General features: G+C 67.8%; 48 protein-coding genes and 2 tRNA genes. 25 read left to right on the top strand and 25 right to left on the bottom strand.

Annotated elements, in window-relative coordinates:
* Positions 1-332: 332 nt before the first annotated feature.
* Entirely contained in the window at positions 333-2,771 is a 2,439-nt protein-coding gene (locus QM682_RS14830; protein WP_415131079.1) for a heavy metal translocating P-type ATPase, read from the top strand.
* A gap of 20 nt (positions 2,772-2,791) precedes the next feature.
* The gene (locus QM682_RS14825; RefSeq protein ID WP_415131077.1) at positions 2,792-3,430 is read left to right on the top strand and encodes an arylesterase; all 639 of its coding nucleotides are present in this window, start codon (positions 2,792-2,794) and stop codon (positions 3,428-3,430) included.
* A 132-nt stretch (positions 3,431-3,562) separates the two neighbouring features.
* On the opposite strand, the gene rpmB is transcribed toward QM682_RS14825, so the two are convergent.
* Entirely contained in the window at positions 3,563-3,838 is a 276-nt protein-coding gene (rpmB, locus tag QM682_RS14820; RefSeq protein WP_415131075.1) for a 50S ribosomal protein L28, read from the bottom strand.
* Positions 3,839-4,044: 206 nt separating this feature from the next.
* Positions 4,045-5,025 (bottom strand): methylmalonyl Co-A mutase-associated GTPase MeaB, encoded by a 981-nt coding sequence (gene meaB / locus QM682_RS14815; protein ID WP_415131073.1) that lies wholly within the window; start codon positions 5,023-5,025, stop codon positions 4,045-4,047.
* Between the two features lie 121 nt (positions 5,026-5,146).
* On the opposite strand from meaB, the gene QM682_RS14810 reads away from it, so the two are divergent.
* The 3 genes from QM682_RS14810 (at position 5,147) to QM682_RS14800 (ending at position 7,270) form a co-directional block, all read left to right on the top strand.
* Positions 5,147-5,518 carry a SoxS protein gene (locus QM682_RS14810; protein WP_415131071.1) on the top strand — a complete coding sequence of 124 codons (372 nt, stop codon included), beginning with the start codon at positions 5,147-5,149 and terminating at the stop codon, positions 5,516-5,518.
* Positions 5,519-5,583: 65 nt separating this feature from the next.
* Positions 5,584-6,873, top strand: coding sequence for a serine--tRNA ligase (gene serS, locus QM682_RS14805; RefSeq protein ID WP_415131069.1), 1,290 nt, complete (start codon positions 5,584-5,586; stop codon positions 6,871-6,873).
* A gap of 49 nt (positions 6,874-6,922) precedes the next feature.
* Positions 6,923-7,270, top strand: a complete 348-nt coding sequence (locus QM682_RS14800) for a hypothetical protein (protein ID WP_415131067.1) — start codon at positions 6,923-6,925, stop codon at positions 7,268-7,270.
* Between the two features lie 35 nt (positions 7,271-7,305).
* Here the strand turns inward: QM682_RS14800 and der are convergent, their stop codons facing one another.
* From der to QM682_RS14745, 11 genes are all read right to left on the bottom strand, one after another.
* Positions 7,306-8,769 (bottom strand): ribosome biogenesis GTPase Der, encoded by a 1,464-nt coding sequence (der, locus tag QM682_RS14795; protein WP_415131065.1) that lies wholly within the window; start codon positions 8,767-8,769, stop codon positions 7,306-7,308.
* On the bottom strand, positions 8,766-10,088 hold the full coding sequence (locus tag QM682_RS14790) for a PQQ-binding-like beta-propeller repeat protein (protein WP_415131063.1): 1,323 nt from the start codon (positions 10,086-10,088) through the stop codon (positions 8,766-8,768). The genes der and QM682_RS14790 overlap by 4 nt, the downstream gene beginning before the upstream one ends.
* Before the next feature lie 56 nt (positions 10,089-10,144).
* Positions 10,145-10,840 carry a hypothetical protein gene (locus QM682_RS14785; RefSeq protein WP_415131061.1) on the bottom strand — a complete coding sequence of 232 codons (696 nt, stop codon included), beginning with the start codon at positions 10,838-10,840 and terminating at the stop codon, positions 10,145-10,147.
* Positions 10,841-10,916: 76 nt separating this feature from the next.
* Entirely contained in the window at positions 10,917-11,837 is a 921-nt protein-coding gene (gene rarD, locus QM682_RS14780; RefSeq protein WP_415131059.1) for an EamA family transporter RarD, read from the bottom strand.
* A gap of 160 nt (positions 11,838-11,997) precedes the next feature.
* Entirely contained in the window at positions 11,998-12,597 is a 600-nt protein-coding gene (locus QM682_RS14775; protein ID WP_415131057.1) for a superoxide dismutase, read from the bottom strand.
* 122 nt (positions 12,598-12,719) lie between these two features.
* A complete protein-coding gene (locus QM682_RS14770; protein WP_415131055.1) occupies positions 12,720-13,190 on the bottom strand; it encodes a hypothetical protein in 471 nt (156 codons plus the stop codon).
* A 67-nt stretch (positions 13,191-13,257) separates the two neighbouring features.
* A complete protein-coding gene (locus QM682_RS14765) occupies positions 13,258-13,776 on the bottom strand; it encodes a sarcosine oxidase subunit gamma (protein ID WP_415131053.1) in 519 nt (172 codons plus the stop codon).
* The gene (locus QM682_RS14760) at positions 13,769-16,702 is read right to left on the bottom strand and encodes a sarcosine oxidase subunit alpha family protein (protein WP_415131051.1); all 2,934 of its coding nucleotides are present in this window, start codon (positions 16,700-16,702) and stop codon (positions 13,769-13,771) included. Before QM682_RS14760 ends, QM682_RS14765 begins: the two co-directional genes overlap by 8 nt.
* Entirely contained in the window at positions 16,699-17,058 is a 360-nt protein-coding gene (locus tag QM682_RS14755; protein WP_415131049.1) for a sarcosine oxidase subunit delta, read from the bottom strand. Before QM682_RS14755 ends, QM682_RS14760 begins: the two co-directional genes overlap by 4 nt.
* Positions 17,059-17,498: 440 nt before the next feature.
* Complete coding sequence (locus QM682_RS14750) at positions 17,499-17,720, bottom strand: hypothetical protein (protein WP_415131047.1); 222 nt, start codon at positions 17,718-17,720, stop codon at positions 17,499-17,501.
* 154 nt (positions 17,721-17,874) lie between these two features.
* Positions 17,875-19,146 (bottom strand): sarcosine oxidase subunit beta family protein, encoded by a 1,272-nt coding sequence (locus tag QM682_RS14745; protein WP_415131045.1) that lies wholly within the window; start codon positions 19,144-19,146, stop codon positions 17,875-17,877.
* A gap of 180 nt (positions 19,147-19,326) precedes the next feature.
* Between QM682_RS14745 and ccmI the strand changes: the two genes are divergently transcribed.
* The 3 genes from ccmI to QM682_RS14730 are packed head-to-tail and all read left to right on the top strand — an operon-like array spanning position 19,327 to position 21,177.
* Entirely contained in the window at positions 19,327-20,529 is a 1,203-nt protein-coding gene (gene ccmI / locus QM682_RS14740) for a c-type cytochrome biogenesis protein CcmI (RefSeq protein ID WP_415131043.1), read from the top strand.
* Positions 20,526-21,002: a Holliday junction resolvase RuvX gene (gene ruvX, locus QM682_RS14735; RefSeq protein WP_415131041.1), complete on the top strand. Its 477-nt coding sequence runs from the start codon at positions 20,526-20,528 to the stop codon at positions 21,000-21,002. Before ccmI ends, ruvX begins: the two co-directional genes overlap by 4 nt.
* Positions 20,995-21,177, top strand: a complete 183-nt coding sequence (locus QM682_RS14730; RefSeq protein ID WP_415131039.1) for a DUF1289 domain-containing protein — start codon at positions 20,995-20,997, stop codon at positions 21,175-21,177. The genes ruvX and QM682_RS14730 overlap by 8 nt, the downstream gene beginning before the upstream one ends.
* Positions 21,178-21,180: 3 nt before the next feature.
* Here QM682_RS14730 and QM682_RS14725 read toward each other — a convergent pair whose 3' ends face one another.
* The 3 genes from QM682_RS14725 to mog all read right to left on the bottom strand — a co-directional run bounded on the left by QM682_RS14725 (position 21,181) and on the right by mog (position 23,192).
* Positions 21,181-21,531, bottom strand: a complete 351-nt coding sequence (locus tag QM682_RS14725; protein ID WP_415131037.1) for a hypothetical protein — start codon at positions 21,529-21,531, stop codon at positions 21,181-21,183.
* Positions 21,528-22,451 (bottom strand): DnaJ C-terminal domain-containing protein, encoded by a 924-nt coding sequence (locus QM682_RS14720; protein WP_415131035.1) that lies wholly within the window; start codon positions 22,449-22,451, stop codon positions 21,528-21,530. Before QM682_RS14720 ends, QM682_RS14725 begins: the two co-directional genes overlap by 4 nt.
* Positions 22,452-22,652: 201 nt before the next feature.
* A complete protein-coding gene (gene mog / locus QM682_RS14715; RefSeq protein WP_415131033.1) occupies positions 22,653-23,192 on the bottom strand; it encodes a molybdopterin adenylyltransferase in 540 nt (179 codons plus the stop codon).
* 101 nt (positions 23,193-23,293) lie between these two features.
* Between mog and QM682_RS14710 the strand changes: the two genes are divergently transcribed.
* The gene (locus QM682_RS14710) at positions 23,294-23,725 is read left to right on the top strand and encodes a nuclear transport factor 2 family protein (protein ID WP_415131031.1); all 432 of its coding nucleotides are present in this window, start codon (positions 23,294-23,296) and stop codon (positions 23,723-23,725) included.
* A 34-nt stretch (positions 23,726-23,759) separates the two neighbouring features.
* Here QM682_RS14710 and QM682_RS14705 read toward each other — a convergent pair whose 3' ends face one another.
* The gene (locus QM682_RS14705; RefSeq protein ID WP_415131029.1) at positions 23,760-24,986 is read right to left on the bottom strand and encodes an argininosuccinate synthase; all 1,227 of its coding nucleotides are present in this window, start codon (positions 24,984-24,986) and stop codon (positions 23,760-23,762) included.
* A gap of 116 nt (positions 24,987-25,102) precedes the next feature.
* Between QM682_RS14705 and QM682_RS14700 the strand changes: the two genes are divergently transcribed.
* A complete protein-coding gene (locus QM682_RS14700) occupies positions 25,103-25,432 on the top strand; it encodes a hypothetical protein (RefSeq protein WP_415131027.1) in 330 nt (109 codons plus the stop codon).
* Between the two features lie 249 nt (positions 25,433-25,681).
* Entirely contained in the window at positions 25,682-26,923 is a 1,242-nt protein-coding gene (gene ilvA / locus QM682_RS14695) for a threonine ammonia-lyase IlvA (protein ID WP_415131025.1), read from the top strand.
* Positions 26,924-27,492: 569 nt separating this feature from the next.
* Here ilvA and QM682_RS14690 read toward each other — a convergent pair.
* Complete coding sequence (locus QM682_RS14690) at positions 27,493-28,707, bottom strand: PP2C family protein-serine/threonine phosphatase (RefSeq protein ID WP_415131023.1); 1,215 nt, start codon at positions 28,705-28,707, stop codon at positions 27,493-27,495.
* Positions 28,708-28,883: 176 nt separating this feature from the next.
* Between QM682_RS14690 and QM682_RS14685 the strand changes: the two genes are divergently transcribed.
* The gene (locus QM682_RS14685; protein ID WP_415131021.1) at positions 28,884-29,225 is read left to right on the top strand and encodes an Hpt domain-containing protein; all 342 of its coding nucleotides are present in this window, start codon (positions 28,884-28,886) and stop codon (positions 29,223-29,225) included.
* A gap of 285 nt (positions 29,226-29,510) precedes the next feature.
* Here QM682_RS14685 and QM682_RS14680 read toward each other — a convergent pair whose 3' ends face one another.
* Both QM682_RS14680 and QM682_RS14675 read right to left on the bottom strand, forming a co-directional pair.
* Positions 29,511-29,942 carry an NUDIX domain-containing protein gene (locus QM682_RS14680; protein ID WP_415131019.1) on the bottom strand — a complete coding sequence of 144 codons (432 nt, stop codon included), beginning with the start codon at positions 29,940-29,942 and terminating at the stop codon, positions 29,511-29,513.
* A 150-nt stretch (positions 29,943-30,092) separates the two neighbouring features.
* Positions 30,093-30,177, bottom strand: a tRNA-Leu gene (locus tag QM682_RS14675).
* A 196-nt stretch (positions 30,178-30,373) separates the two neighbouring features.
* Between QM682_RS14675 and QM682_RS14670 the strand changes: the two genes are divergently transcribed.
* The 6 genes from QM682_RS14670 (at position 30,374) to gltB (ending at position 40,811) form a co-directional block, all read left to right on the top strand.
* Positions 30,374-31,969: a GMC oxidoreductase gene (locus QM682_RS14670; RefSeq protein ID WP_415131017.1), complete on the top strand. Its 1,596-nt coding sequence runs from the start codon at positions 30,374-30,376 to the stop codon at positions 31,967-31,969.
* A 62-nt stretch (positions 31,970-32,031) separates the two neighbouring features.
* A complete protein-coding gene (locus QM682_RS14665) occupies positions 32,032-33,024 on the top strand; it encodes a complex I NDUFA9 subunit family protein (RefSeq protein WP_415131015.1) in 993 nt (330 codons plus the stop codon).
* Positions 33,024-33,827, top strand: a complete 804-nt coding sequence (locus tag QM682_RS14660; protein ID WP_415131013.1) for an undecaprenyl-diphosphate phosphatase — start codon at positions 33,024-33,026, stop codon at positions 33,825-33,827. The genes QM682_RS14665 and QM682_RS14660 overlap by 1 nt, the downstream gene beginning before the upstream one ends.
* A gap of 150 nt (positions 33,828-33,977) precedes the next feature.
* Complete coding sequence (locus QM682_RS14655; protein WP_415131011.1) at positions 33,978-35,465, top strand: NAD(P)-dependent oxidoreductase; 1,488 nt, start codon at positions 33,978-33,980, stop codon at positions 35,463-35,465.
* Positions 35,466-35,475: 10 nt separating this feature from the next.
* The gene (locus QM682_RS14650; RefSeq protein ID WP_415131009.1) at positions 35,476-36,264 is read left to right on the top strand and encodes a hypothetical protein; all 789 of its coding nucleotides are present in this window, start codon (positions 35,476-35,478) and stop codon (positions 36,262-36,264) included.
* 14 nt (positions 36,265-36,278) lie between these two features.
* Positions 36,279-40,811 carry a glutamate synthase large subunit gene (gltB, locus tag QM682_RS14645; RefSeq protein ID WP_415131007.1) on the top strand — a complete coding sequence of 1,511 codons (4,533 nt, stop codon included), beginning with the start codon at positions 36,279-36,281 and terminating at the stop codon, positions 40,809-40,811.
* A gap of 670 nt (positions 40,812-41,481) precedes the next feature.
* Here the strand turns inward: gltB and QM682_RS14640 are convergent.
* From QM682_RS14640 to QM682_RS14625, 4 genes are all read right to left on the bottom strand, one after another.
* A tRNA-Thr gene (locus tag QM682_RS14640) sits at positions 41,482-41,557 on the bottom strand.
* Between the two features lie 52 nt (positions 41,558-41,609).
* Positions 41,610-43,376 carry a heme biosynthesis protein HemY gene (locus QM682_RS14635; RefSeq protein WP_415131005.1) on the bottom strand — a complete coding sequence of 589 codons (1,767 nt, stop codon included), beginning with the start codon at positions 43,374-43,376 and terminating at the stop codon, positions 41,610-41,612.
* Positions 43,377-43,386: 10 nt separating this feature from the next.
* A complete protein-coding gene (locus QM682_RS14630) occupies positions 43,387-44,889 on the bottom strand; it encodes a COG4223 family protein (protein WP_415131003.1) in 1,503 nt (500 codons plus the stop codon).
* 138 nt (positions 44,890-45,027) lie between these two features.
* The gene (locus QM682_RS14625; RefSeq protein WP_415131001.1) at positions 45,028-45,705 is read right to left on the bottom strand and encodes a uroporphyrinogen-III synthase; all 678 of its coding nucleotides are present in this window, start codon (positions 45,703-45,705) and stop codon (positions 45,028-45,030) included.
* A gap of 64 nt (positions 45,706-45,769) precedes the next feature.
* On the opposite strand from QM682_RS14625, the gene tsaD reads away from it, so the two are divergent.
* The 5 genes from tsaD to QM682_RS14600 all read left to right on the top strand — a co-directional run bounded on the left by tsaD (position 45,770) and on the right by QM682_RS14600 (position 50,344).
* Complete coding sequence (tsaD, locus tag QM682_RS14620; RefSeq protein WP_415131080.1) at positions 45,770-46,840, top strand: tRNA (adenosine(37)-N6)-threonylcarbamoyltransferase complex transferase subunit TsaD; 1,071 nt, start codon at positions 45,770-45,772, stop codon at positions 46,838-46,840.
* On the top strand, positions 46,837-47,778 hold the full coding sequence (locus tag QM682_RS14615) for an NAD(P)H-dependent glycerol-3-phosphate dehydrogenase (RefSeq protein WP_415130999.1): 942 nt from the start codon (positions 46,837-46,839) through the stop codon (positions 47,776-47,778). The genes tsaD and QM682_RS14615 overlap by 4 nt, the downstream gene beginning before the upstream one ends.
* Before the next feature lie 3 nt (positions 47,779-47,781).
* Complete coding sequence (locus QM682_RS14610; RefSeq protein WP_415130997.1) at positions 47,782-48,054, top strand: YciI family protein; 273 nt, start codon at positions 47,782-47,784, stop codon at positions 48,052-48,054.
* On the top strand, positions 48,054-48,479 hold the full coding sequence (locus QM682_RS14605; protein WP_415130995.1) for an EVE domain-containing protein: 426 nt from the start codon (positions 48,054-48,056) through the stop codon (positions 48,477-48,479). Before QM682_RS14610 ends, QM682_RS14605 begins: the two co-directional genes overlap by 1 nt.
* A gap of 65 nt (positions 48,480-48,544) precedes the next feature.
* A complete protein-coding gene (locus QM682_RS14600) occupies positions 48,545-50,344 on the top strand; it encodes an ABC transporter transmembrane domain-containing protein (RefSeq protein WP_415130993.1) in 1,800 nt (599 codons plus the stop codon).
* A 7-nt stretch (positions 50,345-50,351) separates the two neighbouring features.
* Here the strand turns inward: QM682_RS14600 and QM682_RS14595 are convergent, their stop codons facing one another.
* The gene (locus tag QM682_RS14595) at positions 50,352-50,903 is read right to left on the bottom strand and encodes a CAP domain-containing protein (protein WP_415130991.1); all 552 of its coding nucleotides are present in this window, start codon (positions 50,901-50,903) and stop codon (positions 50,352-50,354) included.
* A gap of 142 nt (positions 50,904-51,045) precedes the next feature.
* On the opposite strand from QM682_RS14595, the gene lysM reads away from it, so the two are divergent.
* A complete protein-coding gene (lysM, locus tag QM682_RS14590; protein ID WP_415130989.1) occupies positions 51,046-51,543 on the top strand; it encodes a peptidoglycan-binding protein LysM in 498 nt (165 codons plus the stop codon).
* A 116-nt stretch (positions 51,544-51,659) separates the two neighbouring features.
* Entirely contained in the window at positions 51,660-53,546 is a 1,887-nt protein-coding gene (locus tag QM682_RS14585) for an acyl-CoA synthetase (RefSeq protein ID WP_415130987.1), read from the top strand.
* Positions 53,547-53,627 lie beyond the last annotated feature (81 nt).

Below are 53,627 nucleotides of genomic sequence, written 5' to 3'. Positions count from 1 at the left end.
GCCCAAGCGTGCCTAGCTTGCATCTGAAAGGATGCGTTGACCATGTGCTGTCCCGCGAAATCCGTGCGCCAAGCTTCCCGCCAAGCTTCCCGCCAAGCCGCGCCCCGCCGGGCCACGGCCCGTCCCGCGCATCTTTGCCGGGGACGCGGCGGGCGCGGTTGCCGCTGCCATGTGCTCGCGCGCCCCGCGCTGGCCCAAAGCGCCCCGTTGCCGCCCCGCATCCTGCATCCGCGCATGCCTTTGGTCAGCGATCATCACCCGCCGCAGCGCCCGCAAGGCCCGCCCTGCCCCGTCTGAACCGCGTTCCCCCGCCTTCAGACAGGAGCTTTCAGATGAACCATTCCGATTCCCAGGCCGATCTGGCCGTCACCGGCATGAGCTGCGCCTCATGCGTGGGCCGGGTCGAGCGTGCCCTCGCCGCCATTCCCGGCATCCGCGACGCCTCGGCGAACCTCGCCATGGGCAGGGTGAGTTTCCGCCATGACGGCGATGCCGCCCTGGCCCAGGCCGTCGCGGCGCTGGACAAGGCGGGCTATCCCGCCGCCCCGCAGGAGACCCGGCTGGATATCCAAGGCATGAGCTGCGCCTCATGCGTGGGCCGGGTCGAGAAGGCGCTGACCGCGCTTCCCGGCGTCAGCGACGCGGCGGTGAACCTGGCCACCGGCACGGCGCTGGTCCACCACTCGCCGGCGACGCAGCCCCAGGCCCTGGCCGACGCCGTGACCGCCAAGGGCTATCCCGCGCGGCTGGAACAGGACCAGGCGCCGCATATGCACGACCATCACGACGATGCCCAGGCGATGCGCCGCCGCTTCCTGATCGCCCTGGCACTGACGCTGCCGATCTTCCTGGTCGAGATGGGCAGACATGCCTTCCCGTCCCTGCACCATTGGCTGCACGGCACGCTGGGCGAGCGCCCGCTTTGGCTGGCCGAGTTCGCCCTGGCCACGGCGGTGCTGCTGGGACCGGGGCGGATCTTCCTGCGCCTGGGCCTGCCGGCGCTGGCGCGCGGCGCGCCCGAGATGAACAGCCTCGTCGCCCTGGGCTCGCTTGCCGCCTGGGCCTATTCGACGGTGGCGACCTTCGCCCCCGGCCTGCTGCCGGCCGATTCGCGCCATGTCTATTTCGAGGCCGCCGCCGTCATCGTCACCCTGATCCTGCTGGGCCGCTGGCTGGAAGCCCGCGCCAAGGGCCAGGCGGGCGAGGCGATCCAGCGCCTGATCGAACTGACCCCCGCCACCGCCCATGTCCAGCGCGGGGACGAATTGATCAGCCTGCCCATCGCCGATCTGCGCAGGGGCGACATCCTGCACCTGGCGCCGGGCGAGCGCGTGGCCCTGGACGGGATCGTGACCGAGGGCCAGGGCAATATCGACGAATCCATGCTGACCGGCGAGCCCCTGCCGGTGAAGAAAGCCCCCGGCGATACGGTCACGGGCGGCACGATCAACGGCAGCGCCGCGCTCAGCTACCGGGTGATGGCGACCGGGGGCGACACCGTCCTGGCCCGCATCACCCGCATGGTGGCCGAGGCGCAATCGGCGAAGCTGCCGGTCCAGGCGCTGGTGGATCGAATCACCTCGGTCTTCGTCCCGATCGTGATCGCGCTGTCGGTCCTGACCTTCGCGGGCTGGATGGTGCTTCAGGGCCAGCTTGGCTCCGCGCTGGTCGCGGCGATCTCGGTCCTGATCATCGCCTGCCCCTGCGCGATGGGGCTGGCGGTGCCGGTCTCGATCATGGTGGGCACCGGGCGCGGGGCGCAGCTGGGCGTGCTCTTCCGCCGGGGCGATGCCTTGCAGCGCCTGGCCGAGGCGCGGCTGGTCGGCTTCGACAAGACCGGCACCCTGACCCAGGGCGCCCCCGCCCTGATCCATATCCATGTCAAGGGCATGACCGAGGACGAGGCCCTGCGCCTGATCGCCGCCGCCGAGGCGCGTTCCGAGCATCCCCTGGCCAGTGCCATCCTTGCCGCCGCCAGGGCGCGCGGCCTGACCCCGCCCACGGCCGAAAAGGTGCAGGCACAGGCCGGGCGCGGCCTGACCGCGCGGGTCGAGGGCCGGGCGCTTCTGGTCGGCAATACCCGCGCCCTGACCGAGGCCGGCATCACCCCCGATCCAGACCTGCTGGCCCTGGCCGAGACCTGGGCCGCCGAGGCCGCCACGCCGGTGCATCTGGCCGTGGACGGCAGCCATGTCGCCGCCCTGGCGCTGGCCGATCCGATCCGCCCCGCCGCCGCCCAGGCCATCGCCGAACTGCACGCGCTGGGGGTGCGGACGGTGATGATCTCGGGCGATGTGCAGGCCACGGCCCAGGCGGTGGGCGCGAAGCTGGGCATCGACCGGGTGATCGCGGGCGTGCTGCCCGAGGGCAAGCTTCAGGCGATCCGCGAAATGGGCGCGGAATTGCAGGCCGGAGGCACGGTCTTCGTCGGAGACGGCATCAACGACGCTCCCGCGCTTGCCGCCGCCGATACCGGCATCGCCATCGGCACCGGCACCGATGTCGCCATCGAATCGGCCGAGGTGGTGCTGATCGGCGGCGATCCGCGCGGCGTCGCGCGCGCGCTGCGCCTGTCGCGGGCGGTGATGCGCAATATCCGGCAGAACCTGTTCTGGGCCTTCGCCTATAATGCCGCCCTGATTCCCGTCGCCATGGGCCTTCTGGCAGGCTTCGGGGGACCAAGCCTTTCGCCCATGCTGGGGGCCGGCGCGATGGCTCTGTCCTCGGTCTTCGTTGTTACCAATGCCCTGAGGTTACGCCGATTCGCCTGACATCGCCGCTGCGCCCCGTCTTGTTCGCTTTGTCCCTGGTGCTGTCCCAGGTGCCGTTCGCCCTGCCCGGCTGGGCCGGACAGATCCGACTTCTGGCCTTTGGCGACAGCCTGACCGAGGGCTATGGCCTGCCCAAGGACCAGGGCCTGGTGCCGCGATTGCAGGACTGGCTGCGCCAGCGCGGCCACGACGTGCTGGTGGTGAATGGCGGCAAGTCGGGCGACACCACCGCCGGGGGCGTGCTGCGGATCGACGCGGCGCTGGCCTCGGCCCAGCCCGATGCGGTGCTGGTCGAACTGGGCGGAAACGACATCCTGGGCAATCTGGGTTGGTCCGGGGCGCAGGGCAATCTGGACCAGATCCTGGCCAAGGCGGGCCAGGCAAACCGCCCGGTGCTGCTGGTGGGCATCGCCGATCCTCGCGCCCATGCCCGCCAACAGCGCGGCTGGGCCGCGATCTGGCCCAGGCTGGCGGAAAAGCACGGCGCCTTGCTGTTTCCCGATCTTTACGCCCCGCTGACGGCGCGGCCGGCCGAGGAATGGGCCGGCTTGCTGCAACAGGACGGCGTGCATGCCTCGGCCAAGGGGATCGGGCTGATCGTGGATGCGCTTGGCCCCTCGGTCGAGACGCTGCTGGCCCGGATCGAGGCCGCGCAATAGCCCCGCTTACAAGGCTCGGCTGAAAAATGCGAAAGCCCCGCCTGAAAGGGCGGGGCTGTGCGGTGTCGTTCCGAACCGCGAATCGATCGGCCCGGTCGTAACGCCGGTCATGTGATCAGGTATTCGGTCGAATCAGGCTTTCGCCAGTTCGCGCTTGATCTTCAGGGCGCGGTCCGAAAGTTCCTCGTCACGGGCCTTGCCCAGGAAGGCGTCGAGGCCACCACGGTGGTCGACCGAGCGCAGAGCCGCCGCCGAGATGCGGAGCTGGTAGCTGCGGCCCAGTTTATCCGAGATCAGCGAAACCTCGTTGAGGTTGGGCAGAAAGCGGCGACGGGTCTTGTTATTGGCGTGGGACACGTTGTTGCCGCTCATCGGGCCCTTGCCGGTCAGTTCGCAAACGCGCGACATGATCTGTTTCCTTCGATTCGATCCTGCACGGGCGGTTGCCCGCAATATGAAAGGGCGCCGCGAGGCAGCGCCCGAAATCTGTCTGCGGGGGAATAAGGGCAGAAGCGGGGCGCGTCAAGCCTTTTCGCCGAGGCGGACACGGCTAGCCCCGGAATTCTTGCGCGCCCGCCGAAGCCTCCGGGGCGCGGGGACCCCGGCCCGGCGAATCAACGCGGCTGCGCCAGCCAGTCCAGCATCGCCGCCGCCGCCTGGTCGGGATCGGCGCGGCCCTGGGCCACGCGGTCGCCCGTCTCGCGCAGGCGGGCGCGAATCTCGGGTGCGTCGAGGCGCGCCAGAAGCCCCGCGCGCAGTTCGGACAGGAACCAGTGCCGTGCCTGCTCGGCCCGGCGGCGGTCGAAATGGTCGTTGGCACGGCGCCAATCGGCAAGCTCGGTCATCTCGGCCCAGGCGCGCTCCAGCCCCTCGCCGGTATAGGCCGAGACCGGCAGCGCCTTGGGAAACCCCTGCGGATCCTGGGGGCGCTTGCGCAAAAGCCGCAGCGCGCCCGCGTAATCGGCGACCGTGCGCAATGCCGTGTCGCGCAGTTCCGCATCGGCCTTGTTGACCAGGATGATGTCGGCGATCTCCATGATGCCGCGCTTGACCCCCTGCAATTCGTCGCCGCCGGCCGGCGCCAGCAGCAGGATGAAAAGGTCCGACATCTCGGCCACCAGGGTTTCGGACTGGCCGACGCCCACCGTCTCGATCAGGACCACATCGAAGCCCGCCGCCTCGCAGAGCCGCACCGTCTCGCGCGAGCGCCGAGCGACGCCGCCCAGTTCCGCGCGCGAGGGCGAGGGGCGGATGAAGGCGTTGGGATCGCGGGCCAGGGTCTCCATCCGGGTCTTGTCGCCCAGGATCGAGCCGCCCGAGCGGGCCGAGCTGGGATCGACGGCCAGGACCGCGACCTTGAGGCCCCGCGCGGTAAGCAGCTTGCCGAACGCCTCGATGAAGGTGGACTTGCCGACGCCGGGCGTGCCGGAAAGGCCGATCCGCAGCGCCTGGCGGGGCGGCAGTTCGGCCAGAAGCGCGACAGCCCGCCGGCGGTGATCGGGCCGCGTGCTTTCGACCAGCGTGATGGCGCGCGACAGGGCCCGGCGGTTGCCCTGGATCAGCGGCTGCGTCAGTTCGTCCGTCAATTCCGGCATCCACCCTTCCTGCCAAGCCTGCGGGGGCCTACCGCCCCCGCGCCCCCCGTGGATATTTGGACAAGGAAGACATGTAAACGCCGCGCTTGCCGACGCCGGGGCGCGGGAATAGGGTCGCGCGATGGATTGGGGACGACGCATCTTCCTGGGCGCCCTGGCCTGGGCGCTGGCCGGGCCGGCCGTCGCGGGTGGCGGCGCCTTGCGGCTGATGATGGTGCGGCGCAAGGGCTGCGTCTATTGCGCCGAATGGGACCGGGAGATCGGGCCGATCTATGCCCGTCAGGCCGAGGGGCGGGCGGCGCCCCTGTTCATGGTCGATGTCGACGGTCCCTATCCCGACGGGCTGGCGCTGGACCGCATGCCCTGGCTGACGCCCAGCTTCATCCTGCTGCGCGACGGGATCGAGATCGCACGTTTCGAGGGCTATCCGGGCGCCGGGAAGTTCTTTCCCCTGCTGCGCGACATGCTGAAACAGGCGGCCGGCCCCGGCTGAAGGCTTTCGCCTTGCGCGGGCTTGGTTTATTCGGGGCCTCGCAACATCCTAGGAATGGGTCCGCCATGCACGACATCCGCGCCATCCGCGAAAACCCCGCCGCCTTCGACGCAGCCCTTGGCCTGCGCAATCTGGCGCCGATTTCGCCCGAGATCCTGTCTCTGGACGCTGATCGCCGTTCCCGCATCGCAAGCGCCGAAGCCGCCCAGGCCGAGCAGAACAAGCTGAGCAGGGAGGCGGGGGCCGCCAAGGGCCGGGGCGACGAGGCCGAGTTCCAGCGGCTGCGCGCCCTGGTCACCGCCAAGAAGGACGAGAGCGCCCGCATGCAGATCGAGGCCCAAGCGCTGGACGAGCGGCTGCGCGAGATGCTGATGGAGATCCCCAACCTGCCGGTGGAGGCCGTCCCCGCCGGCAAGGACGAGGATGACAATATCGAGATCCGCCGCTGGGGCGAGCCGCGCGCGCTGGATTTCCAGCCGCGCGAGCATTTCGAGATCGCGGGCGTCAGACCCGGCATGGATTTCGAGACCGCCGCCAAACTGTCCGGCGCCCGCTTCGTCGTTCTGAAGGGCAGCGTTGCCCGCATCCAGCGCGCCCTGGCGCAGTTCATGCTGGATCTGCACACCGCCGAGCATGGGCTGGAGGAGACCTGGACCCCCGTTCTGGTGCTGTCCGAGATGATGTATGGCACCGGGCAATTGCCCAAATTCGGCGAGGACAGCTATCAGACCCGCGAGGGCTGGTGGCTGATCCCGACCTCGGAGGTGACGCTGACGAATACCGTCAACGGCGAGATCGTCGAGGCGGCAAGCCTGCCCCGGCGCATGGTCGCGCATAGCCAGTGCTTCCGCTCGGAAGCGGGCAGCGCGGGGCGCGACACCGCCGGGATGCTGCGCCAGCACCAGTTCGAGAAGGTCGAGATGGTGTCGATCACCGATGCGGAAAGCGGGCTGGCCGAGCATGCCCGCATGACCCGCTGCGCCGAGGCGGTGCTGGAGCGGCTGGGCCTGCCCTATCGCACCATCGTGCTGTGCGGCGGCGACATGGGCTTTGGCGCGCGCATCACCCATGACCTGGAGGTCTGGCTGCCCGGACAAGGCAAGTATCGCGAGATTTCCAGCGTCAGCTATTGCGGCGACTTCCAGGCCCGGCGGATGAATGCCCGCTATCGCGCGCCGGGCGGCAAGCCGGAATTCGTCCATACGCTGAACGGCTCGGGGCTGGCGGTGGGACGCACCCTGATCGCGGTCCTGGAGAATGGGCAGCAGGCAGACGGCTCGGTCGACCTGCCGCCGGCGCTGCATCCCTATCTGGGCGGCAAGACCAGGCTTCTGGCGGACGGCGCCCTGGGCTGATCCGCGACGGCACGGGGCGAAGCCGGGCAGAGCCGCCACGCTTGGCCAGATGCAGCGTCATGGCGCCATCCCGTCGGGGCGGGCGGGACTGTCGGGGCGGGCCTATCACGCCTTTTGCCGCTTGCTGGATCAGCCGCCGCTCGCGCGCGGTCAAAGGCGTGGTGCGGATCGGGAGCGCCGCTCTGGCCTTCGTCGCGGGCTGGTCACCTTCAACGCCTTCACCGCGCTGGTGCAAATGCGGCTGGACATGCCGCTGTTTCCGGCGGCGGAGTTGATCGTCGTGATGGTCCAATTACGGCTGGACCGGAATATCGGCTTCGGCTTCGCGGCGACCTGGGACCTGATCGGCATCGCAGGCGCCTCATCGCCGCCGATCCGGTCCCTGCCGTCGCGGTGATCGTCTTCGCGTTGGCGCGGGTGACGGTCCTGGCCTTATTCGCCCTTCGGCTTCTGCCGGTGCTTGTGCTTGGACAGCGCACCCGACTGGTTGATCTTGTCGGCCTTGTCCTTGTAGGGGTTTTTCGTTCCCTGATCGCGGAAGGTCAGCCGGATCGGCGTGCCGGGCATGTCGAAATCGGCGCGCAGCCCGTTCACCAGATACCGCTGGTAGCTGTCGGGCAGCTTGTCCACATGCGTCGCCATCACCACGAAGGCCGGAGGCCGGGTCTTGATCTGGGTCATGTAGCGCAGCCGGATGCGGCGGCCGCCGGGGGCGGGCGGCGGATGCGCCTCGGTCATCGCGCCCAGCCACTGGTTCAGCCGCGCGGTCGGCACGCGGCGGTTCCAGATCTCATGCGCCTTCAGGATCGCGTTGTGCAGCCGGTCCAGCCCCTTGCCCGTGCGGGCCGAGACGGTGACCAGCGGCGCACCCTTCAACTGCGGCAGCAGACGCTCGAACGCCTCGCGCAGTTCGTTCAGCTTGTGCGGCTTGTCGTCTTCGAGATCCCATTTGTTCGCGGCGACGACCACGGCGCGGCCCTCGGTCTCGGCGAAATCGGCGATGCGCAGGTCCTGCTGTTCGAACGGGATGCCCACGTCCAGAAGCACGACCACCACCTCGGCGAAACGCACGGCGCGCAGCCCGTCGGCGACGGACAGCTTTTCCACCTTGTCGCTGATCCGGGCCTTTTTCCGCATTCCGGCGGTGTCGAAGATGCGGATCGGCGTGCCCATGAAATCGGTGGCGACGCTGATCGAATCGCGGGTGATGCCGGCCTCGGGGCCGGTCAGCAGGCGGTCCTCGCCCAGGATCTTGTTGATCAGCGTGGACTTGCCCGCGTTCGGTCGGCCGATGACGGCGATTTGCAGGGGCTTGGCCGCGCTGGGACGCCAGCTTTCGTCGTCGTCCCCCTCGACATCGACATCGGTTTCGGGGGCCTGCTGGACGTTCCGGGCCTCGAACGCCTCGGCCAGCGGAACCAGGACGCGGTAAAGATCATCCATCCCCTCGCCATGCTCGGCCGAGACGCGCAAGGGCTCGCCCAGGCCCAGGGCATAGGCTTCCATCGCGCCGGCCTCGCCCGCGCGACCCTCGGCCTTGTTGGCGGCCAGGATGACGTGCTTCGCCCGCCGGCGCAGGATCTCGGCGAAATATTCGTCCGCCGCCGTCACCCCCACGCGGGCGTCGATGACGAACAGGCAGACATCGGCCTCATCCACCGCGCGTTCGGTCAGGCGGCGCATCCGGCCTTGCAGGCTGTCATCGTCGGCCATCTCAAGGCCCGCCGAATCGACCACGATGAAACGCAGGTCGCCCAGCCGCCCCTGCCCTTCGCGCAGGTCGCGGGTGACGCCGGGCTGGTCGTCGACCAGGGCCAGGCGCTTGCCGACCAGGCGGTTGAACAGGGTGGACTTGCCGACATTCGGCCGCCCGACGATGGCGAGGGTAAAGCTCATCTGAATGCGATCAATTGGCCGTCATGGGTGACGACGTAAAGGGTCTGGCCCGCGACGGCCGGGGCCGCGGCGGCGCCGCCCGAGATCTCGGCCGTGCCGATCAGAGCGCCCGACGCGGGGTCGAAGACGCGCAGATAGCCGTCCGACCCGGCAAGGTAAAGCCGATTCCCCGCCAGCACCGGGCCGTAATGGTTCCAGACCTTGTCCTGCTTGCGCACGACCTGCTTGGTGAAATAGGGCAGTTTCTGCGCCCAGACCCGGCCCCCGTTCGCGGCATCCAGCCGCAAAAGCTGGGCCTGGTCGTTCACCAGGAAGATCGAATTGCCGACAGCAAGGACCGGGCTGGAGGCGCCCTCGGGGGCCTCCCAGCGGGTGGCGCCGGTGGTCAGGTCATAGGCGCCGGCGCGGCCCGAATTGGTTCCGGCATAGACCGTATTCCCGCTGATCACGGGATCGCCCGTCATGTCGCGAAACAGCCCGATCGAGCGGCCCAGCCGCGAGCCCGCCACGTTCGCGACCCATTTCTGGTCCCCGTTGCGGCTGTCCACGGCCAGAATCTCGCCGGTGGTGAAGGCGAAGACCGCCGTATCCCCCGCGACGGCAGGGGCCGCGACGCCCATCACGCCCGCCAGCCCGTCATTGCCGAAAGCCTGCCACAGCACCTTGCCGTCGCTGGCGCGCACGGCCCAGCCGGCGGCGTTGCGGCCCAACGCATAGACGATGCCGTTCTGCACGGTCGGCGCGCCGCTGATCGGCGCCTCGACCTTCTGCCGCCAGGCCACGCCGCCCGAGCGCGCGTCCAGCGCGACCAGTTCGCCATATCCGGTGGTGGCGAAGACGCGCCCGCCCTCGAAGGCAAGCCCCCCGCCCGAGACGCTGCGGCCGGTTTCGCCGGCCGGGCGCAGGTCCACGCTCCAGGCGCGGCCGCCGCCGGTCGTGGTCGCCGTGACGGTGGACTGACTGTCCAGCGTAAAGATCAGCCCACCCGCCACGATCGGATCGGCGGTGATGCGATGGCCCCGGTCCGATGCCTGGCCGATCGACGCCGACCAGATCCGGCTCGTGCCCGCGCCCAATGCCATATTGCCCGAGGCGTGGCTGGCGCTGCCCGCGCGCTGCGGCCAGTCGGCATTGCCGCGGACGGGCGGCAAGGACAGGGCGCCGGTGGTCGGGCCGGTCGCACCCTGGGCGGGTATGCCATCGGCCGATATCACGGCGCGCGGGTCCAGCCTTTCGCCCGGCAGCGGGGTGTCGCCCTGCTGACAGGCCGCCAATGCGGTCAGTCCAGCCAGGGCGGCGATCAGGGGCAACCGATTCATCGCTGTCTCCTTTTCACGGGCGTTCCTGCCCATGGCATCTGCCTTGAGGCCCGGCCCTATTCGGCCGGCACCACCGTCATGCTTTGCGGGCCGGGGCCCGGCGGTTGGTCCGGGGCGGCGCCCAGGGTGATCATCATCTCGCCCAAGCGGCGGCGCAAGGGCTCGGACAGCCCGTCCTTCTGCTGGATCTGGCGGATCAGCATCACCGCATCCTCGGTCCGGCCCGCGCCGATCAGGGCCACGGCCTTCTGCTCCAGCGCCAGCAATTCGAAGGGCGCGCCGGGCTTCGAGAGGTCCGAAAGAATGGTGTCGCGCCGGGCCGCGTCCATCATCGGCCCAGCCACCATCACCGCCTTGAGCATGGCGAGGTCATGCAGCACCGGGTCCGAAGCCACGCCCTGGGCCGCCGCGACCAGCCGGTCGGCGGCCTGCTGCTTTTGGCCGGCATCGGCCTGAAGGCCCGCCGCCAGCATCTCGGACAGAAGCTTACGCCCGGCCGAGCCCTGCGCGTCCAGCGCCGTCAGCGCCGCCAGGGGATCGGGCGCGTCCTGCGCCGCCCGCAGCCCGTCGCCCCAGCCTTGGGCGGCGGCGGCGTCGCGGTTCTTGGCGTATTCGCGCCATGCCGCGCCTCCGACCAGGACCAGGATCAGCAGAATCGCAATCCAGCCGAAGCGGCGAAACGCCTTGAACAAGCGGTCGCGCCGCAAGTCGTCGGTCACCTCGTCGATGAAGCTGTCATTCTGATTGGCCATGTCGTCCCCGTCTGCTTTGGCGCTGTTCTATACGGCCTTGATCGGGTTTGCCAATGCCGGGCGGAACGGTCGGCGTTCACGCCCTGCGGCGCGCCCGCCCGCGCGGGGCCGCACCGACCGGGCGCAGGCTGGACAGCGAGTAAAGCGCCAGCGCCGCCCAGATCATGGAAAAGGCGATCAGGTGCCAATGGGTGAACGGCTCGCCGAACAGCACCACGGCGCAGAAGAATTGCAGCGTCGGGTTCAGGTAGAGCATCAGGCCCAGCGTGGCCATGCCCACCCGCCGCGCGGCAAAGCTGAACAGCAAAAGCGGCACCGCCGTGAATACGCAGGACGCGATCAGCAGCAGCGACAGCCGCAGATCGGTGCCGAACATCACCGGATGCGCCAGGCTGCCCGGCACCAGGTGCAGCGCCTGCGCGATCAGCCAGCCCAGCGCCAGCGGCGACAGCAGCGCCACCTCGGCCGCGACGGAAAGCATCGGTCCAAGCGGCAGGGATTTCTTGATCACGCCGTAGATGCCGAAGGTCATCGCCAGCCCCAGGCTGACCCAGGGCGCGACCCCCAGCCCCCAGGTCAGCAACCCCACCGCCAGCGCCGCCAGCGCCACCGCAACGCCCTGCGCCTGGCTGAGCCTTTCGCCGAAGATCGCCATGCCCAGCAGCACCGCGACCAGCGGAAAGATATAATAGCCCAGCGAGCTTTGCACGACATGTCCCGCCTGCACCGCCCAGATGAACAGCCCCCAATTGATCGAAACCATCAGCGAGGCCAGCGCGATGCGCGCCAGATGCGGGCCGGTCAGCGCCGCCCATAGCTGTGGCAGGCGGCGCTGACCGGCGAGGATGGCCGCGAAAAGCAGAAACGACCAGAGCGTGCGGTGGGCCAGCACCTCAAGCGTGGGGACCGAGGCCAGGCTGCGGTAATAGATCGGCGAAAGGCCCCAGATCAGGCAAACCCCGATCATCGCCCAGAAGCCCTTGGTCCAGTCGCTCATCGCCGTTCCCCTTGCAGGCGGCCAGCCTTGCGATGCTTTGCGGGCGAGGGCAAGGGGGCTCCGCCCCCATCCCTTCGGGATTCCCCCGGGATATTTTTCCAAGAAAGAAAAGGCCCGCCGGGATCGGGCGGGCCTTCATGCGGTTTGCCGGTGGCGCAGGTCAGAGGCGCGAGGCCACGTTTTCCCAGTTCACCAGATTCGACAGGAAGTTTTCCAGGTATTTCGGCCGCGCATTGCGGAAATCGATGTAATAGCTGTGTTCCCACACGTCGCAGCCCAGAAGCGCGGTCTGGCCGAAGCAGAGCGGGTTCACGCCGTTCTCGGTCTTGGTGACCTTCAGCGAACCGTCCTTGTCCTTGACGAGCCAGGCCCAGCCCGAGCCGAACTGGCCGACACCGGCCTCGGAGAATTTCTTCTTGAAGTCATCGACCGAGCCGAAGGATTCGGTGAGGGCCTTTTCCAGTTCGCCCGGAATGGCGCCTGCGTTCGGCCCCATCATTTCCCAGAACTGGGCGTGGTTCCAGTGCTGGCTGGCATTGTTGAAGATGCCGTTCTGGGCCACGGCCCCGGACTGGTAGGTGCCGGTCACGATGTCTTCGAGGCTTTTGCCTTCCCATTCGGTGCCGGCGACAAGCTCATTCAGCTTGTCCACATAAGCCTTGTGGTGCTTGTCGTGGTGATATTCGAGTGTCTCTTTCGACATGCCGCCCGCCGCGAGGGCATCATGCGCATAGGGAAGATCGGGAAGGGTGAAGGCCATTTCGATTTCCTTTCCAATGGTTTCGGAAACGGTTTCTGACACAGGTCGGGCTTCGGGGGAAGCCCCGATACCGCCAGGCCGCTCGGGGCCGAACGCAAGGCCCGCGGGCGGGGTTCCAAACCTTAGCCCGGCGGCGGGCTGGCGCAGCGGCCCTGGCCCTGCATCCGGTTCTCGTATCCCGCCGCGGTGACGCTGATCCATGCCGCGCCATCGGATTTGCGCAGCGTCAGGCGATAGTCCAGCCGGTCGGTATATTGGCCGGATTCGTTGCTGACATTGCCCAACGCCCAGCCATAGGAGCGGCTGCGCCGGTCCTCGGCGGTGATGACCGCCGCGACGGGGCGGCGCACCAGGGTTTGCAGGATCGGGTCGAAGACCTCGATCCGGCCGGCATGCGCGCCGGCGGTCTGGCGGGTGACCATCAGGAATTCGGGAATCCAGCCGGTGCCGGACTGGTCCTGCAATTCGCACATCATCACCTCCAGCCCCTTGCGCACCATCGGCGGCGGGGCGAGCGGCGCCTGCGCGCGGACGGGCGCGGACAGGGCCAGGCTGGCGAAAAGGGCGGCGATCAGGGCGGAAACGGGACGCATGGCGGACCTCGGAGACATTCGGCCCTGCATAGCCCGTCTCGCGCTCGGCCAGAAGGCGGGAAAGCGATCAGCGCGGATCAAGCTGGCTGCCCACGCGTGCCGCGCCCTGCAAAAGCCCCGCGATGTAATCCCCGACCGAGCGGAAGCCGATGACGACGAAGCCCTCGCCCGTGCGCCAGATGCCGCAGGCGACCTGCCCCGCGCGCGAGCGGCGGGCGCCGTCCGGGGGCATGGACGCGATATCGGCGGGCGAAAGCTTCATCAGCACCTGCGCGGCCCTTGGTCCCTCGACCGCGAAGGCCCGGCGCATGTCGCCGACATCCAGGACCAGGGCGTGATGCGGGGCAAGCGCCTGCGTCAGCGCGGCCAGGGCCTGCGCCGTATCGGCTGCGGGCAGGACCAGCAGCAGTTCGTCCGGCGACATCCACACCAGGGTGCGGGTGCCATCGCCCACGGTCGAGACCGGCGCCGGGACCGCAAGCCCCGTCGCGCCCCTGATGGCATCGCCTGCCCCGCCCAGATCGGCGCGGATCTGGATCATGCCCAGGTCGGCCAATTCGGTGATTCGCGCCAGCGCCTCAGCCATTCGCCCGGCTCCCTTCCTTGTCGTAAAAGACCGGATCGCAGATCCGCGCCTTGTAGGTTTCGGCCCCTTCCGCCGGGAATTCCAGCACCTGCCCCATGCGCGCGGGGCCGTTCAGCACCAGCCCCATGGCGATGGGCCTGCCCAGCGTCGGCGAAAGATAGGTCGAGGTCACGCGGCCCTGCGTATGGCGCTGGCCATTGCCGTTCACGCCCTCGGCCACGGCAAGCGCGCCGTCGGGCAGCATGCGGCCATCCAGGCTTTCCAGCCCCACCAGCGTCCAGCGGTCGGGCGAGGTCATGAAGCCGCGCTCTTGCGCGCGCTTGCCGATATAGTCGGGCTTCTTCTTCGAGATCGCCCAGGACATGCCCAGATCCTGCGGAATCACGGTGCCGTCGGTTTCGTCCCCGATCATGATGAAGCCCTTTTCGGCGCGCATGACATGCATCGCCTCGGTGCCATAGGGGGTCACGCCCAGATCCGCACCCGCCTCGTGCAGCCTTTCCCAAAGCTCAAGCCCGCGCTTCGCCGGGACCGCGACCTCGAAGCTGAGCTCGCCCGAGAAGCTGATGCGATAGATCCGGGCGGGGATGCCGGCGATCTCGCCCTCGGCCCAGCCCATGAAGGGCAGCGCCTCGGCCGACAGGTCGATGCCGCCGGCCAGCCGCTCCAACAGAACACGCGCCTTGGGACCGACCACGGCGACCTGCGCCCATTGCTCGGTGACATTGGCGGTATGGACCTTCCAGTCCCACCACTCGCATTGCAGCCAGTCCTCCATATGCGCGTGGATACGGTCGGCGCCGCCGGTGGTGGTATGCACGAGCCAACTGTCACCGGACAGGCGCGCGGCCACGCCGTCGTCGACAAGAAAGCCGTTCTCGTTGCAGATCAGGCCATAACGGCATTTGCCGATGGGCAGGGTGGACATCATGCCGGTATAGATCATGTCGAGGAACTTGCCCGCATCCGGCCCCTTGACCACGATCTTGCCCAGCGTCGAGGCGTCGAGCGTGCCGACGCCGGCCCGCACGGCCAGGATCTCGCGCGCCACCGCCTCGGCATGGCTTTCACCGCCCCGCGGATAGCAATAGGGCCGGCGCCAATGGCCAACCGGCTCGAAGAAGGCGCCGCGCGCCTGGTGCCAGCCATGCATCGGCGTCTTGCGCAGCGGCTGGAACAGATCGCCCCGCGCCTCGCCGGCGATGGCGCCGAAGGTCAGAGGCGTATAGGGCGGGCGGAAGGTCGTCGTGCCCGTGGCCGGAATCGACTGGCCCAACGCCTTGGACAGCACCGCGAGACCGTTGATATTGCTGACCTTGCCCTGGTCCGTCGCCATGCCCAGGGTGGTATAACGCTTGGTATGTTCGACGCTTTCATAGCCCTCTTGCGCGGCAAGCTCGACATCCGAGACCTTCACGTCGTTCTGGAAATCCAGCCACATCTTGAACTTCATCCTGCGCGTGGCATTGACCGGCATGACCCAGACCGGCAGCAGCGGCTGCTCGGGCGCGGCCCCGGTCGCCTGGGCCAGCAGCAGGTCGCCCGCCGCCGCGCCCACGGGCGTCGCCATGGCCGCGCCATCGGCGCCGGTGGGGGGGCGGGCCGGATCGGGATGGAACATCGCCCGATCCTCGGACCAGGCCAGCTTGCCGCCGCAATGGCTCCACAGATGCACGACGGGGGACCAGCCGCCGGACATGGCGACGCAATCCGCCGCGACTTCTTCCTGCACCGCCCCCGCGCCGGCATGGCTGCACAGCTTCACCCCCTCGACCGAGGATCTGCCCCTGATCCCGGCGATGGCCATGCCGCTGAGAACGCGGATGCCGCGTTCGCGGGCGGCCTCGGGCAGCGCGCCGCTCGCATTCGGACGCGCATCCACGATCACCGGCACCTCAAGCCCCGCATCCAGCGCGGCAAGCGCCGTGCGATAGGCGTCGTCGTTATTCGTGACCACGACCACGCGCCGGCCCGGCGCCACGCCGTAAAGGTCGATGAAATCGCGCACCGCCGAGGCCAGCATCACCCCCGGCACGTCATTGCCGGCAAAGCTGAGCGGGCGCTCCAACGCGCCCGTGGCGACGATCACATGGCCGGCGCGGATACGCCAAAGCCGCTGGCGCGGGATGGCGGCATTCGGGTCGTGATCGGCCAGCGCCTCGCGCGCGATCAGGTAGCCATGATCGTAAAGCCCCGTCGCCATGGTATTGCGGCGCAGGGTCACGTTCGGCAGCCCCCGCAAGGCCGCCAGAGCCGCGTCGATCCGGGTCTGGCCGTCGGCATGGTCGGTCGGCGTGCGGCCGCCGAAATACGGGTTCTGCTCCAGCAGAGTGACGGATTTCCCCGCCTGCGCGGCCTCAAGCGCCGCCGTCAGCCCGGCGATGCCGCCGCCCACCACGACCAGATCGGCATGGGCATAAGCCTGTTCATAGCTGTCCGGGTCCGCCTCGGTCGGGGCCTTGCCCAGGCCGGCCGAGCGGCGGATGACCGGCTCGAACACATGTTTCCAGAACGGGCGGGGGTGGATGAAGGTCTTGTAATAGAAGCCCGCCGGCAGGAAGCGATACAGCGCGTCGTTCACCGCGCCGATATCCACGTTCAGGCTGGGCCAGCAGTTCTGGCTGGCCGTCACCATGCCGCCGACAAGGGCCGTGGTGGTGGCGCGCTGGTTCGGCTCGAACCGGCCGCCCTGCCCCAGGCCCAGCAGCGCGTTCGGTTCCTCGGCGCCCGAGGCCAGGGGGCCGCGCGGACGGTGGTATTTGAAGGACCGGCCCATCAGCAACTGCCCATTCGCCAGCAGGGCCGAGGCAAGCGTATCGCCCGTCAGCCCGCGCAGGTGGCGACCGTCGAAGCGGAAGGGAAGCTGATAGGCGCGGTCTATCAGGCGGCCGCCCCTGGACAGGCGGAAGGGTTTCGCATCGCTCATTCGGTCAGGCTTTCAGCGGGGGTGGGCGTCTGGGTCCAGTCTGGTTTCCAGCCTGGGCGCCGGGCCTGGATGGCGGCGACGATTTCGACTGTCGGATGCGGCGTCTGGGCGCGGTAGGTGCCGAAGACCTCAAGCGTCACGGTATCGCGCGCGGCCAGGAACCACTTGCCGCAGCCATAGGCATGGCGCCAACGCTCGAAATGCACGCCCTTGGGATTCTTGCGGGCGAAAAGATAATCCTCGAATTCCTCGTCGGTCGAGCCGGGGCCAAAGCGTTTCAGATGCGCCTGGCCGCCGGGCGCCAGTTCGGTCTCTTCGGCGGCAATGCCGCAATAGGGACAGGTCAGGGTCAGCATCGGCACTCCTTCGGCGGCAAAGCGCGCATGGCATCCAGCGCCCCGGCGGTCGGCCTGGCGCGCGTCTGATCATCGGAAAGGGCATCGCCCGCCTGCCGGACCCAGCCGGAACAGGGGCGGTGATCGTGGGTCATGGGCGCGCGGCCCGCCGGGGCCGGCACCGCCGCCGCGTGACGCGGCTTGCCCGCGCGATACACGGCGCGATCCTCACGCACGGCGCAAAGCATATGCCCATCACAAAGAAAGCAGGAACCGCCGGGCATCGGCTTTTCATCAAGCCGCGATGCTGGAATGCCGGGCCGGTCGCCCAGATCAGCCACACCCTGGCGCGGGATCTTTTCCATATCGGGGTCGCGCGCCATCAGGCCGCTGCCCGCGAAACGGCCCTGGCCGAGGGGCGCGGCGCCCCCCGGCCGAGGCCGCAAATCGGCCCTTGGACCTTAGTTGCTGGCCGGAGCAGGGGTTGCGGGCGCAGGCTCGACGCTGACGGCGCCATCGGTCGTTCCCGCCGGCGCGGCGGGCGCGGGTTCAGTGGTGACGGCGGGCGCGGGCGCGGTCGGCTCGGGCGCGCTGCCCGAGGACATGAACCAGTAGACGACGGCCAGCACGACGACGATCGCGCCGATGATAAGCCCGAGATTGCTTTTGTTCTGTTCGGCCATGAAGAAAACTCCTTGGTCATGGTGACGTGCCCAGATAAAGCGCAAACCACCAAAGAGTTCCATTGAAATTGCACATCTTTCTTCCAGAGCGCGAATTGCGCGGAAATCGGCCCAGCCCTGCCCCTTCGGGCCGCTATATCGCAGGCGAGATCCATCAATGCGCCACCCCGGCGGCGACGCTTTCGTCGATGAAGCGTCCCTCGCGAAAGCGATTCAGGCCGAACTCGGCGGCCAGCGGCCCCGGCTGGCCCTTGGCGATCAGTTCCGCCATCGCCCAGCCCGAGCCGGGAATGGCCTTGAACCCGCCCGTGCCCCAGCCGCAATTGACGAAGATATTGCCCACCGGCGTCGTCGAAAGGATGGGAGAGCGGTCGCCGGTCATGTCCACGATGCCCCCCCATTGCCGCAGCATCTTCAGCCGCGAGAGCATGGGGAAAGTCTCGATCAGGGCGCGGACGGTTTCTTCGACATGGTGCCACGAGCCGCGCTGCGAATAGTTGTTGAACCCGTCGGTGCCGCCGCCGATCACCATCTCGCCCTTGTCGGATTGCGACAGGTAGCCGTGGACGGTGTTGGCCATGATCACCAGATCGCAGCAGGGCTTGATCGGCTCGCTGACCAGCGCCTGCAAGGCCAGAGATTCGATCGGCAGGCGAAAGCCCGCCATTTCCGCCAGCACCGAGGAATGCCCGGCGACGACCAGCGCCAGCTTGTCGCATTCGATGCGGCCCTTCGCGGTGTCGACGGCCTGGACCTGGCCGTTCGCGGTCTCGATCCCGGTGACCTCGCAGTTCTGGATGATGTCCATGCCCATGGCGCTGCATGCCCGCGCATAGCCCCAGGCAACGGCATCGTGCCGTGCCGTGCCGCCCCGCGCCTGGTAAAGCCCCCCCAGGACCGGATAGCGCGGGCCGTCGATATTGATGATCGGCAGCATCTCCTTGATGCGCCGGGGGGTGATCCAGTCGGTCGAGACGCCCTGCAACCGATTGGCGTGGACCGTGCGCTTGTAGCCGCGCACCTCATGTTCGGTCTGGGCCAGCATCAGCAGGCCGCGCGGGCTGAACATGACGTTGTAGTTCAGATCCTGGGACAGGTTCTCGTAAAGCTGCAATGCCTTGTCATAGATCGCGGCCGAAGGGTCTTGCAGATAGTTCGAGCGGATGATCGTCGTGTTCCGCCCGGTATTGCCGCCGCCCAGCCAGCCCTTTTCGACGATGGCGATGTCGGTGATGCCGAAATTCCTGCCCAGATAATAGGCCGTCGCCAGCCCATGCCCGCCGGCGCCGACGATCACCACCTGATATTTCCGCTTCGGCTGCGGGCTGGCCCAGGCGCGCTTCCATCCCGTATGCAGGCGCATCGCCTCGCGCGCGATGGCAAAGACCGAGTAATTGCCGGTGCCTCGAGGTTGGGATGCGGACATGGCTGGACCTTTCGCGACTCGTCTTTCGCAAAATGCGCTGTTCCGGGGGGCGCGGGCAAGCCGAACTGCGACGGGCCGGTTGTCGAAATGCGTCAGGACCGGACGCGGATCTTCTTTATGGCTGCGGCTTTTTCCCAAGGGCCAAAGCGGCTATGACGGGGCCGCCGCCAGGGAGGAGCCATGACGTTCTGGATCATCTGCGCCGCGCTGACCGGGGTGGTGGCGCTGGCCATCGCCGCGCCCCTGACGCGCCGCCGCAGCCCCGGCGATTCAGCCGCCGCCTGCGACCTGCGCATCTATCGCGACCAGCTCCGCGAGGTCGAGCGCGACCTGGAGCGCAGGCTGGTCGATCCCGCCGAGGCCGAGCGCCTGCGCACCGAGATCGGCCGCAAGGTGCTGGCCGCCGACCGCGCGCTGCGGGAACAGCCCGCAGGCGCCCCCCCCGGCGGGCGGGCGGCGCTGGTCCTGCTGGCCCTGCTGCTGGCGGGGGCGTTTCTGGCCTATGACCGGCTTGGTGCTCCGGGCGCGCCCGACCAGCCCATCGCCCAACGCCTGGCGCAGGCCCAGGCGCGCTATCAGGCCCGCCCCTCGCAGGCCGAGGCAGAGCGTCTGGCCCCCAGACCCGACCGCCCCGCCCCCGATCCCGAATATCTGGACCTGGTGCAGAAACTGCGCGCGGCCGTGGCGCGGAACCCCGACGACCCGCGCGGCCAGGAACTGCTGGCCCTGCATGAGGAGCGGCTGGGAAATCTTGCCGCCGCCAGAGAGGCGCAGGCCCGGCTGGTGGCGTTGAAGGCCGGGGCGGCCGGGGCCGAGGATTACGCCCGCCTGGCCGGGCTGACGGTCGAGGCCGCGGGCGGGCTGGTCACGCGCGAGGCCGAGGCGGCGATGCGCAAGGCGCTGGAACTGGACCCGGCACAGGTGCAGATGCGCTATCTTGCCGGCCTCTTGCAGATCCAGAACGGCCGCGCCGACCGCGCCTTTCCGATCTGGGCCGCGCTTCTGGCCGAAGCACCCGCCGATCCGGCGCTGAACGCGCTGATCCGCCCGCTGATCGGGGATCTGGCCTGGCTGGCTGGCCAACCCGATTACCAACCGCCCGACGACCAGCAGCCCGGCCCCGATGCCGATGCCCTCGCCGCCGCGCGCGACATGGCCCCCGAGGACCGCGAGAGGATGATCGAGGGCATGGTCCAGGGCCTGGAGGCGCGCCTGGCCCGGCAAGGCGGCACGCCCCAGGAATGGGCACGGCTGATCGCGGCCCTTGCGGTTCTGGGCCAAAAGGACCATGCGCAGGAAATCCTGGCCGAAGCCCGCCGCCAGTTCGGCCCCGAGGCCGCCGCCCCCATCGAGGAAGCCGCAGGAAAGGCTGGACTGCAATGATCCTGGAACAGATCGAGGAATTCGCCGCCATCCTGCCCCGCGCCGGCGCTGTGGCCGGGCTGGACCTGGGAACCAAGACCATCGGCGTCGCGGTCAGCGACGGGCTGCGCGGCGTGGCCTCGCCCCTGACCGTGATCCGGCGCGAGAAATTCACCCTGGACGCGCAGGCGCTGCTGAAGATCGTCGCGGAACGCGCGCTGGTCGGATTGGTGCTGGGCCTGCCGCGCAATATGGACGGCTCGGAAGGGCCGCGCGCGCAATCGACCCGCGCCTTCGCCCGCAATCTGGAACGGCTGACGCCGCTGCCCATCACCTTCTGGGACGAGCGGCTGTCCACCGTCGCCGCCGAGCGGGCCTTGCTTGAGGGCGATACCTCGCGCAGGCGCCGGGCCGAGGTGATCGACCAGGTCGCCGCGGGCTATATCCTGCAAGGCGCCCTGGACCGGCTGCGCCACCTGGCCCGCGATGGCTAAGGTGTCCAGCCCCTGCATCCGGGTCTGCGTGATAGATCCCGCATCCGGCCTTTGCACCGGCTGCCTGCGCAGCCTCGACGAGATCGCGGGCTGGGGGACGATGACCGAGGCGCAGCGGCGCGGCATCATGGCCGCCCTGCCCGCGCGCGAGGCGCTTGCCGCCGGCAGGTCCTGAAGCTTAGCCCCGCACCACGACGCGCACCTCGCGGATCGCGGTCCTGAGCCGCAGCCGCGTCTCGGCCGGTTCGCGGGCAACCGCGTCAAGGATGGCGCGCATGTCGCCGCGCAGCCCGTGAAGCTGGTCGACCAGCGACAGGACCAGCGCCAGCGCCTCGTCGTCCAGATGATAGCCCTCGGACAGGTCCACGATCAGTTGCAGCCGGGCAAGATCCAGATCCCGAAACAGCGGCCCGGATTCGGATTGCACCGGCACCACCACGCCCGCGCGGATGTAGCTCCGCAACTGGCCGGGCCGCAATTCGGGCAGCAGCGCCAGCACCTGCTCCGAGGTATAATGCTTGCGGGTCATCTCGCCCTCCTCGCATCATAGGCATGTTCCTCGCGCCATCCCTCCATGAAGCGCGCGAGATCATCGTCGATCCGGGGCGGCATCACGATCTTCAGGACGACATGCTGATCGCCCCGCGTGCCGTCGGGGCCGCGCAGGCCCCGCCCCTTCAGCCGCAGCTTCTGGCCCGAGCTTGCGCCACGCGGCACGGTCAGCATCACCGGGCCGTCGATGGTCTCGGCCTCGACCTTGCCGCCCAGCACGGCTTCGTCGATGGTGATGGGCAGGGTCGTCTCCACGTCGTCGCCGTCGCGGCGCCAGTCGGGATCATCGGCCACGATCAGGGTCAGAAGCGCATCGCCGGCCTGGCCCTCGCCGTAACCGGGGCCGCCCTTGCCACGCAGGCGGATGATCTGGCCGTCGCGCGCGCCCTCGGGGATCCTCACGTCCAGGATCGCGCCGTCGGGCATGGTGATGCGCGTGGCGCCGCCCCGCGCGGCGGTCAGGAAGTCGATTTCCAGCGTGAAGCGCAGGTCCTGGCCGCGCATGTCGAAGCCGCGCGCCCCGCCACGCCCACGCCCCTGCCCCTGCCCCTGCCCCTGCTGGCCGAACAGGTCCGAGAAGACATCCGACAGATCCTCGAAATCCGGGCTGCCCTGGCGATAGGGATTGTCGCCCGCCTGGGCGTAGTCGCGATAGTAATGCCGCTGCGGGCGTTCCTGGCCCGAGGCGTCGATCTCGCCCCTGTCGAAGCGGGCGCGCTGGTCGGCATCCTTCAGCAGGTCATAGGCCGAGGAAGCGGCCTTGAAGCGTTCATGCGCCGCCGGATCTGGATTCAGGTCGGGATGGTCGGTCTTGGCGATCTTGCGATAGGCTTTCTTGATCTCGTCCTGAGTGGCCGTCTTGCTGAGGTCCAGCGCCTTGTAGGGATCATCGGCCATCGCCGTCATCTTTCCTTTTCACCACCCAGGCGACAACGCTCCGCGCCCCGCCGCCGTTCCCGGCCATGGGACATCAGACCGGAGGTTTTGTCCAGTTGCGACGGGGAGTAGGGGCTCCGCCCCCGCGTTTTGCGTGCCCCTTGATGGGGCACGCAAAACGCTCCCCCGGGATATTTGGGCAAGAAAGACGGAGTGCACAGGTCAGGATTTCGGGCGGAAGGCCCGGATGCGGGCGGGGTCGGTCTCGATCCGCGCGGCGCCGATCAGGTCGAGGCAATAGGGCACGGCCGCGAAGACCGCATCGAGGCAGGTGGCGATGGCCGAGGGCTTGCCGGGGATGGTGATCATCAGCGTGCGGCCCCGGATGCCCGCCGTCTGGCGCGACAGGATCGCGGTGGGGACTTCGCGCAGGCTGGCGCGGCGCATCTCCTCGCCGAAGCCGGGCAGTTCCTTTTCCATCACGTCGCCCATGGCCTCGGGGGTCAGGTCGCGGGGCGCGGGGCCGGTGCCGCCGGTCACCAGGATCAGGTCGGCACCGCCATCGGCCAGGTCGCGCAGGGTCGCGGCCACGACCTCGCGCCCGTCGGGAATGATGGTGCGGGTGATCCGCATGGGCGAGGTGACGACGGCCCGCAGCCAGTCCTCGGCCCCCGGCCCGCCCCTGTCCGGGTATTCGCCCCGCGCGGCGCGATCCGATACGGTGACGATGGCGATGTGGGCGGGGCGTTGGGTCTGGGTCATGCCGACATCTTGGCGCGCGCCGGAGGTGAAGGAAAGGCCCCGTTGGCGCGGCGTCCCGCCGCCGCCATACTGCCCAGGAAACCGCTGGGGGGGGAAATCGGATGGAACAGGCCGTCAGGACGCTTTTCGCCCGCTATGCCGCATTCTTCGCGCGCGCCTTGGCCGGGGATTTTGACAAAGACGAGATGGCGGCGCTTTATACGCCCGAGTTCATCGCCGCCTCGCCCCTTGGCGTGAAGACCGGCAAAAACGACGCGCAACTGCGCCAGGCGATGGCGCAGGGTTACGCGCACCATCGGGCCATCGGCACCCGCGAGATGCGGCTGGGCGAAATCCGGCTGTCGGCCATCGACGATTGCCATTGCGTCGCCCATGTCGGCTGGACCGCAACCTATGCCCGCGACGACCTGCCCGAAACCGCCATCGGTTTCGATGTGCATTACCTGGTGCAGGTGCTGGCCGGCGAGGCCGAGGTTTTCGGCTGGGTCACCGGCGACGAAGAGGCGCTGATGCGCCAGCACGGCGTCATGTGAACAGGGCCGCAGGCGATGCCCGCGGCCCGTCTGCTTACTTGAACCGCGCGTTGCGGTTCGCGATCAGCTTCAGCCGCAGGGCGTTCAGGCGGATGAAGCCCGCCGCGTCCTTCTGGTCATAGGCGCCGGCGTCATCCTCGAAGGTCACATGCTTTTCGCTGTAGAGCGAGTGATCCGACCAGCGGCCCACGCAATGGACCGAGCCCTTGTAGAGCTTGAGCCGCACCGTGCCGGTCACATGTTCCTGGGTCTTGTCGATCAGCGCCTGAAGCGCCTCGCGCTCGGGCGAATACCAGAAGCCGTTATAGATCAGTTCCGCATAGCGCGGCATGATCGAATCCTTCAGGTGCCCCGCCCCGGCGTCAAGCGTGATCTGCTCGATCCCGCGATGCGCTTCCAGCAGCACGGTGCCGCCGGGGGTTTCGTAGATGCCGCGCGATTTCATGCCGACGAAGCGGTTTTCCACGAAGTCCAGCCGGCCGACGCCGTTGCGCCCGCCGATCTCGTTGAGGCGGGTCAGGATCGTGGCCGGAGAAAGCGCCTCGCCGTCGATGGAGACGGCATCGCCCCGCTCGAAGCCGATCTCGACATATTCCGGGGTATCGGGCGCTTCCTCGGGCGAAACCGTGCGCTGATAGACGTAATCCGGCGCCTCCTCGGCGGGGTTTTCCAGCGCCTTGCCCTCGCTGCTGGTGTGCAGCAGGTTCGCGTCCACGCTGAAGGGCGCCTCGCCGCGCTTGTCCTTGGCGATCGGGATCTGGTTCGTCTCGGCGAATTCCAGCAGCTTGGTGCGCGAGGTCAGGTCCCATTCCCGCCAGGGCGCGATCACCCGGATCGAGGGGTCCAGCGCATAGGCCGAAAGCTCGAACCGCACCTGGTCGTTGCCCTTGCCGGTGGCGCCATGGGCCACGGCATCGGCGCCGTGCCGGTGCGCGATCTCGACCAGGTGCCTGGAGATGAGTGGCCGCGCGATCGAGGTGCCCAGCAGGTAAAGCCCTTCGTAAAGCGCATTGGCGCGGAACATCGGGAAGACGAAATCGCGCACGAATTCCTCGCGCACGTCGACGATATGGATGTTCTCGGGCTTGATGCCCAGCAGTTCGGCCTTGGCGCGCGCCGGCTCCAGTTCCTCGCCCTGGCCCAGATCGGCGGTGAAGGTGATGACCTCGCAGCCATATTCGGTCTGGAGCCATTTCAGGATGATCGAGGTGTCGAGCCCGCCCGAATAGGCAAGGACGACTTTCTTCGGCGCGTCGGACATGCGGTTAACCCTTCGTGGAATTTCGGCAGGGAATAGGGCCAATCGCGGCCTGTCACAAGAGGCGCGGCCCGTAAACCTTCGCAGACCTGCCCCGCGCCCCCGTGATGAGACGGCTCATGCCAAATTCCCGCCCCATTCCCGGCATATGGCTGAACATTCAGCGTCAAAGACCGCGGCAATGGCGCCGCGATTGCCTGCCGGCAACGCTGGTTCTGGTCGCGATCTGGCTGGCGGGCCTTGGCACATTGCAACTGACCAGCCTGCCGCAGCTCGTCCTTTGGGCCGTGGCGGGCGCAACCGGGCTGATTCCCATCCTGATCGTGCTGCTGTGGCTGATCCCTCTGCCTCGGCTGTGGCGGATCAACGGCGGTTGGGGCGCGCTGGCGGTCTTTGCCTGCTTGGCGCTGCTGGCCTTGTTGGGGCCTGGTTCGCGGCGCCGAGGCTGAACGGCGGCTTTCATGAGAACCCGGCCATGTTTCCGGTGGCGCAAGCTGTTGCTACCTCATTTGGCGCCATCCTGGGACTGACGGCACCGATCGCCGTATTGCTGCTGATCATTGGCCCGATATGGTTCCTGGGGCTGATCTATCGCGCCCTGAATCGCAGCTTCCGCGGGCGACATGCCCGCGCCATCTTGACTAGCCCCCAGAATACAGGCACTTGCCAACCCCCTCATTTCACGCCATTGCCCGCACATGGAAAACTTTGCCGCCTCTGTCCGCCAGGCGGAGATCGCCCTGCGCGACCTCTTCGAGCCGACCCCGCTTCAAAAGAACGACCATCTTTCGGCGAAATACGGCGCCGAGATCTGGTTGAAACGCGAGGATCTGACGCCCGTGCGCAGCTATAAGCTGCGCGGCGCCTTCAATGCCATGCGCAAGATCGTGGCCCGGCAGGGGGCGGCGCATTTCGTCTGCGCCAGCGCCGGCAACCATGCCCAGGGCGTGGCCTATGCCTGCCGCCATTTCGGCGCCAGGGGCACGATCTTCATGCCGGTCACCACGCCGCAGCAAAAGATCGCCAAGACCCGGATCTTTGGCGGCGACGCGGTCGAGATCGTGCTGACGGGGGATTATTTCGACCAGACGCTGGCCGCCTCACAGGAATTCGCGCGCGACAGAGGGGCGACGTTCCTGTCGCCTTTCGACGACGCGGACATCATCGAGGGCCAGGCGACCGTGGGGCTTGAGATCCTGGCCCAGCTTGGCGAGGCGCCGGACCTGGTGATCCTGCCGGTGGGCGGCGGCGGGCTTTCCTCGGGGGTGACCACGCTTCTGGCCGAGATGGCACCCGATTGCCGGGCGGCCTTCGTCGAGCCGGAGGGCGGCGCGAGCCTGCTTGCGGCCCTGCGCGAGGGCGCGCCGACCACCCTGCCCGGTGTCGATACCTTCGTCGATGGCGCGGCGGTGGCGCGGATCGGCGCCCTGCCCTATCGTCTGCTGTCCCGTTTCACGCCCGAACAGGTCCATCTGGCGCCCGAGGATCGCATTTGCGCCACCATGCTCGACATGCTGAATGTCGAGGGGATCGTGCTGGAACCCGCCGGCGCCATGGCCGTCGATGCGCTGCGCGACATCCCCGACCTGGCCGGCAAGCGCGTCGTCTGCATCTGCTCGGGCGGGAATTTCGATTTCGAGCGCCTGCCCGAGGTCAAGGAGCGCGCGCAGCGTTTCACGGGGCTGAAGCGTTATTTCATCCTGCGCCTGCCGCAGCGGCCCGGCGCATTGCGCGATTTCCTGCAATTACTGGGGCCGCAGGACGATATCGCCCGATTCGAATACCTGAAGAAATCGGCGCGGAATTTCGGCTCGATCCTGATCGGGATCGAGACGACCGTCCCCGAGAACCTGGATCTGCTTTGCGAGCGCCTGGCGCAGCACGGCTTCGGCTATCGCGACATCACCCGCGATCCGGTGCTGGCGGAATTCCTGATCTAAGATCCACCGCCGGCGCGGCTGCCGGCGGATTCGGGTATTTGAGAAACGAAGAAAACCTTGCGGACCACGCGGGTCGCCGCCGGGATCATCGGCCCGATGACGGGACGCGATGTGATCCGCGTGCGATGATCCGCGTGCTGGCCTATTCGATCCTGTCGGAAATCGTCGGTCCGCTGATCCCGCCGCCAACCCTCGCGAAGGCCCGCCTGCACCCCGAGCCCTCGGGGGCGCGGGTCGGGTCGGGCGCGGGTCGGGTGGGGCGCCGGGCGGCCCTTGCCATGGCCCCGGCGTTCCCCTGGCCCTTATCGAGGGGCCTCGCCAGAGTGATCCGAGGCGCGGGCGCCCGGGAAGGAGGGGCGCGGGTGGCGACATGCGTGCCGGGGCGGGCATTGATCCCGGTGACACATCACGGGAATGCGGCATGGAACAAGGGGTTCCGAGCAAAACCGGCGATGCCCCGTTCCAACCGCGCAAACCAAGCGGCCCGGCACGAACGCCGCCTGCCAGCGCTGCCGATCACTTTCGACAGACCCGCCTTTCCGCAGCAGCCCCCTGCGCGGAAACCCATGTCATCCCGTCGGCAGCGGCACGTCGTGATTCTCGATCAGGACGGCGGAGATATCGTCGTTGCGCTTGCCGGCAGCATAGTTCGCGGCCGACCAGCAGATCGATTCCAGCAACGCATTGCCCTTGAGCGTGGCGTTGGTGCGCATGATCGCGTGCAGCCCCTCATCGCCCAGCGGCTCGCCACGGCTGTTCTCGCTTTCGATCAGGCCGTCGGACAGGATGAACAGCCGCTCGCCACGGCCCAGGCGCAATTCGACCTCCTCGAATTCGGCATCGGCGAAGACCCCCACGGGCATGCCGCCCCGCCCGATTCGCGTGATCGTGCCATCGGCATGCTGCAACACCGGATGCGGATGGCCCGCCTGGACCAGCCGCATCCGTCCCGAAACCACGTCCAGATCGGCATAGACCATGGTAAGGTAATTGTCCGTCCGCAGTTCATCCAGCATCAGGCTGTTCAACTGCCGCAGCACCTCCGAAGGCGGGCGCGCCTCGCTCTGGCCACTGCTGGTCGCGCGCATCGCGATATTCGTATCCGCCCCCGAGGATAAAAGCGCCGCCAGCCGCGCGCTGAGCAGGGCGGCGGTGATGCCATGGCCCGAGACATCCAGCGCGAACAGCCCGACCTGCCGGGCATTGATCTGGAAGAACCCGACCAGATCGCCGCCGATATGGCCGGCGGGGCGCATCAGCAGCGACAGTTCGAAATGGCCGAACTGGCCGTTACGCTCGCGCACGAGGCCTTGTTGCAGGCGCTGCGCCTCGCGCAGGTCGTGGTCGATCGCGGCCTGGGTCTCGCGCAATTGGGCCAGCGTGGCCTTCAACTGGTCATTGGCGCGGCGCAGGCTCTCCTCCATCCGCAGGATACGCTCGCCCGCCGACAGCCGCGCCAGCAGTTCCGCGCCCGAGACCGGCTTGGTCAGGAATTCGTCCGCCCCCGCCCGCAGGCCCTCGGCCACCTCCTTCTTGTCCTCGCGCGAGGTCAGAAGGATGAAATACCCGTATTGATCCGCCCGCATCTCGCGGAACCTGCGGCAGAAATCCAGCCCCCGCTCACCGGGGGTCTTCCAGTCCGAAATGACGATATCGGGCCGCCGCTGGGCACAGATCCGCATCGCCTCTTCGGGGGTTTCGGCCTCCAGCACGTCATAGCCCGCGCGCACCAATTGCACCGCCAGGGTGCGCCGCTGCGCCCGACTTTCATCGACAAGCAGCACCAGCCGCCACACGGGCGGAGCGGGTCGGACGGAGGGGGGAATCTGATTCACCATGCAGCAAGCTCTAAGCCATAAGCTCTCAATAGCCGGTTAATCGCGAAAATTCTTAGAATCCACACGCAAGAGGCGTAAAGCATGCTAGGGATGGCGTATTGATTCATCTTTGAGCTGCTGAAATGCTGGATTGGAACCGCATCCGCGAACTGCGCGACGAGGTCGGCGAGGACGAGTTTCGCGTCATACTTGAACTGTCGCTGGATGAGGTCGAGACGGTGATGGTTCGCCTTTCCATAGGTTGCCCGATGGGGCTGGTCGCGGATCTTCATTTTCTCAACGGCTGCGCCAGCAATCTGGGGCTGCAATGCCTGAGCCTGCTTTGCGGGCGGGGGGAAAAGCTGGCCAGCCAGAACAGACTGGCCCAGGCCGATCTGGATGAGTTGATGGAAAGCTATTCCGCCTCGAAGCAGCGGCTGATCGCCGAACTCGCGGCCGAGAGGCTGGTCCAGCGACGGGCATGATGGTGACTATCATCGGCAAAACATAGGCTTTCCCGCGTGGGTCGGGCTGGTCCGCAGAAGTTCGGCGCGATCCCCGGCCGGGTCACCAGGCAAGGCGGCCGTTACCTGCGGATGCTGCGGCATAATAGCTTATCGCGCTTTATCAGGGAACGGCCTTTCGGGTGTCCGGCAGGGGGCCAGGGATGCCAGTGGGCCAAGCGGCTGGCCAGGATGCGCCTGCGCGGGATCGCCCGCGCTTATGAAAGCGGCGGCTTTCACCCCTCGCCACGGCCCGGCGGACCACCCTCAGCCCAGGCGGGACAGGAACGCGCGCGATCCGGGGTCGGCCACCAGCCTGCAAGCGGCGGTGATCGAGACCCAATGCGCGCTATGCCCTTTTTCGCGGGGCGCGCCCAGCCGCGTCACAGGACGCGCGAGCCAGATCTGGCAGAGCTTCTCGGCCCAGAAGCCATATTCGGGCATGTAGCAATAACGCCGATAGGCCCCGATGCGCCGCGCGCCGCCGATGCGCCAGCCGGTTTCCTCGGCCACCTCGCGATGCAGCGCGGCAAGCGCCGATTCGCCCGGATCGATTCCCCCACCGGGCAATTGGAATTCGGGCACGGGTGATTCCTGGAATGTCAGCAGCAACCTTCCGTCCCGAGGCAGGATCGCATAGGCGCCCGGACGCAGGCGATAGGGACGGTGGCCGGGCGGCGGTCCGAAACGCGGGATCATGAAAGCTCCTTCCTGGCCGGATAGAAACCCAGAAAGCGCCCCGATCAGAGCGGAAAGTCAAGCGGTGGCGATCCTGTCCAGGTCGCCGCGAAAATCATTCATCGAAATGACAAAAGCCCTGCAAGCTATTCAGCTTGCAGGGCTTTTATTTGGTGCCCAGGAGAGGACTCGAACCTCCACGCCTTGCGGCACACGGACCTGAACCGTGCGCGTCTACCAATTCCGCCACCTGGGCAGGTGGTGTGAGCGGCTGATTAAAGGGACTGGCGGGGGGCGTCAATGGGGCCTGCCGAAGTTTTTTGACGCGCATACGATTTTTTCTTTGCCGCGCTCGTTCACCCCTGTCACAGACTGGCATTCTGCCGCTCGGCGGCGGCCGTCGGGATCTGGACTTACCGCCCGGCACCTTATTCGGAGCACAGGTTTTAAAGATGGAAGACATTGCCGCGCGCATTTGGGACGCGATCGTCATCGGCACCGGCATCGGTGGGGGCACGGTGGGGCGGCGGCTGGCAGAGCAGGGCCTGTCGGTGCTGTTCGTCGAGAAAGGCCCGGATCTGGGCGATTCCCGCATCCCGGCGCTGGCGCTGGACCAGGCCGATCCCGAATTGCGGCTGGCCAATGGCGCCTGGCCCCGGCTGATCTCGGCCGAGCTGGACGGCGCGTGGTGCGAGTTGGACGGCATGATCGGCGCGGGCGTGGGGGGCACCTCGGTTTACTACGCGGCCACGCTGGAACGCCCCGAGCGGCACGACCTGGACGCGACCGAGGACCACCCCCACCCCACCGGCGGCTGGCCCGTCGGCTATGAGGAGATGCGGCCCTGGTTCGAACTGGCCGAACGCTATTACCAGATCAGCGGCGAATCCGACCCGCTGGACCCGGTGCCCGCGAACCTGCCCGCGCCGCCCCGCGCCCTGCCCAGTTCGGACGCCCGGCTGATGGAGGATCTGCGCCGCGCGGGGATGCATCCCTATCAGACCCATATGGCCGCCCGCTTCGTGCCGGGGTGCGAGAATTGCTTTGGCCAACGCTGCCCGCGCCGCTGCAAGATGGACGGCCGCTCGGCCGGGGTGCTGCCCGCGCTGGAAACCGGGCGCGCGACGCTGCTGGACCGCTGCACCGTCACCCGGATCGAGGCGGATTCGCAGGGTGTCACCGGCCTGACCTGCCTGCGCGGCGGCCAAAGCCTGACGCTGCGCGCAAGGCGCTACATCCTGTCGGGCGGCGGCCTTGGCTCGCCCTCGCTGATGCTGCGTTCCAGCAGCGAGATCTGGCCCCAGGGCCTGGGCAACCGCTATGATCTGGTCGGCCGCAACCTGATGTTCCACCTGAGCGAGATCATCGCCATATGGGCCGGGCGCGGCAAGGGCGAGGCCGGGGCCTCGCGTTCGATCAGCATGCGCGACCTTTATTACATGAAGGGGCAACGCTTCGGGACGGTGCAGTCCATGGGACTGGTCGCCGGCTATGGCGAGATCCTGCACGCGATGCATTCGCGCTTTGACCGCTCGGCCCTGCGGCGGCTGCGGCCGCTGCGGATGGGGCTGCGGCTGCCCGCGCGGATCGTGGCGCAGGTGCTGGGGCAGGCCAAGCTGTTCGTGGGCGTGCTTGAGGATCTGCCCTATCCCACCAACCGGATGATCGCGGATCCCGGCGATGCCGACGCGCTGCGCTTCCATTACGATGTCTCGGACGAGTTGCAGCGCCGCCGCACCGCCTTCCGCGACGCCATGCGCAAGGCGTTCCGGCCCAACCACGCGATGTTCATGGGCACCGCGCCGCAACTGAACTTCGCCCATCCCTGCGGCACGCTGCGTTTTGGCGACGACCCGACCAGCAGCGTGCTGGACCGCGACTGCCGGGTGCATGGGCTGTCGAACCTTTATGTCGCGGATAGCAGCTTCATGCCGACCTCGAACGGGGTGAACCCCAGCCTGACCATCGCCGCGAACGCGCTGCGCGTCGCCGACGCAATCGCGCTGAGCATGCGCCCACGGCTTGCCGCTGCGGGCGAGCTTGGGTAATGGATCAAGAAAGCCAGCCATTCCAGCAGGAAGGCCATTCCATCACGAAGGGAGCGAGAGCCATGTCCACAGCCAAGCTTGTCACGATCTATGGCGGGTCCGGTTTCCTGGGCAGACAGATCGCCCGGCTCATGGCCGCGCAGGGGTGGCGCGTGCGCGTCGCGGTGCGCCGTCCGAATGAGGCGGGCGTGGTGCGGACCTATGGCGCGCCGGGCCAGATCGAGCCGGTGCCCTGCAATATCCGCGACGATCTTTCCGTCGCCGCCTGCATGACCGATGCCGATGCGGTGGTGAATTGCGTGGGTATCCTGGTGCATCAGGGCAAGAACACCTTCGACGCCATTCATGACGAGGCCGCGGGCCGCATCGCCCGGCTGGCGGCGCAAGCGGGCGTGGCGCATTTCGTCCATGTCTCGGCACTGGGGGCGGATGCCGATTCGGACAGCCTTTACGCGGCCTCGAAAGCGCGGGGCGAGACGGCGGTGCTGGCCCACCGCCCGGACGCGGTGATCCTGCGGCCCTCGGTGATCTTCGGATCAGACGACAATTTCTACAACCGCATCGCCAGCCTGTCGCGGCTGGGGCCGGTGCTGCTGCTGCCCGGCGCGCAAAGCGAGCTCCAGCCGGTCTATGTGATGGACGTGGCCGAGGCTGCGGCGATGGGCATCACCGGCCGCGCCGCGCCCGGCATCTATGAGTTGGGCGGCCCCGAGGTGCTGAGCATGGCCGACATCGCGCGCCAGGCGCTGGCGGCCATCGACCGCCGCCGGCTGGTGCTGAACATGCCCGGTCCGCTGGCGCGCGCCCTGGCCTCGGCGCTGGACAGCGTGCAAAGGCTCAGCGGCGGGCTGCTGACCAACAAGCTTTTGACCCGTGACCAGCTTCGCGCGCTGCAAAAGCCGAACCGCGTCGCCGCCGGCGCCAAGGGCTTCACCGATCTGGGCATCGCGCCCACCGCCCCCTCGGCGGTGATCGGGGAATATCTGTGGCGTTTCCGCCCCACGGGGCAATATGAGGCGATGACCTCGACCGCAAAGAACCTGCGTCAGAGCTGATGGAACACAATACGTTGATTGCCGCCCTTCTGGGTCTTCTGGAAGGGCTGACCGAGTTCATCCCGGTGTCCTCGACCGGCCATGTGCTGCTGGCGGGGCATTTCCTGGGCTTTGATTCGCCGGGCCGCGCCTTCGAGGTGCTGATCCAGCTTGGCGCGATCCTGGCGATCCTGGGCGTCTACGCCGGACGACTGTGGCGGATCTTTTCCAGCGCGCCGCAGGATCCGCGCGCCCGGCGCTTCATCCTGTCGGTGCTGGTGGCCTTCCTGCCGGCCGTGGTGATCGGCGTGCTGGCCCATGACCTGATCAAGACCGTCCTGTTCGAGACCCCGCGCCTGATCGCGATCATGCTGATCCTGGGCGGGTTCGTGCTGCTGTTCGTGGACAGGATGGCGCGCAGCCCGCGCTATCACGCGGCCGAGGATATTCCGGTCCCGACCGCCTTCGGCATCGGGCTGGTCCAGTGCCTGGCGATGATCCCCGGCGTCTCGCGCTCGGGCGCGACCATCGTGGGTGCCTTGCTTATGGGCGCGGACAAGCGTTCTGCCGCCGAATTCAGCTTCTTCCTGTCCATGCCGACGATGCTGGGCGCTTTTGTCTATGATCTCTACAAAAACCGCGACATCCTGGATGCAGCAGCCGCAGGAAACATCCTTGTGGGCTTTGTCTGCGCCTTCCTGTCGGCGCTGGTCGTGGTGCGGGTGCTGTTGGGCTATGTCTCGGCACATGGCTATGCGGTCTTCGCTTGGTGGCGAATCATCGCCGGAACCCTTGCCTTGCTGGCTCTGACCGTGTTTGGGTAAACTAAGCTGACCTAATTTCCGCTCTTCCGGCGCCATATCGGCGGCGCCGGGAAGAAAAATCGTCATTTAGGTCAGTAATGCTGACTTTTAATGCGCCCCGCCCTGTTTTATCAGGCTTTACACAAGCCTTGCACAGAAGGACGCGCAGCCATGGCCACGCAGAAGATGCTCAAGTTCGTCACCCTCTCGCGCGAGATGCCCGAGAAACGGGACGCCGCATCCCGCTCGGAAGATTTCCACGAGATCTATCGCGAGTTCGCCTCTGCCAAAGCCACGGAACAGGCCAGCCGTTGCAGCCAATGCGGCGTGCCCTATTGCCAAAGCCATTGCCCGCTGCACAACAATATCCCCGACTGGTTGCGCCTGACCGCCGAGGGGCGCACGCAAGAAGCCTATCTGCGCAGCCAAGAGACCAACACATTCCCCGAGATCTGCGGCCGCATCTGCCCGCAGGACCGCCTGTGCGAGGGCAACTGCGTCATCGAGCAATCCGGCCACGGCACCGTGACCATCGGCGCGATCGAGAAATACATCACCGATACCGCCTGGGAAAACGGCTGGGTCAAGCCGGGCCTGCCGGTCCGGGAACGCGCGGAATCGGTGGGCGTCATCGGCGCGGGTCCGGGCGGGCTTGCCGCCGCCGACCGGCTGCGGCGCCAGGGCTATCAGGTCACGGTCTATGACCGGCACGACCGCGCGGGCGGGCTGCTGATCTATGGGATTCCCGGCTTCAAGCTGGAAAAGGAAGTGGTCGAGCGGCGCACCCAGCAATTGCGCGACGCGGGCGTCGAATTCGTGCTGAACACCAATGTCGGCCAGGATATCAGCTTCGACGCCATTCGCGGCAAGCATGACGCGGTGCTGATCGCCACCGGCGTCTACAAGACCCGCGACCTGGACATCGACAATGCCGCCGCCAGGGGCGTCGTGCGGGCGCTGGACTATCTGACCGCCTCGAACCGGATCGACCTGGGCGACGAGATCCCCGATTACGAGGATGGCGAGCTTAACGCCAAGGGCAAGCGCGTGGTCGTCATCGGCGGCGGCGACACCGCCATGGACTGCGTGCGCACAGCCATCCGCCAGGGCGCGCAATCGGTGAAGTGCCTGTATCGCCGCGACCGCGCGAACATGCCCGGATCGCAGCGCGAAGTGCAGAATGCCGAAGAGGAAGGTGTTGAGTTCGTGTGGCTTTCCGCCCCCGGATCTTTCGCGGGCCATGTCACCGGCGAGGCTATGGAAGCGCAGGAACGCGACGTGGACGGCGATGTCCCGACCATTGCCTCGGTCCGTATCCAGAAGATGCGGCTGGGCGCGCCCGATGTCTCGGGTCGGCAATCGCCCGAACTGATCGAGGGCGCGGATTACGACGAACCGGCCGATCTGGTGATCAAGGCCCTGGGCTTCGAACCCGAGGAGCTGCCCCGGCTTTGGGGCGTCGAGGGGCTGGAAGTCACCCGTTGGGGCACGATCAAGGCCGATTACCAGACGCATCAGACCAGCCTGCCCGGCGTCTTCGCGGTGGGCGATATCGTGCGGGGCGCAAGCCTGGTGGTCTGGGCGATCCGCGACGGCCGCGAGGCCGCCGACAGCATCCTGGGCTATCTGTCTGGCCCGGCCCGCGTCGCCGCCGAATAGGGCCGTGACCATGCTGCACAGGGCATACACAGCCGATACACCGCGCGCCCACCGGCGGCGCGTGCGCGGTCAGGCCCCGAAAGCGGTGGGAGTAGCAGCCTGGCTGACATTTCTGGCCCCGCCGGTCCTGGCGGCGAACTTCACCCCGCCGCAGGGCTGCAAGCTGGAGTTGACGATCCAGAATCGCGGCTGCGCCGTCTCGCAGCATTACCGTTGCAAATCGGACGCGCCGGGCGACCAGTGGGTGGTCTATTTCACCCGCGAGGGGGCGACCTATCGCTCGCGCATCGATGCCGAGACGCGCTGGATGGAAAGCACCGACCTGCGCACCGGCCTGACCGACATGCTGGAAGCGGGCGCGGCGGACGATGCCTCGTTCAGCACGCTGCTGCGGACCGGGCGGGACGATTTCGACTTTCACACCCATGCCAGCAATGGCGAGCGGCTGCACCATGTCGGCCGCGACGAACTGACCGGCGAGAAGGTCGAGATCGACGGGGTGGCGCTGGAGATCACGCGCTTTCAGCTTACGACCTATAACGACCAGGGCGACGTGCTGATCGAGCGCCAAGGCCAGCAGTTCATCAGCCGGGCGCAGGGCCGGTTCTATGGCGGGGTCGAGACCTCGCGCGATTGGACCGGCGCCCAGGAAAGCAGCAATGACAGTCCGGTGACGTTCGCGTTCCCCGGACAACCCGGCTTCGGCGCGACCACGCCGGAATATGATTGTGACCTACAGATGGTCGGCGGCAAGGGCGCCGACATCCTGAGGCAGCTTTTGAAGGAGGCACGGACGTGAAGGACTGTGAAAACATGAGCTGGGAACAGCAGGAACAGGCCCGCCGCGACTGGATGGACCAGCATTCGCTGTATCGTGCCGAGGACGAGCATTCGTCCTGTGGCGTCGGCCTGGTGGTGAACCTGGACGGCAAGTCCAGCCGCAAGGTGGTCGAGGCCGGGATCAACGCGCTGAAAGCGATCTGGCACCGCGGCGCGGTCGATGCCGACGGCAAGACCGGCGACGGCGCGGGCATCCATGTGCAGATCCCCGTCCCCTTCTTTTACGACCAGGTGCGCCGCACCGGGCACGAGCCGGACCAGTCCAAGCTGATCGCGGTCGGCCAATGCTTCCTGCCGCGCACGAATTTCGCCCAGCAGGAAGCCTGCCGGACCATCGTGGAATCCGAAGTGCTGCGCATGGGCCATTACATCTATGGCTGGCGGCATGTGCCGGTGAACACCAGCGTCCTGGGCGAAAAGGCCAACGCGACCCGCCCCGAGATCGAGCAGATCCTGATCCGCTGTGAAAAGGACATCGACGGCGAGCAGTTCGAGCGCGAGCTTTACATCATCCGCCGCCGGATCGAGAAGGCGGCCATCGCCGCGCAGATCGCGGGCCTTTACCTTTGCACGCTGTCCTGCCGCAGCATCATCTACAAGGGCATGATGCTGGCCGAGCAGGTCGCGGAATTCTATCCCGACCTGAGGGATGAACGGTTCGAATCGGCCTTCGCCATCTATCACCAGCGTTATTCCACCAACACCTTCCCGCAATGGTGGCTGGCCCAGCCCTTCCGAATGCTGGCCCATAACGGCGAGATCAACACGCTGAAGGGCAATACCAACTGGATGAAAAGCCATGAGATCCGCATGGCAAGCGGCGCCTTCGGCGAGATGGCCGAGGATATCAAGCCGATCATCCCCGGCGGCTCGTCGGATTCGGCCGCGCTGGACGCGGTGTTCGAGGTCATGGTCCGCTCGGGGCGCTCGGCGCCGATGACCAAGACCATGCTGGTCCCCGAGGCATGGAGCAAGGCCACGACCGACATGCCGCGCGCCTGGGCCGACATGTATGCCTATTGCAACGCCGTCATGGAGCCGTGGGACGGCCCCGCCGCGCTGGCGATGACCGATGGCCGCTGGGTCTGCGGCGGGCTGGACCGCAACGGGCTGCGGCCGCTGCGCTATGTCGTGACGGGCGACAACCTGCTGATCGCGGGTTCCGAGGCCGGCATGGTCCCGGTGAACGAAACCAGCGTGCGCGAAAAGGGCGCCCTGGGACCGGGGCAGATGATCGCCGTGGACATGGCCGAGGGCCGGCTGTTCCACGACCGCGAGATCAAGGACTATCTGGCCGCCAGCCAGCCCTTCGACGAATGGCTGGAAAAGGTCGTCCATCTGAACGAGGCCATGCGCGACCTGCCCGAGAAGCTGAGCTTCACCGGCGAGGAATTGCGCCGCCGCCAGATCGCCGCCGGCTACACGGTCGAGGAAATCGAATCGATGCTGTCGCCCATGGCCGAGGACGGCAAAGAGGCGCTGGCCTCGATGGGCGACGACACGCCGCCCGCCGTGCTGTCGGGCCAGTATCGGCCGATGTCGCATTTCTTCCGCCAGAACTTCAGCCAGGTGACGAACCCGCCGATCGACAGCCTGCGCGAGACGCGGGTGATGAGCCTGAAGACACGGTTCGGCAACCTCAAGAACGTTCTGGACGAATCCAGCGCGCAGACCGAAATCCTGATGCTGGAAAGTCCCTTCGTCGCGAATGCCGAATTCGCCGAGATGATCCGCATGTTCGGCGAGACTGTGACGCAGATCGACTGCACCTTTGCCGATGGCGCCGGCCCCGAGGCCATGGGCGAGGCCCTGGCCCGCATCCGCGCCGAGGCCGAGGATGCCGTGCGTTCGGGTGCGGGCCATCTGGTCCTGACCGATGAGAAGGTCGGACCGGACCGCATCGGCCTGCCGATGATCCTGGCGACCAGCGCCATCCATTCCTGGTTGACCCGCAAGGGGCTGCGCACCTTCTGTTCGCTGAACGTGCGTTCGGCGGAATGCGTCGATCCGCATTACTTCGCGGTGCTGATCGGCTGCGGCGCGACCACGGTGAACCCCTATCTGGCCCAGGACACCATCGCCGAGCGTATCGAGCGCGGCCTGCTGGGCGGCACGCTGATCGAGAATATCCGCAATTATCGCGACGCCATCGACGCGGGCCTGCTGAAAATCATGGCCAAGATGGGGATCTCGGTCCTGTCGTCCTATCGGGGCGGGCTGAACTTTGAGGCGGTGGGGCTGTCGCGCGCCATGGTGGCGGAGTATTTCCCCGGCATGCAGTCGCGGATCTCGGGCATGGGGCTGCATGGTCTACAAGCCAAGCTTGAGGACATCCACCACAAGGGCTTCCATTCCTCGACCACGGAATTGCTGCCGGTGGGCGGTTTCTACAAGGCGCGCCGCTCGGGCGAAAAGCACGCCTGGGAAGCCAACACCATGAAGATGCTGCAAATCGCCTGCGACCGGGCGTCCTATGACGTGTGGAAGCAGTTCACCGCGACGATGCGGGCGAACCCGCCGATCCATCTGCGCGATCTTTTGGACATCAAGCCCCTGGGCAAGCCGGTGCCGCTGGAAGAGGTGGAATCGATCACCTCGATCCGCAAACGCTTCGTGACGCCGGGCATGTCGCTGGGGGCGCTCTCGCCCGAGGCGCATATGACGCTGAACATCGCCATGAACCGGATCGGCGCGAAATCCGATTCGGGCGAAGGCGGCGAGGATCCGGCGCATAGCCATCCGCTGCCCAATGGCGACAACCCCTGCGCCAAGATCAAGCAGGTCGCCTCGGGGCGGTTCGGGGTGACGGCGGAATATCTGAACGCCTGCGAAGAACTGGAAATCAAGGTCGCCCAAGGGGCCAAGCCCGGCGAGGGCGGGCAATTGCCCGGCATGAAGGTCACCGACCTGATCGCGCGGCTGCGCCATTCGACCAAGGGGGTGACGCTGATCAGCCCGCCGCCGCACCACGACATCTATTCGATCGAGGATCTGGCGCAGCTGATCTATGACCTGAAACAGATCAACCCGCGCGCCAAGATCACGGTGAAGCTGGTGGCCAGTTCGGGTGTGGGCACCATCGCGGCGGGCGTGGCCAAGGCCAAGGCGGACGTGATCCTGATCAGCGGCCACAATGGCGGCACCGGGGCCAGCCCGGCCACGTCCATCAAGTTCGCCGGCCTGCCGTGGGAGATGGGCCTGACCGAGGCGCATCAGGTTCTGGCGATGAACCGCCTGCGCGACCGGGTGACGCTGCGCACCGATGGCGGGCTGCGGACGGGTCGCGACGTGGTGATGGCGGCGATGATGGGGGCCGAGGAATTCGGCATCGGCACCGCCGCGCTGATCGCCATGGGCTGCATCATGGTGCGGCAATGCCAGTCGAACACCTGCCCGGTGGGCGTCTGCACCCAGGACGAGCGCCTGCGCGCGATGTTCACCGGCTCGGCCGACAAGGTGGTCAACCTGATCACCTTCTACGCGACCGAGGTGCGGGAAATCCTGGCCAGCATCGGCGCGCGCTCGCTGGACGAGGTGATCGGCCGCGCCGACCTGCTGACCCAGGTCAGCCGGGGCGACAAGTCGCTGGACGATCTGGACCTGAACCCGCTGCTGATCACCGTCGACGGCTCGGAAAAGATCGTCTACGACCGCACCAAGCCGCGCAATGCCGTGCCCGACACGCTGGACGCCGAAATCATCCGCGACGCCAGCCGCTTCTTCAGCGATGGCGAGAAGATGCAGCTTAGCTATGCGGTCCGAAACACCCTGCGGACCATCGGCACCCGCACATCGTCGATGATCGTGCAGACCTTCGGCATGCGCAACAACCTGCAACCCGACCACCTGACCGTGCGCCTGACCGGCAGCGCGGGCCAGTCGCTGGGTGCTTTCGCGGCGCCGGGCCTGAAGATCGAGGTTTCGGGCGATGCGAACGACTATGTGGGCAAGGGCCTGTCGGGCGGCACCATCACCGTGCGCCCGCCGATGGCCAGCCCGCTGGTCGCGGCGGACAACACCATCATCGGCAATACCGTGCTTTACGGGGCGACCGACGGCTATCTGTTCGCCGCCGGCCGCGCGGGCGAGCGTTTCGGCGTCCGCAACTCGGGCGCGACGGTGGTGATCGAGGGCTGCGGCAGCAACGGTTGCGAATACATGACCGGCGGCATCGCGGTGATCCTGGGCCGGATCGGCGCCAATTTCGGCGCCGGCATGACCGGGGGCATGGCCTATCTTTACGACCCCGAGGGGCTGGCGCGGGATTATATCAACCCCGAGACGCTGATCCTTTGCCCCGTGACGCAATCTTTCTACGAGGATCAGTTGAAGACCCTGATCGAGCGTCACGCCAAGGAAACTCTTTCGCGCCGCGCCGACGAGATCCTGCAAAACTGGGAAACCGAAAGGGCGAACTTCCTCCAGGTCTGCCCGAAAGAGATGCTCCCGCATCTGAAACATCCCATCGCGGAAGTCGAGGATGTGCGGGCAGTGCCGGCGGAGTGATTGAAAAGGGGCCGAAAGGCCCCTTTTCCTTTACAGATCCCCCGTGCCCCAGAATGGCGACTGCGGCCCGCCAAGGGCCGGGCCGCATTGCATTGCCCAATCCACTTTGGTTTTAGGCAGCGTTTCCTGTCGCCATCCTCTGGCTGACGGTTCAGGGCCAACGATGCAGGGCCAGCGATTTAGAGATGGGTCGATGCGGCCCAACTTTGCCCAACACCCGACGATACCCACGCCCCGATCTGGTAAAGTGGGTCAAGGACGAGGGCTCTGCGGCCGGCGCATGGTGAATTCGACGCTGACGATCCCTATCCGGCGCCTATGACGGCGGACCGCTTCGAAACAGGCGGATCGCGTGACGGCCCACCGGGCTGGCGTTGCTCCGCCCTTCGGTCTTAAGGGTTTAGCCCATCAACACGGTCTGCCGCCGCGTCTGGAAGGCATAGCGACGATTCGCCCGCGCATGATCATGGTGCTGAACAGAAATAGTTTCCGTCCCGGCCCCGGTTCCTCTTGAAATCCCACCTGACGATGATCCGGGCAGATCGCCGGCGATATGGGAAAGCCCGCGCCCCGGCCCTGTTAGCCTGTTCCGAAACAAGCCCCATATCTGCGTCGAACGGGACTTCATACCTTGGAAAGTGCTGATAAATCGGGCCACTTTCAAGGAAAGTGGTGCCGGTGAAGGGACTCGAACCCCCGACCCCATCATTACGAATGATGTGCTCTACCAGCTGAGCTACACCGGCACTTCGCTATGTGCCGCGCCGGATAGCAGGTTCCGGCGCGGGCGAAAAGGGGCTATCGGATTTTTTTCCCCAAGATCCGGGAATCCTCGCCTGGCGGCTCGACATCGGGACGCACCGGGACCAGTTCGGCATCCTCTGCGATATGCGGCCGGGCCGGGCCGGTGGGCGATGCCGGGGGCGGCTGGATCTCGGCCGCTTTCGGCGCCGGAGCGGGATCGGGATCGGTCACGGTCATCGCAGGCTCGGCCTCGGCGGAGCGATAGTCCGATTCGCGCGGAACCATGCCAGGCGCCACGCGCGGAGCCTCGGGCGGTTTCGGCGCGGCGGGCTTCGCATCCGGCACCGCTGGCGGGGGGGCGCCCTCGTCATCGCCGATCATGCCGGGGCGGCTGCGCGGCGGGGCCGCTGGCACGGGGGCCGACGCTTCGGCCGGGGCGGTGCCGACCAGCAAAGGCAGCAATTCGACCCCGTTCGGGGTATAGCCGCCCGCCGCCGTGGCGCGGTCCGGCTCGCGCCAGGTCAGGGTGTCGAAGCCGCCGCAACTGTCGCAGATGGGTGCCCAATCGGCCATCACGTTATGGCATTTGTCGCAGACCCATTGCGGACCGCGGCTGGCCGTCATCGCCCGTGCCAGCGTGCCGCGCACCACGGCGTCGTTGGCGCCCTCGCCCCGCTCGACCGCCGCCAGGATCGAGAGCGAGCGCACCGTCGGGTGCGCCTGAGCCAGATCGCCCAGGGCGCGCCGGGCGCCTGGGAAATCCTCGGCGGCCAGCAAAAGCTCGGCCTTCAGCAGACGCGATTCCTCGTCCTGGGGGTTCTTGCGGATCAGATCCTCGAAGCGGCGCAGGCGCGCGGCGGGGGATTCGTCCGGCACGATCTCGGCATAGGTGGCGGCGATCGAGGGATGGGGCCGCACGCTCCAGGTTTTTTGCAGGACACGGCTGGCGTTGCGGAAATCGCTTTGCGCGATATAGCCGCGCGCGGCCAGCACCGCCGCCGGGATCAGGTCGGGGCTGGCGCGGTTAGCCGAGATCGCGGCCTCGCGCGCGCTGATCGAATTGCCCTCGGCCAGAACCTCGGACGCTTCTTTCAGCGCCAGCACGGCATCGCGGCGGATATGAACATCCTGCGGCAACTGCCCCTGCTTGCGCTTGTCCTTGAGGACCTTGCGCGCGCCCTTCCAGTCGCCCTCCTTGGTCTGGAGCTGCAACAGCGTGTCCTGGACATCGGCATGACGCGGCTTCAGAGCATAAGCCTTCTGCGCCAGCTTCAGCGCAGTGGCGGTGTCGCCCTCGTCCAGCTTCTGGCGCATCAGCCCGCGAATGCCGACAAAGCGGGTGCGGTCATCGCCCAGAAGCCGGCGATAGACCTCGGCGGCCTTGCGGCTGTCGCCGGCGACCTCGGCGGCCTGGGCGGCCAGAAGGTCGGTGACATGGGGCTGGTTCAGGAATTTCGCGGCCTTCGCGGCCTTGTCCTGGGCCAGGCGCCCCTCGCCCGAGGCGACGGCAAGCATGCCCTCGGACAGCGCCTCGTAACCCTTGCGCTCGCGCGTGCGGGCGAAATAGCGGTCGATGGCGGTTTCATCGCCCAGAACGAAGCGCAGGAAGGCGACGACCAGGCCGATCAGCTTGACCACGACCCAGCCCAGGATCAGGACCAGCGCCAGCGCGATCAGCGCCTGCACCGGGCCAAGCGAATATTCCACGCCCCCATAGACCATGCGCAACGCGTGGCCGTTTTCGGCCAGATGCACGGCGCCCAGGGCGAGGGACAGGATGACGGCGAAGAAAAGCAGGATTTTCAGTGCGGAAAGCAGCATGTTCGACCCCTTACTGCACAGCGGCGGCAAGGCCCGCCAGCGCCGCGTTCGCCTGGATCCAGGTCTGGGCTCGGGCGGTCCATGCCGCCATCGCCTCTTGTCCCGGCTGCGGCAAGATCGCGATCTGGGCCAGCGCATCGCCGATATTGCCCGTCTCGACGGCGGCATCGGCGCGCGACAGCACGGCATCGGGATCGTCGCCCTCGCGCGGTTCGACCGAGCGGGCGCCGGTCTGCACGCGCAGGAAATTGCTGATCCGGTCCAGCGCGCCCTCTTGCGCCGAGACCGCCTTGATCGAGGCGGCAAGGCCCGCCCGCGCCGCCTCGGGGAATTCGCTGCGAAGCTGGTCGAGGCGCGGGATCTCGCCGGTCAGAACGGCGGGCACCTGGACACCGGCCCCGCCAAGGTCGGCCAGGGCCTGTTCCCGCGGGGCGGCATTCTCGATGGCGGCTTGCAGGGCGGCTGCGGCGGTGGCGGCCAGGGCACGGCGATTCGCGGCCTCGGTGCTGCTTTGCAGTTCCTGCGCCTGCCGGGCCAGGTCCTGGACCTGCTGGGCGGTCGCGGGATCGACGGTCGGGCGGGCGGCCAATTCGTCGATGCGCGCCTGCTGCTCGCCAAGGCGCGCGGCCAGTTCATCCAGCGCGCCCGGCGGAATGCCGGGACCTGCCGGCGCGGGGCCGGGATTGGCGTGCAGGTTGGTCAGCGCCTGTTCCAGCGCGGCGATTCTTTCGCCCACCTCGGCGGGGAGGGCCACGGGCGCGCCCGGCGCGGGGGGCGGCGTGTCGGCCAGGATCTGGCGGGCGGCATCAGCCCCGGCATCGGCGGCACGCCTGGTCAGCGCCTCGCCCTGATTTTGGAACTCGGCCTGCACGGCATCGGCCGCGGCCCGGCGAGCGGCGGCGTCAAGCTGACCGTCCGGCACGGCGACCTGCGGGACCGGCTGCCAGGCGGGGGGCAGATGCGGGATGGCCCAGTAGCAGGCGGCGGCGCCCAGTCCGGCCGCGACAACGCCGCCCAGGAAGGTCGGCACGAGACCGCCCCGACGCTCGACCACGCGGGTTTCGATCACCTTGGGCTGAGGCGCGGGGATCTCGGCGACGCGGGATGAGGCCGGCGTGGCTTTCGGCGTCTCGGCTGCGGGCTTTGCGGCTGCGGGCTGATCGGCACCTGGACCGGGTTTGGCGCCATCTTGCGCGGGTCCCGTCACGGGAAAGCCGCTGGCCGCAAGAGGCTTATCGGCCTGTTTCTCGACTTGTTTCTCGGCGGGCGGCGCCTCTGCGGCGGGCGGCGCCTTGGCCTGGGCGGCGGGCCGGGCACTGCCCCCCCCCTCTCCGACAAGATTCGATTCGATCACGGGCTGCGGTTCGGATTTCGCATCCGCCGCCTTGACGCCCGGTTTCAGCCCGGATTCGACGGGCCGGCTGTCGATGACGCTGCCCTGGACTGCGGGCTTCTTGCCTTCGGTTCCCGGGGTCGCGGCGCCCTGACCATTCTGACTGTCTTGATCGTTCACTTGTTTTCCCCGTCTCCGTTGAGCCTTCGTGATCCCGGCGCGGCGGTTTTCCCTGGCCCTCTGCTTCGGAATTATCATGCCATTGAAATCAGTCTAGTCATCCGCTGATGACGCCTCAACCACCGATCAACCGCTGAATCATGGCGATTGTTCCTTAGGAAGCAGACGCGCGATCGCCAGGCGCATGGCTTCGGCATCCGGCGTCTCGGCCCCAAGGCGAACGGCCGGGACAGGCCCCCCCGCCGCGTCCCAGGCCGAAAGCGCGGCGGCGCTGATCCCGACAAGCCACAGCACCGCGCGCGCGCCCTCCGCTTGTCCCGCCAAAAGCCGGGCCGAGCGGGGCGAGAACAGCGGCAGGATCACCGGCCCCTCCCCCGCCAGCACCGCCCGCCCCGCCGCGTCCAAAGGCTGGGCCACCTGATCATAGACCACCACGCCCGGCACCGGCAAAGCCCGCGCCACATGACGGCCATGCGGGTGCAGCCAGCCCGGCGGAATCCCGCGCAGCATCGGCAAAAGCCCCCGCGCGTCGCCCGGCCCCCGCGTGACGGCGAAACCAGCCTCGCGCGCGGCCTCGGCCGTGCCCGGCCCGACGCACAGCGCCGGGCGGCCCCGCCCCGGCCCCGCCGCCGGCAGCGCATGGATCGAGGTCAGCACCAGCCCCGGCGCCCGCGCCAGCGCCGCCGCGTCATGGGCGACGGGCAGGATCCTCAGCACGGGCGAGATCACCACCCGCAGCCCCGGCAGGTCCAGCCCCGCGGCAAAGCGTCGCGCGGCGGCTTCGGGGCGGGTCAGCAACAGGATCGGCGGCGGCATGGCATTCGGCCCGCTTGGGTGCTAGGTCTTTCATGCCTAGGCGCTTGGCCGGGTGGCGACAAGGATCAGCATGTCAGTGACCTTCCTGGGGATCGAAAGCAGTTGCGACGACAGCGCCGCCGCCGTGGTGCGGGGCGACAGAACCATCCTGGCCTCGGTCGTGGCCGGGCAGACGGCGTTGCATGCCGATTTCGGCGGCGTCGTCCCCGAGATCGCCGCCCGCGCCCATGCCGAAAGGCTGGATCTCTGTGTCGAGCAGGCGCTGCGCGAGGCCGGCGTGGCGCTGCGCGACCTGGACGGGATCGCGGTCACGGCGGGGCCGGGGCTGATCGGCGGCGTGCTGGCGGGCGTGATGCTGGCCAAGGGGCTGGCCGCCGGCGCGAACCTGCCGCTGGTCGGCGTGAATCATCTGGCGGGCCATGCGCTGACCCCGCGCCTGACCGATGCGGTGGCCTATCCCTATCTGATGCTGCTGGTCTCGGGCGGGCACTGCCAGTTCCTGCGGGTCGACGGCGCGCAGGAATTCACCCGGCTGGGCGGCACCATCGACGACGCGCCCGGCGAGGCGTTCGACAAGGTGGCAAAGCTTCTGGGCCTGCCCCAGCCCGGCGGCCCCTCGGTCGAGGGCGCGGCCCGCGCGGGCGATCCGCGCCGCTTCGCCTTTCCGCGCCCGCTGCTGGACCGTCCGGGCTGCGATTTCAGCTTCTCGGGGCTGAAGACGGCCGTGCTGCGCCAGCGCGATGAACTGGTCGCGGCGCAGGGCGGTCTGCACGAACGGGACCGCAGCGACATCTGCGCCGGGTTCCAGGCCGCAGTGGCCGATGTGCTGGCCGAAAAGACCCGCCGGGCGCTGGCCGAAAGCGGGGCGCCGGTCCTGGCCGTCGCGGGGGGCGTGGCCGCCAACCAGACCCTGCGCGCCGCGCTGGAGGCCGTCGCGCGCGAGGCGGGCGCGGACTTTCTGGCGCCGCCGTTGCGGCTTTGCACGGACAATGCCGCGATGATCGCCTGGGCGGGAATCGAGGCTTTCGACGCCGGCCAGCGCGACGGCATGGACCTGGCCGCGCGGCCGCGCTGGCCGCTGGACCGAGGCGCCGCGCCGATGCTGGGCGCGGGCAAGCGGGGGGCCAAGGCATGAGCATCGCGGTGATCGGGGCGGGGGCCTTCGGGACGGCGCTTGCGGTGGCGCTTGCGACCAGGGGTCCGGTGACGCTGTGGGGGCGGGACGTGGATTGGCCCGAGCGCCGCAATCCGCGCCTGCCCGGCGTCGCCCTGCCCGACAACCTGCGCCTGACCGCGCGGCTGGACGATTGCACCGCTCCGATCCTGCTGCTGGCGCTGCCGGCCCAGGTGCTGCGCGGATTTCTGGCCGAACAGGCGGCGCGACTGGACCGGCGCAAGCTTGTCAGCTGCGCCAAGGGGATCGACCTGGCCAGCCTGACCGGCCCCTCGGCCCTGATCCGCGCGGCCTGCCCCGGCGCCACCGTGGCGGTGCTGACCGGGCCAAGCTTCGCCGCCGACATCGCGCGCGGCCTGCCGACCGCGCTGACGCTGGCCTGCGCCGACCCCGAGGCGGCCGAGGAATTGCAGCGCGAGCTTTCGACCGGCACGCTGCGGCTTTACCGCACCACCGACGTGGCGGGCGCCGAGCTTGGCGGCGCGCTGAAGAACGTCATCGCCATCGCCGCCGGCGCCGCCATCGGCGCGGGCTATGGCGACAGCGCGCGGGCCAGCGTGATCACCCGCGGCTTTGCCGAGATGACACGTCTGGCCGCCGCCCTGGGCGCACGCCCCGAAACGCTGACCGGCCTTTCGGGGCTGGGCGATCTGGTGCTGACCTGCACTTCCGAGCAGTCGCGCAATTTCCGCTATGGGCTGGCGCTTGGCGCGGGCCGGGAATTCGACGCGGCAACCACCGTCGAGGGCGCCGCCACCGCCCGCGCCGTCGCCGCATTAGCCCCGAAGCTGGGGATAGAGCTTCCCGTCTCGGCGCTGGTCGCAGGGCTTGCCGAGCGGCGCATCGCCATGGAACATGCCCTGGATATCCTGCTCAACAGACCCCTGAAGGAAGAGTGAACCATGCCTCTTTTCGCACTGATCTGCCGCGACGCGCCCGGCATGCTGGAGACCCGCCTGGCCGTGCGCCCGCAACACCTGGACTGGCTGGGCCAGCGCGCGGGCTTGCAGTTCGCCGGCCCCTTCATCGAGAACGGCCAGCCCTGCGGCTCGCTGGTGGTGGTCGAGGGCGAAAGCCTGGACGAGGTGCGCGCCTGGGCCGCGCGCGACCCCTATGCCGAGGCGGGCGTCTTCGACTCGGCCGAGGTCCGCGAATGGCGCAAGGTGATCGGCTGATGGCGTATTGGCTTTTCAAGTCCGAGCCGAACGTGTTCAGCTTCGACGACCTGATCGCCAAGGGCGAGGCGGGCGAGGAATGGGACGGCGTGCGCAACTATCAGGCCCGCAACAACATGCGCGCCATGAAGCTGGGCGAGCGCGGCTTTTTCTACCACTCGAATATCGGCAAGGAGGTCGTCGGCATCTGCGAGGTGGTGGCGCTGGCCCATCCCGACAGCCGCGCCCAGGATGCGAAATGGGAATGCGTGGACATCAAGGCGGTGGCGCGGCTGAAACGGCCCGTCACGCTTGACGAGGCCAAGGCCGAGCCGCGCCTGGCGCAGATGGTGCTGGTGAACAATTCGCGCCTGTCGGTGCAGCCGGTGGGCGACGCGGAATGGCAGGCGGTGCTGGACATGGCGGGCGGCACCCAGGAACCCTGACACGCGCGCCCCGACAGTCGCGAAACGGCAAGGCATCCGGCATCGCCGGCACCCAAGGAGATGACATGGCACGCGGACCCAAAGTCACCGAGGACCGCCCGACCACCCGGCAGGTCGGCGCGCTCAGCGCGCTCTGGCCCTTCATCCGGCCCTATCGCGGGCTGATGCGGGCGGCGCTGCTGGCGCTGGCGCTGACGGCGGGGATCAGCCTGATCCTGCCCCTGGCGGTCCGCCGCGTGGTCGACGGCTTCGACCGGGGCACGCATCTTCTGGACCAGTATTTCGGCGCGGCGCTTGGCATCGTCGCGCTGCTCGCCCTGGGGACGGGGCTGCGCTATTACCTGGTCACGCGCCTGGGCGAGCGGGTCGTGGCCGATATCCGCAGGGCGGTCTTCGACCGTGTGATCGCGCTTAGCCCCGCCTTCTACGAACGCGTGATGACCGGCGAGATCATCAGCCGCATCACCACCGACACCACGCTGATCCAGTCGGTCATCGGCTCATCGGTGTCGATCGCGCTGCGCAACCTTCTGATACTGATCGGGGGCATGGCGATGCTGGCCTGGACATCGCTCAAGCTCTCGGGACTGGTGCTTTTGCTGGTGCCGCTGGTGGTGGTCCCGATCATCGTGCTGGGGCGGCGGCTGCGGATGCTTTCGCGCCAGAACCAGGACTGGATCGCGCAAAGCGCGGGGGCGGCGACGGAAAGCCTGCTGGCGGCCCAGACGGTGCAGGCATTCACCTATGAGGCTCCGGCGCGGGCGCGCTTCGGCGAGGTGACCGAACGGTCCTTCGACGTGGCGCTGAGGCGGGTGCGCACGCGCACGGTGATGACGGTCATCGTGATCTTCCTGATTTTCGCGGGCGTGCTGGGCGTGCTCTGGGTCGGCGCGCGCGACGTGCGGCAGGATCTGATGACGCCGGGCGAACTGGTGCAATTCGTGATCTATGCCGTTCTGGTCGCCGGCTCGGTCGGGGCACTGTCCGAGATCTGGGGCGAATTGCAGCGTGCCGCCGGCGCGACCCAGCGGCTGACCGAACTGCTGACGGCCAGGGATACGATCGCGGATCCCGCCCATCCCGTGCCCCTGCCCCGCCCCGCCAAGGGCCGCATCCGGTTCCAGGAAGTGACCTTCCATTACCCGTCCCGGCCCGATATCTCGGCGCTGGAAGGGATCACGCTGGACATTCCGGCGGGCCAGACCGTGGCGCTGGTCGGACCGTCGGGCGCGGGCAAGACCACGGTGATCCAGCTTCTGCTGCGCTTCTGGGACCCCGCCTTGGGACGGGTGACCATCGACGGGATCGACCTGCGCGACATGGCGCGGACGGATTTTCGGCGCGAAATCGCGCTGGTGCCGCAAGAGCCGGTCATCTTTGCCGCCACCGCGCGCGAGAATATCCGCTTCGGCCGCCCCGACGCCTCGGATGCCCAGATCGAGGCGGCGGCGCGCGCCGCCCATGCGCATGACTTCCTGTCCGCGCTGCCCCAGGGCTACGATACCCCTTTGGGCGAACGCGGCGCGATGCTATCGGGCGGCCAACGCCAGCGCATCGCCATCGCCCGCGCCATCCTGCGCGATGCCCCGATCCTGCTGCTGGACGAGGCGACCAGCGCGCTGGACGCGCAATCCGAACGGCTGGTCCAGGCCGCCGTGGACGAGTTGTCGCGCGCCCGCACCACGATCATCGTGGCCCACCGCCTGGCCACCGTGAAGAAGGCCGACCGGATCGTGGTGTTCGACCATGGCCGAATCGTCGCGCAGGGCCGGCATGACGAACTGGTCGCCCAGGGCGGGCTTTACGCGCGGCTGGCGCGGCTGCAATTCACCGAAGGCGCCGAGGACCTGAGGGCGGTGGGCTGAAAGCCCGCTAGCGCGGCGCGCCATATACCGCCGCCCAGAACACCGTGCGCCCATCCGCGCCGATGGCGCGACCGATGCCCACCTCGCGTATCTGAGGGATCAGGATATTATCCAGATGCCCCTGCGAATTGCTCCAGGCATTCAGCACCTGGCCCAACCCGAAAGGCCCGGCGGCGATGTTTTCGGCGGTCATATGCGGGGCATAGCCAACGGCCTTGACGCGCTGCGCCGGCCCCTTGGTGCTGGTGCCCACATGGCTCATCAGCCCACGCGCGGCCATGTCGCAGGCATGCCTCGCCGCCGCCTGGCCCAAGGCGGCATTGGCCGCGACCGGCGGCAGGCCCCGCGCCCGACGCTGGGCATTGGTCGCATCCGCCGCCGCGCGGTTCGCCGCCATCGAGGGCGCCTGACAGCTTGGCCTGCCCGGCGCGCTGGCCTGGACATCGGAATAGCCCTTGGGATGATGCGAGAACGCTCCGCTCTCGGGCGCGGCGCAGCCGGCAAGGCCGCCCAGGACCAACAACAGGGTAACCGGCGAAACCGGCAAGGGATGGGTCATCAGGAACTCTCCTTCCAGTTGACGGCCAATATGAACTATTTAGTTTAGAATGGTCAATTAGCCTTCCCCCCGGCCAGGGCTTTACGGAACTGGTCGTGCAGTATTACGTTGTCAGTGTTGAAATTTCGTTGAGGAGGCCGACATGGCGATTTGGGATTTTGTTAAAGATGCAGGGAAATCCATCTTCGGCGGCGAGGCCCAGGCGGCCGAGGCGCCAAAGGCCGCGACCCCCGCCCCCGAGGATGAAACCCAGCGCAAGGTCGATGCCTTGAAGGCCGAGCTGGCGCAGTTGGGCCTGACCGCGAACGACGTTCACCTGACCTTGCGGGGCAGCGACACCGTGATCGTCAAGGGCAAGGCCCGTGACCAGGAAACGCTGGAAAAGCTGATCCTCGCGGTCGGCAACATCAAAGGCATCGCCCGCGTCGAACTGGCCCAGGAGCCCGGCGAGGCATCGGCGCCCGAGGGCGCCCAGCCCGTCTTCCACACCGTCAAGAAAGGCGAGACGCTTTCGGCCATAGCGAAGCAATACCTTGGAGATGCAAATCGCTATCGCGACATCTTCGAGGCCAACAAGCCCATGCTGAGCGATCCCAACAAGATCTATCCGGGCCAGACCCTGCGCATTCCGCGGAAATGAGCTGACGCCGCGTTTCGGCGGGACCGACGCCGGGGCTCGACCCTTGCCCCGGTGATGGTTTATGCAGCAATCTCCTTGCCGGAGGTCCACGCCTCCAGACGATCTGGGAGGAAGTCATGGCCAAGTTCGCTACCGCCGCCGACCGCGATGCTGTCGAGGCCGAGATGGCCTATGCGCAAAGGGATGTGCCGGCATCGGTTTATCAGATGCTCAGCCGCACGCGCGAACGTTTCGGAAACCGTCCGGCGATAAGCTTTCAGCTTCTGTCCGATCCCAGGTCCAAGGCCGTGACCCTGACCTGGAACGAATTTCACGAACGCGTGACCGAGACCGCGAACCTGCTGCGCGCGCTGGGGATCGGGCCGACCGACGTGGTGGCCTATCTGCTGCCCAATGCGCCCGAAACGCCGGTGATCCTGCTGGCCGGAGCGACCGCCGGGATCGTCAATCCGGTCAACCCACTGCTGGAGGTCGAGCAGATCGCCTCGATCCTGCGCGAGACGCGCGCCAAGGTGCTGGTCACGCTGAAACCTTTTCCCAAATCCGACATCGCCCAGAAGGCCGCCGATGCGGTGGCGCTGGCACCCGGTGTCAAGACCGTGCTTCAGGTCGATCTGCGCCCCTATCTCTCGGGGATCAAGCGGCTGGCGATCCCTTTCGTCCGCCCCAAGCTTGAGGCCAAGGGCCAGGCGAAATACCTGGATTTCGACGCGGCGGCCAGCGGGCAGCGCCACAATCGCCTGAACTTCGACGAGCCCGAAGGTGATCGCGTCGCCGCCTATTTCCACACCGGGGGCACCACCGGCCTGCCCAAGGTCGCGCAGCACAAGCAATCCGGCATGGTCTACAATGGCTGGCTGGGCGCGCAGATGCTGTTCACGCATGAGGACGTGCTGATGTGTCCGCTGCCCATGTTCCACGTCTTCGCCTCCTATCCGGTGCTGATGTCCTGCCTGGCTTCGGGCGCGCAACTGGTCATGCCCACCCCCGCCGGCTATCGTGGCGAGGGCGTGTTCGACAGTTTCTGGAAACTGATCGAGCGTTGGCAGGCCAGTTTCCTGATCACCGTTCCGACCGCCATTGCCGCGCTGATGCAGCGCAAGGTCGATGCCGATGTCAGCAGCCTGAAAACCGCGATCTCCGGTTCGGCGCCGCTGCCGATCGAGCTTTACAACCGCTTCAAATCCGCCACCGGGGTCGAGATCGCCGAGGGCTACGGGCTGACCGAGGCGACCTGCCTGGTATCCTGCAATCCCGTGGAAGGGTTGAAGAAAGTGGGCTCGGTCGGCCTGCCCCTGCCCTATAGCCATGTCCGCATCCTGAAGAAGCAGGGCGAGGGGTTCCGGGAATGCGCCACCGACGAGGTGGGCGAGATCTGCGTCGCCAGCCCCGGCGTCTTCGAGGGCTCGACCTATACCGAGACGGACAAGAACCGCGAGCTTTTCGCCGAGGGGCGGTTCCTGCGCACGGGCGACCTGGGACGGCTGGACGCGGATGGCTATCTGTGGATCACCGGCCGCGCCAAGGATCTGATCATCCGCAGCGGCCACAATATCGACCCCGCGATGATCGAGGATGCGCTGCTGTCCCATCCCGCCGTGGCCTTTGCCGGCGCCATCGGCCAGCCCGACAGTTTCGCCGGCGAACTGCCTTGCGCCTATGTCGAGCTGGTGGCGGGGGCGCAGGTCTCGGTCCAGGAGTTACTGGAACATGCCCAGGCCCATATCCCCGAGCGCGCGGCTTTGCCGAAGCATATCGAGATTCTTGGTGAGTTGCCTAAAACCGCGGTCGGCAAGATCTTCAAGCCGGACCTGCGCAAGCTGGCGATCAAACGCGTCTTCGACCAGGCGCTGACCCAGGCGGAACTGCCCGTTCAGGTCACCGAGGTCGTGGACGACAAGAAACGCGGACTGGTCGCGCGGTTGGGCCCCAAAGGCCAGGCCGACGAAAAGGCCCTGACCGATTGCCTGGGACAGTTCATCCGGCCTTGGGAATGGGAGTGAATGCGGGCCGGCCGAATACCTGACCTGATCGTAAGCGTGGAGCCATGCGCGTGGGTTACTGCCGTTTTGTTGGGGGTTTAT

This window comes from Paracoccus sp. (in: a-proteobacteria) (assembly GCF_047605025.1).
Classification (GTDB): Bacteria; Pseudomonadota; Alphaproteobacteria; order Rhodobacterales; family Rhodobacteraceae; genus Paracoccus.
The sequence above is the reverse complement of the archived record's forward strand: the minus strand, read 5'-3'. Positions and strand labels throughout refer to the sequence as shown.

Bases quoted from the DNA above. Each gene is read 5' to 3' on its own strand.
- QM682_RS14830 (WP_415131079.1), top strand. From the start codon at position 333: ATGAACCATTCCGATTCCCAGGCCGATCTGGCCGTCACCGGCATGAGC.
- rpmB (WP_415131075.1), bottom strand. From the start codon at position 3,838: ATGTCGCGCGTTTGCGAACTGACCGGCAAGGGCCCGATGAGCGGCAAC.
- meaB (WP_415131073.1), bottom strand. From the start codon at position 5,025: ATGCCGGAATTGACGGACGAACTGACGCAGCCGCTGATCCAGGGCAAC.
- QM682_RS14810 (WP_415131071.1), top strand. From the start codon at position 5,147: ATGGATTGGGGACGACGCATCTTCCTGGGCGCCCTGGCCTGGGCGCTG.
- serS (WP_415131069.1), top strand. From the start codon at position 5,584: ATGCACGACATCCGCGCCATCCGCGAAAACCCCGCCGCCTTCGACGCA.
- QM682_RS14800 (WP_415131067.1), top strand. From the start codon at position 6,923: ATGCAGCGTCATGGCGCCATCCCGTCGGGGCGGGCGGGACTGTCGGGG.
- der (WP_415131065.1), bottom strand. From the start codon at position 8,769: ATGAGCTTTACCCTCGCCATCGTCGGGCGGCCGAATGTCGGCAAGTCC.
- QM682_RS14790 (WP_415131063.1), bottom strand. From the start codon at position 10,088: ATGAATCGGTTGCCCCTGATCGCCGCCCTGGCTGGACTGACCGCATTG.
- QM682_RS14785 (WP_415131061.1), bottom strand. From the start codon at position 10,840: ATGGCCAATCAGAATGACAGCTTCATCGACGAGGTGACCGACGACTTG.
- rarD (WP_415131059.1), bottom strand. From the start codon at position 11,837: ATGAGCGACTGGACCAAGGGCTTCTGGGCGATGATCGGGGTTTGCCTG.
- QM682_RS14775 (WP_415131057.1), bottom strand. From the start codon at position 12,597: ATGGCCTTCACCCTTCCCGATCTTCCCTATGCGCATGATGCCCTCGCG.
- QM682_RS14770 (WP_415131055.1), bottom strand. From the start codon at position 13,190: ATGCGTCCCGTTTCCGCCCTGATCGCCGCCCTTTTCGCCAGCCTGGCC.
- QM682_RS14765 (WP_415131053.1), bottom strand. From the start codon at position 13,776: ATGGCTGAGGCGCTGGCGCGAATCACCGAATTGGCCGACCTGGGCATG.
- QM682_RS14760 (WP_415131051.1), bottom strand. From the start codon at position 16,702: ATGAGCGATGCGAAACCCTTCCGCCTGTCCAGGGGCGGCCGCCTGATA.
- QM682_RS14755 (WP_415131049.1), bottom strand. From the start codon at position 17,058: ATGCTGACCCTGACCTGTCCCTATTGCGGCATTGCCGCCGAAGAGACC.
- QM682_RS14750 (WP_415131047.1), bottom strand. From the start codon at position 17,720: ATGGCCGAACAGAACAAAAGCAATCTCGGGCTTATCATCGGCGCGATC.
- QM682_RS14745 (WP_415131045.1), bottom strand. From the start codon at position 19,146: ATGTCCGCATCCCAACCTCGAGGCACCGGCAATTACTCGGTCTTTGCC.
- ccmI (WP_415131043.1), top strand. From the start codon at position 19,327: ATGACGTTCTGGATCATCTGCGCCGCGCTGACCGGGGTGGTGGCGCTG.
- ruvX (WP_415131041.1), top strand. From the start codon at position 20,526: ATGATCCTGGAACAGATCGAGGAATTCGCCGCCATCCTGCCCCGCGCC.
- QM682_RS14730 (WP_415131039.1), top strand. From the start codon at position 20,995: ATGGCTAAGGTGTCCAGCCCCTGCATCCGGGTCTGCGTGATAGATCCC.
- QM682_RS14725 (WP_415131037.1), bottom strand. From the start codon at position 21,531: ATGACCCGCAAGCATTATACCTCGGAGCAGGTGCTGGCGCTGCTGCCC.
- QM682_RS14720 (WP_415131035.1), bottom strand. From the start codon at position 22,451: ATGGCCGATGATCCCTACAAGGCGCTGGACCTCAGCAAGACGGCCACT.
- mog (WP_415131033.1), bottom strand. From the start codon at position 23,192: ATGACCCAGACCCAACGCCCCGCCCACATCGCCATCGTCACCGTATCG.
- QM682_RS14710 (WP_415131031.1), top strand. From the start codon at position 23,294: ATGGAACAGGCCGTCAGGACGCTTTTCGCCCGCTATGCCGCATTCTTC.
- QM682_RS14705 (WP_415131029.1), bottom strand. From the start codon at position 24,986: ATGTCCGACGCGCCGAAGAAAGTCGTCCTTGCCTATTCGGGCGGGCTC.
- QM682_RS14700 (WP_415131027.1), top strand. From the start codon at position 25,103: ATGCCAAATTCCCGCCCCATTCCCGGCATATGGCTGAACATTCAGCGT.
- ilvA (WP_415131025.1), top strand. From the start codon at position 25,682: ATGGAAAACTTTGCCGCCTCTGTCCGCCAGGCGGAGATCGCCCTGCGC.
- QM682_RS14685 (WP_415131021.1), top strand. From the start codon at position 28,884: ATGCTGGATTGGAACCGCATCCGCGAACTGCGCGACGAGGTCGGCGAG.
- QM682_RS14680 (WP_415131019.1), bottom strand. From the start codon at position 29,942: ATGATCCCGCGTTTCGGACCGCCGCCCGGCCACCGTCCCTATCGCCTG.
- QM682_RS14670 (WP_415131017.1), top strand. From the start codon at position 30,374: ATGGAAGACATTGCCGCGCGCATTTGGGACGCGATCGTCATCGGCACC.
- QM682_RS14665 (WP_415131015.1), top strand. From the start codon at position 32,032: ATGTCCACAGCCAAGCTTGTCACGATCTATGGCGGGTCCGGTTTCCTG.
- QM682_RS14660 (WP_415131013.1), top strand. From the start codon at position 33,024: ATGGAACACAATACGTTGATTGCCGCCCTTCTGGGTCTTCTGGAAGGG.
- QM682_RS14655 (WP_415131011.1), top strand. From the start codon at position 33,978: ATGGCCACGCAGAAGATGCTCAAGTTCGTCACCCTCTCGCGCGAGATG.
- QM682_RS14650 (WP_415131009.1), top strand. From the start codon at position 35,476: ATGCTGCACAGGGCATACACAGCCGATACACCGCGCGCCCACCGGCGG.
- gltB (WP_415131007.1), top strand. From the start codon at position 36,279: ATGAGCTGGGAACAGCAGGAACAGGCCCGCCGCGACTGGATGGACCAG.
- QM682_RS14635 (WP_415131005.1), bottom strand. From the start codon at position 43,376: ATGCTGCTTTCCGCACTGAAAATCCTGCTTTTCTTCGCCGTCATCCTG.
- QM682_RS14625 (WP_415131001.1), bottom strand. From the start codon at position 45,705: ATGCCGCCGCCGATCCTGTTGCTGACCCGCCCCGAAGCCGCCGCGCGA.
- QM682_RS14615 (WP_415130999.1), top strand. From the start codon at position 46,837: ATGAGCATCGCGGTGATCGGGGCGGGGGCCTTCGGGACGGCGCTTGCG.
- QM682_RS14610 (WP_415130997.1), top strand. From the start codon at position 47,782: ATGCCTCTTTTCGCACTGATCTGCCGCGACGCGCCCGGCATGCTGGAG.
- QM682_RS14605 (WP_415130995.1), top strand. From the start codon at position 48,054: ATGGCGTATTGGCTTTTCAAGTCCGAGCCGAACGTGTTCAGCTTCGAC.
- QM682_RS14600 (WP_415130993.1), top strand. From the start codon at position 48,545: ATGGCACGCGGACCCAAAGTCACCGAGGACCGCCCGACCACCCGGCAG.
- QM682_RS14595 (WP_415130991.1), bottom strand. From the start codon at position 50,903: ATGACCCATCCCTTGCCGGTTTCGCCGGTTACCCTGTTGTTGGTCCTG.
- lysM (WP_415130989.1), top strand. From the start codon at position 51,046: ATGGCGATTTGGGATTTTGTTAAAGATGCAGGGAAATCCATCTTCGGC.
- QM682_RS14585 (WP_415130987.1), top strand. From the start codon at position 51,660: ATGGCCAAGTTCGCTACCGCCGCCGACCGCGATGCTGTCGAGGCCGAG.